General features: G+C 44.0%; 41 protein-coding genes, 1 tRNA gene and 1 pseudogene (1 of these 43 running past the window's edge). 27 read left to right on the top strand and 16 right to left on the bottom strand.

Translation table 11 applies throughout. The annotated features are described in order from the left end of the window. From LLF92_11970 to LLF92_11950, 5 genes are all read right to left on the bottom strand, one after another. Positions 1-1,201: the 5' portion of a beta-ketoacyl-[acyl-carrier-protein] synthase family protein gene (locus LLF92_11970; protein ID MCE5341822.1), read on the bottom strand. The gene continues 119 nt to the left of window position 1, outside the view; the window shows 1,201 of its 1,320 coding nt (coding positions 1-1,201); the start codon lies at positions 1,199-1,201; the stop codon falls past the left edge of the window. A 36-nt stretch (positions 1,202-1,237) separates the two neighbouring features. Beyond that, positions 1,238-2,545: a beta-ketoacyl-[acyl-carrier-protein] synthase family protein gene (locus LLF92_11965; protein ID MCE5341821.1), complete on the bottom strand. Its 1,308-nt coding sequence runs from the start codon at positions 2,543-2,545 to the stop codon at positions 1,238-1,240. After that, complete coding sequence (locus LLF92_11960) at positions 2,542-3,033, bottom strand: beta-hydroxyacyl-ACP dehydratase (protein MCE5341820.1); 492 nt, start codon at positions 3,031-3,033, stop codon at positions 2,542-2,544. Before LLF92_11960 ends, LLF92_11965 begins: the two co-directional genes overlap by 4 nt. 127 nt (positions 3,034-3,160) lie before the next feature. Beyond that, positions 3,161-3,550 carry an acyl carrier protein gene (locus LLF92_11955; GenBank protein ID MCE5341819.1) on the bottom strand — a complete coding sequence of 130 codons (390 nt, stop codon included), beginning with the start codon at positions 3,548-3,550 and terminating at the stop codon, positions 3,161-3,163. A 35-nt stretch (positions 3,551-3,585) separates the two neighbouring features. Next, complete coding sequence (locus LLF92_11950) at positions 3,586-4,056, bottom strand: beta-hydroxyacyl-ACP dehydratase (protein ID MCE5341818.1); 471 nt, start codon at positions 4,054-4,056, stop codon at positions 3,586-3,588. 257 nt (positions 4,057-4,313) lie between these two features. On the opposite strand from LLF92_11950, the gene LLF92_11945 reads away from it, so the two are divergent. Next, the gene (locus LLF92_11945) at positions 4,314-6,749 is read left to right on the top strand and encodes a GEVED domain-containing protein (GenBank protein MCE5341817.1); all 2,436 of its coding nucleotides are present in this window, start codon (positions 4,314-4,316) and stop codon (positions 6,747-6,749) included. 29 nt (positions 6,750-6,778) lie between these two features. Here LLF92_11945 and LLF92_11940 read toward each other — a convergent pair whose 3' ends face one another. Next, entirely contained in the window at positions 6,779-8,077 is a 1,299-nt protein-coding gene (locus tag LLF92_11940) for a pyridoxal phosphate-dependent aminotransferase (protein MCE5341816.1), read from the bottom strand. 96 nt (positions 8,078-8,173) lie between these two features. Further along, entirely contained in the window at positions 8,174-9,013 is an 840-nt protein-coding gene (locus LLF92_11935; GenBank protein ID MCE5341815.1) for an AraC family transcriptional regulator, read from the bottom strand. Between the two features lie 115 nt (positions 9,014-9,128). On the opposite strand from LLF92_11935, the gene LLF92_11930 reads away from it, so the two are divergent. From LLF92_11930 to LLF92_11920, 3 genes are read left to right on the top strand one after another with little or no spacing between them, the layout of a single operon-like run. Then, positions 9,129-11,780 carry an FAD-dependent oxidoreductase gene (locus LLF92_11930; protein MCE5341814.1) on the top strand — a complete coding sequence of 884 codons (2,652 nt, stop codon included), beginning with the start codon at positions 9,129-9,131 and terminating at the stop codon, positions 11,778-11,780. After that, positions 11,777-12,559 carry a 3-ketoacyl-ACP reductase gene (locus tag LLF92_11925; GenBank protein ID MCE5341813.1) on the top strand — a complete coding sequence of 261 codons (783 nt, stop codon included), beginning with the start codon at positions 11,777-11,779 and terminating at the stop codon, positions 12,557-12,559. Before LLF92_11930 ends, LLF92_11925 begins: the two co-directional genes overlap by 4 nt. A gap of 1 nt (position 12,560) precedes the next feature. After that, on the top strand, positions 12,561-14,579 hold the full coding sequence (locus LLF92_11920) for an FAD-binding protein (GenBank protein MCE5341812.1): 2,019 nt from the start codon (positions 12,561-12,563) through the stop codon (positions 14,577-14,579). Between the two features lie 57 nt (positions 14,580-14,636). Here LLF92_11920 and LLF92_11915 read toward each other — a convergent pair whose 3' ends face one another. Further along, on the bottom strand, positions 14,637-15,398 hold the full coding sequence (locus tag LLF92_11915; protein ID MCE5341811.1) for a prepilin-type N-terminal cleavage/methylation domain-containing protein: 762 nt from the start codon (positions 15,396-15,398) through the stop codon (positions 14,637-14,639). A 108-nt stretch (positions 15,399-15,506) separates the two neighbouring features. After that, positions 15,507-15,578 (bottom strand) — tRNA-Gly (locus LLF92_11910). Between the two features lie 188 nt (positions 15,579-15,766). Between LLF92_11910 and LLF92_11905 the strand changes: the two genes are divergently transcribed. The 6 genes and pseudogenes from LLF92_11905 to LLF92_11880 all read left to right on the top strand — a co-directional run bounded on the left by LLF92_11905 (position 15,767) and on the right by LLF92_11880 (position 21,322). Beyond that, complete coding sequence (locus LLF92_11905; protein MCE5341810.1) at positions 15,767-16,810, top strand: PDDEXK nuclease domain-containing protein; 1,044 nt, start codon at positions 15,767-15,769, stop codon at positions 16,808-16,810. A gap of 3 nt (positions 16,811-16,813) precedes the next feature. Next, positions 16,814-17,947, top strand: a complete 1,134-nt coding sequence (locus LLF92_11900; GenBank protein MCE5341809.1) for a type III PLP-dependent enzyme — start codon at positions 16,814-16,816, stop codon at positions 17,945-17,947. Between the two features lie 40 nt (positions 17,948-17,987). Continuing rightward, the gene (locus LLF92_11895) at positions 17,988-18,830 is read left to right on the top strand and encodes an alpha/beta hydrolase (protein ID MCE5341808.1); all 843 of its coding nucleotides are present in this window, start codon (positions 17,988-17,990) and stop codon (positions 18,828-18,830) included. A gap of 81 nt (positions 18,831-18,911) precedes the next feature. After that, positions 18,912-19,007: pseudogene (locus LLF92_11890) on the top strand (2-deoxy-D-gluconate 3-dehydrogenase). Positions 19,008-19,136: 129 nt separating this feature from the next. Continuing rightward, positions 19,137-20,246, top strand: a complete 1,110-nt coding sequence (ugpC, locus tag LLF92_11885) for a sn-glycerol-3-phosphate ABC transporter ATP-binding protein UgpC (GenBank protein MCE5341807.1) — start codon at positions 19,137-19,139, stop codon at positions 20,244-20,246. 308 nt (positions 20,247-20,554) lie between these two features. Continuing rightward, entirely contained in the window at positions 20,555-21,322 is a 768-nt protein-coding gene (locus tag LLF92_11880) for an AAC(3) family N-acetyltransferase (protein MCE5341806.1), read from the top strand. Positions 21,323-21,357: 35 nt separating this feature from the next. Here the strand turns inward: LLF92_11880 and LLF92_11875 are convergent, their stop codons facing one another. Beyond that, positions 21,358-22,416, bottom strand: coding sequence for a LacI family transcriptional regulator (locus LLF92_11875; GenBank protein ID MCE5341805.1), 1,059 nt, complete (start codon positions 22,414-22,416; stop codon positions 21,358-21,360). A 153-nt stretch (positions 22,417-22,569) separates the two neighbouring features. Between LLF92_11875 and LLF92_11870 the strand changes: the two genes are divergently transcribed. The 7 genes from LLF92_11870 to LLF92_11840 all read left to right on the top strand — a co-directional run bounded on the left by LLF92_11870 (position 22,570) and on the right by LLF92_11840 (position 30,812). Further along, positions 22,570-24,462, top strand: coding sequence for a hypothetical protein (locus LLF92_11870; GenBank protein MCE5341804.1), 1,893 nt, complete (start codon positions 22,570-22,572; stop codon positions 24,460-24,462). A 183-nt stretch (positions 24,463-24,645) separates the two neighbouring features. Then, positions 24,646-25,236 carry a hypothetical protein gene (locus LLF92_11865; GenBank protein MCE5341803.1) on the top strand — a complete coding sequence of 197 codons (591 nt, stop codon included), beginning with the start codon at positions 24,646-24,648 and terminating at the stop codon, positions 25,234-25,236. Then, positions 25,149-25,922, top strand: coding sequence for a DUF4434 domain-containing protein (locus LLF92_11860; protein MCE5341802.1), 774 nt, complete (start codon positions 25,149-25,151; stop codon positions 25,920-25,922). Before LLF92_11865 ends, LLF92_11860 begins: the two co-directional genes overlap by 88 nt. Continuing rightward, on the top strand, positions 25,919-26,881 hold the full coding sequence (locus tag LLF92_11855) for a DUF4434 domain-containing protein (protein MCE5341801.1): 963 nt from the start codon (positions 25,919-25,921) through the stop codon (positions 26,879-26,881). The genes LLF92_11860 and LLF92_11855 overlap by 4 nt, the downstream gene beginning before the upstream one ends. A 10-nt stretch (positions 26,882-26,891) precedes the next feature. Then, positions 26,892-27,806, top strand: coding sequence for a metallophosphoesterase (locus LLF92_11850; GenBank protein ID MCE5341800.1), 915 nt, complete (start codon positions 26,892-26,894; stop codon positions 27,804-27,806). A gap of 2 nt (positions 27,807-27,808) precedes the next feature. Beyond that, positions 27,809-28,984 (top strand): AGE family epimerase/isomerase, encoded by a 1,176-nt coding sequence (locus LLF92_11845; GenBank protein MCE5341799.1) that lies wholly within the window; start codon positions 27,809-27,811, stop codon positions 28,982-28,984. A gap of 16 nt (positions 28,985-29,000) precedes the next feature. Next, complete coding sequence (locus tag LLF92_11840) at positions 29,001-30,812, top strand: hypothetical protein (protein ID MCE5341798.1); 1,812 nt, start codon at positions 29,001-29,003, stop codon at positions 30,810-30,812. Between the two features lie 24 nt (positions 30,813-30,836). Here LLF92_11840 and LLF92_11835 read toward each other — a convergent pair whose 3' ends face one another. Continuing rightward, the gene (locus tag LLF92_11835; GenBank protein ID MCE5341797.1) at positions 30,837-31,388 is read right to left on the bottom strand and encodes a DUF11 domain-containing protein; all 552 of its coding nucleotides are present in this window, start codon (positions 31,386-31,388) and stop codon (positions 30,837-30,839) included. Between the two features lie 566 nt (positions 31,389-31,954). Here LLF92_11835 and LLF92_11830 point away from each other — a divergent pair. After that, positions 31,955-33,553, top strand: coding sequence for an FAD-dependent oxidoreductase (locus tag LLF92_11830; protein MCE5341796.1), 1,599 nt, complete (start codon positions 31,955-31,957; stop codon positions 33,551-33,553). Positions 33,554-33,991: 438 nt separating this feature from the next. On the opposite strand, the gene LLF92_11825 is transcribed toward LLF92_11830, so the two are convergent. Continuing rightward, a complete protein-coding gene (locus LLF92_11825) occupies positions 33,992-45,193 on the bottom strand; it encodes a S8 family serine peptidase (protein ID MCE5341795.1) in 11,202 nt (3,733 codons plus the stop codon). A gap of 510 nt (positions 45,194-45,703) precedes the next feature. On the opposite strand from LLF92_11825, the gene LLF92_11820 reads away from it, so the two are divergent. The 8 genes from LLF92_11820 to LLF92_11785 all read left to right on the top strand — a co-directional run bounded on the left by LLF92_11820 (position 45,704) and on the right by LLF92_11785 (position 52,262). Next, on the top strand, positions 45,704-46,930 hold the full coding sequence (locus LLF92_11820) for an LL-diaminopimelate aminotransferase (GenBank protein ID MCE5341794.1): 1,227 nt from the start codon (positions 45,704-45,706) through the stop codon (positions 46,928-46,930). A gap of 27 nt (positions 46,931-46,957) precedes the next feature. Next, the gene (folK, locus tag LLF92_11815; protein ID MCE5341793.1) at positions 46,958-48,070 is read left to right on the top strand and encodes a 2-amino-4-hydroxy-6-hydroxymethyldihydropteridine diphosphokinase; all 1,113 of its coding nucleotides are present in this window, start codon (positions 46,958-46,960) and stop codon (positions 48,068-48,070) included. 105 nt (positions 48,071-48,175) lie between these two features. After that, the gene (gene panC / locus LLF92_11810; protein MCE5341792.1) at positions 48,176-49,024 is read left to right on the top strand and encodes a pantoate--beta-alanine ligase; all 849 of its coding nucleotides are present in this window, start codon (positions 48,176-48,178) and stop codon (positions 49,022-49,024) included. A 44-nt stretch (positions 49,025-49,068) separates the two neighbouring features. Beyond that, the gene (locus LLF92_11805; protein MCE5341791.1) at positions 49,069-49,416 is read left to right on the top strand and encodes an aspartate 1-decarboxylase; all 348 of its coding nucleotides are present in this window, start codon (positions 49,069-49,071) and stop codon (positions 49,414-49,416) included. Positions 49,417-49,475: 59 nt separating this feature from the next. Beyond that, positions 49,476-50,456 carry a prolipoprotein diacylglyceryl transferase gene (locus tag LLF92_11800; protein ID MCE5341790.1) on the top strand — a complete coding sequence of 327 codons (981 nt, stop codon included), beginning with the start codon at positions 49,476-49,478 and terminating at the stop codon, positions 50,454-50,456. 106 nt (positions 50,457-50,562) lie between these two features. Then, complete coding sequence (locus tag LLF92_11795; GenBank protein MCE5341789.1) at positions 50,563-51,102, top strand: RNA polymerase sigma factor; 540 nt, start codon at positions 50,563-50,565, stop codon at positions 51,100-51,102. Next, positions 51,095-51,550: a hypothetical protein gene (locus LLF92_11790; GenBank protein ID MCE5341788.1), complete on the top strand. Its 456-nt coding sequence runs from the start codon at positions 51,095-51,097 to the stop codon at positions 51,548-51,550. The genes LLF92_11795 and LLF92_11790 overlap by 8 nt, the downstream gene beginning before the upstream one ends. A 4-nt stretch (positions 51,551-51,554) precedes the next feature. Next, positions 51,555-52,262 (top strand): hypothetical protein, encoded by a 708-nt coding sequence (locus LLF92_11785; GenBank protein ID MCE5341787.1) that lies wholly within the window; start codon positions 51,555-51,557, stop codon positions 52,260-52,262. Between the two features lie 92 nt (positions 52,263-52,354). Here LLF92_11785 and LLF92_11780 read toward each other — a convergent pair whose 3' ends face one another. Next, positions 52,355-53,203: a rhomboid family intramembrane serine protease gene (locus tag LLF92_11780; protein ID MCE5341786.1), complete on the bottom strand. Its 849-nt coding sequence runs from the start codon at positions 53,201-53,203 to the stop codon at positions 52,355-52,357. A 44-nt stretch (positions 53,204-53,247) separates the two neighbouring features. Between LLF92_11780 and bioF the strand changes: the two genes are divergently transcribed. Beyond that, the gene (bioF, locus tag LLF92_11775; GenBank protein MCE5341785.1) at positions 53,248-54,441 is read left to right on the top strand and encodes an 8-amino-7-oxononanoate synthase; all 1,194 of its coding nucleotides are present in this window, start codon (positions 53,248-53,250) and stop codon (positions 54,439-54,441) included. Positions 54,442-54,941: 500 nt separating this feature from the next. On the opposite strand, the gene LLF92_11770 is transcribed toward bioF, so the two are convergent. The 3 genes from LLF92_11770 to LLF92_11760 all read right to left on the bottom strand — a co-directional run bounded on the left by LLF92_11770 (position 54,942) and on the right by LLF92_11760 (position 56,938). Further along, positions 54,942-55,709 carry a restriction endonuclease gene (locus LLF92_11770; GenBank protein ID MCE5341784.1) on the bottom strand — a complete coding sequence of 256 codons (768 nt, stop codon included), beginning with the start codon at positions 55,707-55,709 and terminating at the stop codon, positions 54,942-54,944. Positions 55,710-55,712: 3 nt separating this feature from the next. Continuing rightward, entirely contained in the window at positions 55,713-56,405 is a 693-nt protein-coding gene (locus LLF92_11765; protein ID MCE5341783.1) for a hypothetical protein, read from the bottom strand. A 302-nt stretch (positions 56,406-56,707) separates the two neighbouring features. Further along, entirely contained in the window at positions 56,708-56,938 is a 231-nt protein-coding gene (locus LLF92_11760) for a hypothetical protein (GenBank protein MCE5341782.1), read from the bottom strand. Positions 56,939-57,671 lie beyond the last annotated feature (733 nt).

The following is a 57,671-nucleotide window of genomic DNA, read 5'->3' as shown; positions in this document are numbered from 1 at the left end:
GTTCCGGGTCAGGGTCGTTATAGTTAGTCGTCGGCGGCAAAACACCGTCCCGCATAGCCAAAACACAGCTAATCAGTTCCGCCGCACCGGCCGCGCCGATTAAATGCCCCATCATACTCTTGATACTGCTGACAGGCGTGTTTTTCGCCTCTTCCTTAAAGACCGTTTTCAATGCCCGCGTTTCAATGGAATCATTTTCCGATGTGCTTGTCCCGTGCGTGCTTACATAATCGATGTCTTTATTCGTCAGATTGGCGTCTTTTAGTGCCGATTCAATTGCCCCGACTGCTCCACGAGCATCTTCGTGCATATCTGTAACACGGAAAGCATCGCTGCTGCTGCCGTAGCCGATGACTTCGGCCAGAATTTCAACTCCGCGTTTTTTTGCGGATTCGAGCGTTTCGAGAATAACAATCGCAGCGCCTTCGCCGATTACAAATCCGTCTCTGCTTTCAGTGAATGGCCGGGATGCGGTTGTCGGGCTGTCATTTCTTGTCGAAAGGGCGGTCAGTCTGTTGAATCCCATAATCCCCAACGGATGAATCATGGAATGAGCGCCGCCGGCAATCATTATATCAGCGTAACCTGATTGCAAAATTCTGAACGCTTCGCCGGTAGCCTGCGTGCTTGCCGCACAAGCCGTCAGGCAGCTTCTGACCGGTCCGCGTGCGCCGGTATAAATTGAAATGTGCGCCGCCGGCATATTCGGTTCCTGTTCAAGTTCAAAACTTGGCTGCATTTTGCCGGCAGAATATTCGTGCCATTTGCTCCAATCCATCGTGTTGGTCGATTCGTTCCAGCCCTGTACGATGGAATTGAAGAATATATCTGTATCAACCGGCCCTTCTCCTGCGCCCAGATAAATGCCCATTCTCCTGCGGTCAATGCCGTCAGTCGGGCTGTCTGTTTCGATATCGATTTTCGCCTGCTTACACGCTTCGTTTACTGCACCGAGTGCGAATTTGCTGTGGCGGTTGCCTTTGCTGTGCAGTTCGGGATGTTTGGTGTATTTTGTGAAGTCGTAATTTTTTACTTCCGCGCAGAATTTTGTCGGATATGTCGATGCGTCGAAGATGGTAGTCTTATCCATTCCGCTGCGAACGTTCAGAATCCCGTCCCACATCTCGGCGACACTGTGCCCCAGCGGACATACGATTCCCATTCCAGTTATCACAACACGATTTTTTGTTTTATCATTCATTTCGCTTCACGCTTCACGAGATACGCTTCACAACGTTTAATTTTCATTTTTAAGTATCACAGCGGCCGTCTGTCCGCCATAAGTATAAGCAGTGCAAAGAACGTAATTGATTTTCTTTTTAATCTGTTCTTTGACGATATTCAGTTTACATTCTTTATTTACGGTTGTGCAGTTTTTGGCCGCCGGTATTATACCGTCGTTAATCGCACAGCACGCTACGATAAAATCGACTGCGCCTGCTCCGGAGCCGCTGTTGCTTACCATGCTTTTTGTTGGAAATACAGGAATTTTTTCGCCGACAGTTCCCAGAGCGTTGCGAATACCTGTCGCTTCTGCGATATCATCAGCGACAACACCGGTTCCGTGCGGAATAATTAAATCGATTTGTTCCGGCTTAATCTTCGCGTCGGCAAGTGCCGCTTCGATTGCGTATTGAACGCCTTTGCCGTCCGGCTCGAGTGCTTCATATTTTGTATTGATGCTACAACTTTGGCCGATGCCGGCAATTTGTGCATAAATTTTCGCGTTGTGATTTTTCGCTCTGTCCAAATCTTCCAGCACAACACAGCCCGCCGCCTCGCCGAATATGCAGCCTTTTGCGTTTTGGTCGAACGGCCGACACGCTTCTGTCGGATTGTCATTGGAATCGTCATTAGCGCGTTTGAGCAGCGATTGTCTCATGTGTACGATTGGATTTACTTTTGATTCGCCGCCGCCGGCAAGTGCCAGCTCCGCATCGCCGCGTGCGATAATTTGATACGCTTCGCCGATGGCTAAAAGTCCTGCGCTTTCCGCACAGGTTATAGTATTGCTCGGCCCCTGAAGATCGTGAATGATTCCGATATGACAGGCCAGCATATTTGGTAAGTATTTCAATAGCCAAAGGGGAGTTACTGTTTCGATGCTGTCGGTTCCCCATTTTCGTATATCGAATTTTCCGTCAACAACGCCTTTGGCGATTGACGGCGAGATTTCGAGAAGGTCGCAACTAATCGAATTTGCGCCGAGAATAATCGCACTGCGTTTCGGGTTAATTGTAATACTCTGTTCGTCGTCGAACGCTTTTGTTTTTAGTCCTGCGTCTTTGAATGCTTCGTTTGCCGCGATAATTGCGATTTCAATATCGCGAGACATTAACTTCGTTGTCTTGCGAACTGATTTTGGCACATAATCGCGAATGCTGAAATCCGGAATTTGACCGGCGATTTGGCATTTGAAGCTTGACGGGTCGAACGATGTGATTCTGCTGATACCGCTTTTGCCGCTGCAAAGGCCCGCCCACAAATCTTTATAGCTCAAGCCCAGACAAGTTGCGGCTCCGAGTCCTGTAACGCAAACCGTCATTTCGCTGCTCCCCAGGCTGGTGCATCAATCCCCGATGCCCTCAAAACAACCGCGAACAAATCCGTGAATACGAAATTTTCTTCGGGGAATTGTTTGCCTGCAAGATTCTGGTCGATATGACTGAACATCAAATCGATTTCAGCGATTAGCTCCTCGCCGCAGGTGATTTTGCCTGACGTCGATGCCGCTTCCGGTGCGATGGATTCTATTTTTGCGTGAATCTTGAGTGTGTCGCCGGGGCGAACGAAATTAAAGAATACCGCCTTACTGATTTTTGCGAGAATTACCTTTTCTTTGAAATTTCTTGCCTGTCCGACAAGAATTCCCGCCGTCTGCGCCATTGATTCAATCATCAGGCACTCCGGCATAATCGGAAATCCCGGAAAATTATCGTGCAGATGCTCCTCTGCCATAGTTACATTTTTTATGGCTACAGCATTTTGGCCGCTGTTAAACTCAATAAATTTGTCAATCCATATCCAACGCATAGTTTAGTTTAAAAATTAAAGTTTAAAAATCAAAATTAAGGAATCCCTGCGGGATAGGTTCTTATATTAAAGCCTTGGCCGCAAGGCCGAATCATTAATTTTGCATTTTAATTTTTGATTTCCTTTTTTATTTTAGTTTGCCTTCAACGAAATTAACCAATACGTCAACTGTGAACAAATCGCCGATTTTGCTTATCGATGGGTCATCGACAAAATCCGTGAAATCGGTATGCGGCATACTTTTCCTCAACTCTTCAATACCCAGATGAGTGAGTTTGCCGTTGCTGACATAATCTTTATTGGTAATAATATTTTCAGCCGGGAAAAGTTCCTCGCGCGGTATTTTTAAACTGAAGGCCTTTTCCATACGGAATACTATATCAAGAAAATCGATGCTCTCTGCGCCGAGGTCGCCCATCAGCTTTGCTTCTGGTGTAACTTCTTCTTCGTCAACTCCAAGAGCATCAACCAGCACTACTTGTATTTGCTTAAAAATTTCATCCCGTGTCATTGCCATTATTGGCCTCCGTAAAAAAATTAAATCCTAAATTACTATCTTGTTAAGAGTTTATAACGTTCTTTCAATTTTTCAATAATATGCGAATCTTCGAGAGCAAGTTTATGGTCGCGTTCTGCGAGGTTAAAATGCCGCAGACTGAATCTTGCTTCGACGATAGCCTGACCGTCATTGCAGACTCCAACTCCCAAAAACGAGCTTAGGTTTTCTTCGATGCTTTTAGCCGTTACGGTATATTGGATATTCATCCCCGGAGCGGCAAAGCTTTTGTATTTTACATTTTTTGCTTGAGTTAGCAATACCATACTATGCGCAAAGTTTTCGCTGTGCCGAACAAGCCAGCAGGCCGATTCAACCAGCCCTTGCAGCAGAAAAACGCCCGGCAGCACCGGAAAAATGGGGAAATGGTCGCTCAGGTACTCTTCCGACAGGGATACATTCTTGACCGTCTGTATCTCTTTACCGGCTTCTATTTTAACTATTTTATCAATTAGTATAAATTTCATTACAAGTTTCCATACTTTTCTGTATGCGTCATTCCCGCACGAGCGGGGAACCAGATTTAATAGAAACAGCAGATTCTACAAATATTATTCGATTTTTCCAGCTTTTTTTTACCCTCTTTTTTTTCTGGACACAAAAAAGGGCAATTTGTATAATTATAATTTAGTATTTAGGAGGTATAGGAATGAGAAGGTGTTATTTAGCGTATGTGTCATTATTGATTGTGTGCTCATGTTCATTTCTCTTTGCGCAGGAGAGTGTGAAGAATACTGAATATGTAGAAGTGCAAATTGTTCCTTCCCAAACATTTTCACTTGAAGATATTGAAGCTTTGCCGTTGGCTCCCGGCAGCGAAATTGAATATTTCGACAACGGCTCTGTACGTTTACAGATTTTAGCGGAGCTTGCGAATCAGCTTGCCGATAACGGAGCGCAGATAAGAATACTCCGCGAGTTTCTTTTGGTTGAGCCGCTCCTTGGCCTGAATTCCTCGCAGTCGGCATCCGAGATAGCTTGTGAATATGCCGATGAAGGGATGGATGTATATCTTCGCTCTACATGGAAATACAGCTATATCAATTATAATGGCTTTCCGTACCCTTATACCGTTACAAGCATTGATTTGCATTATCAGGTAGTGGTGCAGGGTAAAGTGGACATTGATTTGGAAAATGAAACTGGTTCGATAACCCATAATTTAGAGGAAAATTTATTTTCATCTGTCAATCGTACTGTTACCGGCATTTCAACTTTCAATGGTCAGCCTCTTGCGCAAGCGTGGGGACTGCGGGGGAAAGATTATTATAGCTATACAAGCTACATCGACTACTGGTGGATTAAATTGTATTATGACAGCGGCATTGATTACTGTTCCGCACTGGCTTATTTGACAGACTATGAATATATAAGCCGTGTTGTTGTCGGCTCTATTGACAACTCTACCGGTTCGACTGGCTACGCTGATTATACAAGTCTCTCAACGTCGATGAATATTGGCACAAGTTATCCGATTACAGTAACGAATGGCAAGCCTTATGAGAACGACCAGTGCGGCATTTGGATAGACTGGAATCACGACAATGATTTCGACGATATCGGCGAAACTATCACGACTGCCGGCGCTCCTGCCGGGCCATACACCGCATCGATTACGCCTCCTGCGGACGCAGTTGCCGGCGATACAACTATGAGAGTGCGCATTGTCGATACTTCGGAAGATGCCCTTGCTCCTTGTGGTTCGGTTCTGTACGGCGAAACGGAGGATTATACGATTAATGTTGTTTCTTCTGCTGTGCAAAAATACTCCGGCGGAACAGGTACTCCGGAAGACCCATATCGTATCGCAACCCCGCAGGATATGAACGCCATTGGCGCCAATTCCGAAGATTGGGCGTCATATTTCAGAATGACAGCGGATATAGATATGTCTGTCTTTGCGCCAGATAAATATAATATCATTGCACCGGATTACAGGTATCCATTTACAGGTGTTTTCGATGGCAATGGTTGCACTATATATAATTTTACTTATATTAAAGCGGCAAGCAACGTTGGGCTTTTCGGCTACATCGATGATGGCGGACTTATTATTAATGTCCACTTAATGAATGCACAAATTGATATTGGTTCAGGAAACGGCGCAGGTATTCTGGCTTGTCGTGTTGTAGATGCCAATGTTACCGGATGCAGCGTTTCCGGTTCTTCGATAAAAGGCAATCAATATATTGGTGGAGTAGTGGGTTATAATTATGGCAGGCTGTCTCTTTGTTATGCAGATAATATTGAAGTAACCGGTATTCGAAATGTCGGCGGACTTGTGGCCACAAATCAGTCGGATGGCGAAATAATTCAGTGTTTGGCTAATGTCAATGTTATTGCGGATAATTATGTTGGCGGACTTTCCGGCGACAATTATGGTCAGATTTCGGAATGTCTTTCGAAAGGCAGTGTTTTAGGCAGAGATGGCGGCTCATTTGCGAATAAAAGTGCCGGCGGTCTTGTCGGAGATAACTCAAAAAATGTTGTAAATTGTTATTCAAACGCGAACGTTACCGGCGATTCACAGGTCGGCGGTCTTTGCGGAACAAATGCATCGTCCTCTGTGGTCGCTATAATAGAAAATTGTTATTCGACTGGTGCAGTAAATGGTTCCTCAAATGTCGGCGGCCTGGTTGGCCTGGATTTTTCAGAGCCTGACGGCGAAACAATTAATTCTTTTTGGGATGTGGAAACCAGCGGCAGGCAATCGAGTTTTGGCGGCACCGGCCTTACTACGGTACAGATGAAAACTGCCTCGACATATAAAAATGTCAATTGGGATTTTGTGAATATCTGGCGGATTTGCGATAGTACAGATTATCCGAAATTCCAGTGGGAGCCGGTTTTGATTGGTGATGTTGCATGTCCTGACGGCGTAGATTTTATTGATTATTCTTACTTTGCCAAACAATGGATGCTTACAAAACTGTCTTTCGATACCGCACCGGACGGCGGCGATGGCATTGTGAACTTTCTGGATTTCGCAGATTTTGCCGAGAACTGGCAGGGCGATTACAACCAGCTTTATGAATTCGCCAATCAATGGCTGCAAAGAGGAATGTATAACGCCGATATTGCACCAATTCCGTCATCTGACGGTATTGTTGATATAAAAGATTTGGCTATATTTGCCACAAACTGGTTGGCTGAACTCTAAAGTTGCCAAAATGAATTTTGGATGTTCCATTAAGAGTTTAAATATGCCTTAATGCTTTCAGCAATTGTCTGCCACGTCCACAGCCGTTTTTCGTCGTCGCTTTCCAGCAGTGTTACGCGGAAGCCTTTAAGGTTGCAGCAGAACCCCGTCAGCGGAACTACACAAATGCCGGTTGCTCCCAGCAGATAATAAACAAACCGCTTGTCAACTTCAACGCCATGCACTTTGTCTTCGACAAATTTCTTTGCATCGGGATTCTTTATTGGCAGTGTCTGACTGCTTTTGAGCGAATTATCATCGAACAGGATTGTCATATAAAAAGCGCCCTGTGGTTTGACAACTGTAACTCCCTTAACCTTCGATAAGATATCCGCCGCTTCCTGTGCTCGCCTGCCGTACATAAGGCTTCTCTGCTTCACATGATCCTCGTATCGGCTGTCTCCCATAACAAGCGGGATAGAAAACTGCGGCAGACTCGTCGAGCAAACCTCAAGCATCTTGGCGTTGATAATACTCTTGATATATCGGCGGAACATCGGAAATTTATCCTGATTGAAAATCTCAATCCAGCCGCAGCGAGCGCCCGGCCATGGATATTCTTTTGATATGCCACGCAGTGCGATACCCGGCACATTGTCGATTACCTGGCTAAGGTGCAAAGTCTGGCTGCCATTATATACAAGACTGATATAAATCTCGTCACAGACGATAAACAATTTATAACGGTGTGCGATGTCCACCATTTTCTTGAGTACATCAGGCGGATAAACCGCGCCTGTCGGGTTGTCGGGATTGATTAACAGTATTCCCGCGATGGAATCGTTGTATTTAACTTTATTTTCCAAATCATGTAAATCCGGCATCCATTTATTGTGCGGGTCAAGCGAATAAGTCAGATGTTCATAACCTGAATGAGCCGCTTCAGCCGATGAGTGCGTCGAATACGCCGGCGACGGGCCGATTACGCGAGCTTCGCGTTTAAGGAATCCGAAAATTTTTGCGACAGCATCGCCGAGTCCGTTGAATAAAACGATATCGTTGCTGGTGATTTGGCATCCGCCTCGCTGGTTGACCTGATTGGCCAGAAACTCTCTGGTCGCCAATACGCCCGCAGTTTCAACATAGCCGTAGGTTCGGTCTTCGCTGACGAGTTTGGTAACGATTTCTTTTATCCACGCCGGCAGTTTTTCGCCTTTCTGGATAGGGTCGCCAATATTTTCCCAGGTGATATTTACGCCGAGTTTGGCAAGTTGCTGCGCAACGGCCACGATTTCGCGTATTTCGTAGGTTAGCTGCTCTGCGCCTTCATGAACTATAATTCTTCGCAATGTAATAATCCTTAAATATTATGCTTACCTTGTAAATCGGTATTCAATTCCAAATATAATAACAAAATTGAAAAAAAATACAAAAAATTTAGCATTTTAATGTTCAGTTGCCTTGTTTTTCAACGACAAAGGCGTTGCCTTGTAAATGCTTTTAAATGCCCGATAAAATGTCGATAAATCCTCATAACCTGCTTCAAAAGCGATTGACGCGATAGATGCATCCGTACCGATTATTAGTTTTCTTGCTTTTTCGCATCTTTTCTGGTTGAGAAATTTGACAAAACTTTTGCCGGCCTGGATTCTGCATAGTTTTGTAAATTGCCTATGGGAAACGCCGGCCATTTTTGCGGCATCATTCAGTGAAAACTGTTCGTGTGAATTGGCTGCGATATACTCAAGGGCGGCCTGAACTCTGGCGTTGTTGTTGTTTGTGTGTAAATCGGTATTTTGCGAAAAAACAAGTTTCGCTCGGTATATATTCAGCAGGGTGATGTTAAAAATATGATTTATACCGAGTTTGTAGCCGGGCGGTTTTTTCAGTTGTTCATAGAGCATCTGCCTTAAATTTTTCCTCGTCTGCTCGGCGTAATAAAAAGGCAGCACAAACGGCTCGTTCGAACTAAAGAGATAATCGACGATATATTTGTTAGCGCCGGTTTGAGCGACATCGAAATAAATCGAGAACACGGTCATTTGCTTTTTTGGTTTGTCTGAAAATTTATGTAAAAGTCCCGCATTGAGCGCAACGATTGTGTCAGGCTTCAGGTCGTAGTTTTTGTCCGCCAGTTGTAGAATGCCATGTCCCGATACGACAAAAAGTATGCTTAAATAGTTATGGCTGTGGAAGTTATGTCCGCTGTCAGGCCGGTTAATTCTGCTCTGAACGATTATGCCGTTGTCTGGAAGTGTAATTTTATTGATATTTTCACTTTTCATAATATGTTATTATATCAATGGTTATAGTAAAAATCAAGAAAAATGCCTAAAACGCAAATCCAAATTTACCGTTTACGCAAAGACATAATCGCTTCCTGTGTTTAGACTTAAACGTATGAATGACTGGAAATTTAAACTTACAGACGTTAATGGTTTCAAATCTTTATGCGGCCAAATCGGCTGTAATATTGATGCGACAGAAGATGTTTCAATTTTGGCAGAACCTGTCAAGGCGGGCGGTTTATTGATTCCCAATTCGCTGGCCGTTCACCCGATGGAAGGCGCGGACGGCGATTCGCTTGGCCGACCGTCTGAACTTACGATGCGACGATACAAAAGATTTGCTGCCGGCGGCGCAGGCCTGTTGTGGGCAGAAGCGATAGCGGTTGTCCCCGAAGGCAGAGCGAACCCCAGACAGCTTTGGCTCAACGAACAAAGCAAAGACGATTTCGTGCAGATGGTCAAAATGATGCGCGATTCCGCAAAGCAAAGTATGGGGCAAAACCATAATCCTGTAATCGTCGCGCAGTTGACCCATTCAGGCAGATACAGCAAACCGACGGGCACCGCAAATCCGCTGATTCTACAAAGAGACCCGTATCGTGATGCGCTTGTTCCGGAACCAAAACCTAATACGAACAAACAGAGCAAGGTTACAGATGATAATATCGTAACTGATGAATACCTTGATAATCTTCAGCTTGCTTATGTCAAAGCCGCCCGACTTGCCTATGAAGCGGGTTTTGACGCGGTTGATATTAAATCCTGCCACGGTTATTTAATTAATGAGATTTTGGCAAGCAGAAACAGAGCCGGCAAATACGGCTGGTCTTTTGAAAACAGAACAAGATTTCTGCTTGAGGTTGTTGACAAGATAAAGGCTGAACTCGGTGGCAAAATAGAAATTTGTTTGCGTCTTGGTTTTTACGATGCGATTCCATTCCCGTACGGCTGGGGCGTTGACGAGAATGATTATACAAAGCCGGATTTGACAGAGCCGAAGAAATTAGTGAAGCTGTTAATGGACAGGGGAGTAAGGCTGATTAATTTTACGATAGCCAATCCTTATTATAATCCGCACGTCGGCAGGCCATTCAATCTGCCGATTAAAGGCGCGTATGAAGAACCGCATCATCCATTGCAGGGGGTCGAGCGGTTGATAAATCTTGCCGGCGAAATTCAAAAAGAATTTCCCGATATCGCGATTGTCGGCACAGGTTATAGTTGGCTGCGTGAGCTTATGGGCAACATCGCCGCCGCAAGCAAACAAACCGGCAAATCGAAAATCATCGGCGCAGGCCGAATGGCGTTCGCGTATCCCGATTTCGCAAAGGACATTCTCACAAAAGGCAAACTCGACAAAAACAAAGTCTGCGTCGGATGCAGCGCGTGCACACAATTGATGCGTGACGGCCAAACCGCAGGCTGCGTTGTCCGCGACAATAAAATTTACGGCCCGATTTTCAAACACGGCAGAATGAGCGATAAAGTGAACCTGCAAAGGCTTTCGCAGAATTGTTTGCAATGTCAGGAGCCGACATGTCAGCTTGGCTGCCCGGCGGGAATAGATATTCCCTTGTTCATAAAGCAGTTTCTTGCCGGCGATGAGGAAGCCGCATACGAGACAATCCGCAGTGCGAATATTTTGCCGGAGGTTTGCGCATGGCTGTGTCCGGTTGAGCAGCAGTGTCAGGGAAATTGTCTGCAAAAATTCATAGGCGATGCCGCGCTGCCGATTGCGGACATTCAAAAATATTTAGCCGAGCAGGCAAACAAAAACGGTTGGTCGAAAATCAATGTACCAGAAAAATGCACCGGCAAAAACATCGCAATCGTCGGCGCAGGCCCCGCCGGACTTTCCGCCGCTGCGACGCTTCTTGAAGCCGGCCACAAAATCACAATTTTCGATAAAGCAAAAGATTTGGGCGGAATGATAGAATCCGTCATACCTGCCGAAAGGCAAAATATTGCGTTGAAACGGGAAATCCAGGCTATTTTCAAAGATGTCCCCGATTCAAGAATGACTTTACGATTGAACACGGCAATAAATGAGAAATTTAATCTCGATGATATTATGAAAGAAAATTTCGACGCCGCGTTTGTCGGTCTTGGTTTGCCGAAAGGCGCAAATTCAAGTTCTGAAAAGCTCGATGGCTTGTACGATGCTCTGGAGTTTTTAAATTTTGCAAAGCAGCCGACAGCCCCGAACCTTGCAGGCAAAAGAGTTGCCGTAATTGGCGGCGGGAATACCGCGATGGATGCCGCGACAACCGCCAAACGTCTCGGCGCAGAGGATGTTTATGTAATTTACCGCAGGTCGTTTGAACAGATGCCCGCCTGGTCTGCCGAGCGCGACAGGGCGATGGAGCAGGGCGTGCATTTTATCGTGCTTACTCATCAGTTGGGTTATGAATCGCAAAACGGCAAATTGACAGCGGTCAAAGTTTGTCCGACAAAATTATCTTCGCCGGACAAATCTGGAAGACGCAAACCTCTCGCAGATGAAAAAAATGCTTATAAATTGCCGATGGATATTGTTATAGAAGCGATTGGCCAGACTTCGGACGAGTTAATTGAAAAAATACTGCCGGGCGTTGAAATTGAAAACGGACTGATAAAAACGTGTAAAAACAGTTTCGCGACTACCCGCAAAAATGTTTTCGCCGGCGGTGATTTGGTCAGGGGTGCATCGACCGTTGTCGCCGCGGTTGCTGACGGAATGAAGGCGGCAAAAGAAATTGACGAATTTTTGAAAGGTGTAAAATGAAAGATAAACCTGTTGCAATAGTAACCGGCGCAAGCAGGGGCATAGGCAAAGCCGTTGCTAAAGAACTTGCTGAATTAGGCTATAACATTGTTATAAACTATTTTGACTTCAAAGACGGCCAGCCGGACGATTTCGCAGCCGAGCAAACGCAAACAGAAATTAAAGGCTGCAAAATTATTCGCGGCGATGTCAGCAAGGCCGAGGACAGAAAACAGCTTGTAGAATTTGTGAAGAAAAATTTCGGACGCTGCGATATGCTTGTCAATAATGCAGGTGTCGCGCCGGCAAAGAGAGTCGATATTCTCGAAGCGACAGAGGATAGCTTTGACCGTGTAATGAATATCAATCTCAAAGGCCCGTATTTCCTCACGCAGCTCGTGGCCAACTGGATGATTGAACAGAAAAAACAAAATCCCGAACGAAATTTCCGCATTGTCAATACTGCGTCAATGTCATCTTATACCAGCAGTCCCGCAAGAGGCGAATACTGCTTGAGCAAGGCGGGCGTCAGTATGATGACGATGCTATACGCCGACAGACTCGCGGAATTCAACATCGGCGTTTTTGAAATTCGTCCCGGCATAATAATGACGGATATGACAAGTGTCGTGAAAGAAAAATATGATAAACTTATCGCCGAAGGTCTTTTGCCGACGAAACGCTGGGGTTTGCCGGAGGATATCGCAAAGGCGGTTGGTGCGGTAGCTGAAGGGCGATTGGATTATTCAACAGGTCAGGTAATAAACGTTGACGGCGGATTTCATTTCAGAAGGCTTTAAAATGCAAACAATAAAAGTAGCGAACCAAACGGTTAAAATTCACAGATTTAACACTGTAATTGTCGGCGCAGGTGCGGCCGGTATGAACTGCGCAAAAAAACTTTACGAATATTTCAGCGCAAAAGCAGTTGAAAATTCCGCATCACGAATCGCTGTTGTAACCGCAGGCCTGCCACTTGGCGCATCGAGAATGAGTGGCTCGGACAAGCAGACGTATTATAAAATGGGCACAAGCCCCGAAGTCGCCGACAGCGCTGAAAGTTTTGCAAAATCGCTTACTGCCGCCGGCTGCTGCCATAATGATTTGGCCACGGCCGAGGCAATCGGCTCACTTCGCGGCTTTTACAATCTCGTCGAAGCGGGCGTCCCGTTCCCGAATAACGCGATGGGTACTTATGTCGGCTATAAAACCGATCACGACCCCTATGAACGCGCGACATCCGCAGGGCCTAAAACCAGCAAATTTATGAGTCAGTGCCTTGAAAAAATCGTCCGCAGATATGGCATAGAAATTTTCGACAGATACGAGGCCGTGGAATTTTTGAAATCAGGCGAGCGAATTGTCGGATTGGTTACTTTATATAAGAAAGAACTGTCGAGCGATAATCTGGCGGTAAATGTTTTTCTTGCTGAAAATTTTGTCCTCGCAGCAGGCGGCCCCGGTACGCTTTACAAGACAAGCGTTTATCCACTCGGCCAAACAGGCATCCACGGCGTAGCGTTCAAGGCTGGATTAGCTGCCGAAAATCTGACAGAATCGCAATTTGGATTGGCGAGTACAAAATTTAGATGGAACGTTTCCGGCACATATATGCAGGTTATACCGCGAATCTTCAGCACCGACGCGAATGGAAATGATGAGTGTGAATTCCTTACGGATTTTTTTCCGACGATGAGCAAAATGGCTACTGATATATTTCTCAAAGGTTATCAATGGCCGTTCGACCCGCAGCGAATTGAAAATCTTCAATCGTCGCTGATAGATGTGCTGGTCTTCAATGAAAACCAAAAGGGCAGACGTGTCTTTATGGATTTTATGCACAATCCGATAGGTTCGAGTAGTATGTCCGAATTTAAAATCGAAGAACTTGAACCGGAGGCTTTGGATTATTTAAAAGCTACCGGCGCGATGCAGAAGTTGCCGATTGAGCGTCTGGAATATATGAACAGACCCGCGATAGACATTTACAAAGAGCACGACATAGATTTATACACCGAGCCATTGGAAATTTCCGTCTGTGCCCAGCACAATAACGGCGGCTTTGCCGTGAACAAATGGTGGGAGTCGAACATTAAGCATACTTTCGTGATTGGCGAAATGGCGGGTACGCATGGAGTTAAACGTCCTGGCGGCTCGGCACTGAACGCAGGTCAGGTCGGCGCCCAGCGAGCCGCTGAATTTATCGCAGGTGCGTACGATGCGGAAGTTTTTGCTGCGAATATTGATTTGCTCGCTTTGGAAAAATGTATCGCATCCGTAAAATCTCTGATAACCGGCTCGTTCAATTTGACCGCCGACGATGTGATTACCCAGTTGCAGGAAAGAATGACAAATTATGGTGGCCATATACGCAGATTGGAAGATGTCAAAGAGGCTCTTGCCGCTGCGGTTAAAATTTATCAGGATATAAAAAGGAAAGGCATCGTGGCAAAAAACGCTGACGAGATTATCTCTGCTGTCCAGGCTGAACAATTATCGCTTGCGAGTATTGCGTATTTGAAGGCTGCTGCGGCATTGCTGGAAGCCGGCAGTGGTTCACGAGGTTCGCATTTGGTGTTGAGCGATGATGGCGTAATGATTCACAAAGACGTTCTTGACTCGCAGACGAAAAAGCCGTTGAAATTTAAACCTGAAAATCAGGCGTTGAGAAATTCGATAATCAGAATTGTTATGGATGCTGATTCAAAAGATATGTTCTGCTGCGATACTATTGCTGTGAGAAAATATGAAAAAACATTACAGGCGTTCGAACCTGCATGGACAGATTACCGCACCGGCAAAATATATGATGGTCAGTAATTATTAGCCCAGCCATCATTTCAATCCCACTTGCTGGGACTATGGCTGGGTTTGTTTTTAATCTGCTTTGCGTGTCATTTCAGTTTGATTCCACGTTTTAAACCATTTGACGTGCATATCTGCAAACAGGATATTAAAGCCTTTGGAATGCGGCCCTTCTGCTGGTTCGTCATTATAGTTCCACAGATAACCGTTGGAGTCCGCGACATCGTCATTGAAACTGTTTGCATCGTCAGGGTCGATATTTTGATAAAGGCCTGCTGCATTAGACACTGGGCTGTCAACGAGCGGCAGGTCGTAGAGGATGACAAAAGCCTTAGGTGATTTAACTCTGTCTGGCGTAAGCAGGTAATAATCTTTTTTGTCGGTGGTTGTGGTTTCGCCCGGCGGATTAAACAGTGGTTTAAGTGCGGCATAAGCTGTTTGACCGGCCGGTATTTCGCGTCCTGCCCGGCTGTCATAGCAGTAACTTACTTGCGCTGCTTTCCGCAGAAGCATAGGACATTCATACAGTTTTTTTTCTTTGTGATATGGCCAAAGTCCTGCCGGCACGCCGAGCATCTTTTTATTGCCGATTTCCGGATTGGCGACAAATTGTTCCCATGTTACATTTACATCGTTTACGCAGACCGGATAAACTTTGTATTGCTGGGTGTATAAATTTACAGCGATGCCGAGTTGTTTGAGGTTATTGAGGCAGTAGATTTTGTAGGCGATTTGCCTTGCTTTGCCCAACGAAGGAACGAGTATTGCGACAAGTGCGACAATCACAGCAAGCACAACAAGCAGTTCAATAAGTGTAAATCCGTTTTTCTTCATAGTTTTGGAGATTATAACAAGAAATAGTTACCGTGTAAATCAGTGTTAATCCGTGTCTTAAGTTCAGTGTTCCGCCGCTGCGGAATCCGTGTCTTTCTTATAATTAAAAGCGGGCGAAGAGATTCGAACTCTCGACTTTCAGCTTGGGAAGCTGACGCTCTACCACTGAGTTACACCCGCAAATTTTTAACTTACAGATGAATATACTACCAAATCGTACGACAAATTGCCAGAAATTTTCCAAAAGACAATTATATTTGTCGGGATATGTTAATCGACGGCAAACAACCTAAATAAAACCTTGATTATGAGGGGGTTAGAGTGTATCTTTAAACGACGTTTTTTTATAAAGGATCGCAGGAAAAGATATGAAAAATGCCATGTCCCGGTCGGCAGAGGTTAAAATAGCAGGGAAGGGGTATTCTTCTCTTTTAAAGGATGTTAAAGAGCGTATCCGTTCTGCACAATATCAGGCACTTAAAGCTGTCAACAAAGAGCTGATTCAGCTTTACTGGGATATCGGCAAAATGATTGTCGAAAGGCAAAAAGGGGACAAATGGGGCAAATCGATAGTGGAAATGCTCGCAAAAGATTTGCAGGCGGAGTTCTCAGGTATTCAGGGGTTTTCGCCGGCCGGTTTATGGAGAATGCGTAATTTTTACATTGCTTATAATAAAAAAGAAAAACTCGCACCATTGGTGCGAGAAATTGGCTGGTCTCACAATTTAATAATATTTGAGAAGTGTAAAGATGATTTGGAACGCGAATTTTATATTCGTATGACGCGGCGAATGGGATGGAGTAAGAATGTTTTAATTCATCAAATCGAAAACGAAAGTTATGAAAAAACACTGTCAAGTCAAACCAACTTTGATAATGTCTTGCCTGTGCCGATTCGTAATCAGGCCAAACTTGCTGTGAAAGATGAATATATATTTGATTTTCTGGAACTCGGGGAGGAGCATTGCGAAGCAGAGTTAGAGCGGGCAATTATTTCCAGAACGAACCGCTTTCTTGTCGAAATGGGTGGGACATTTGCGTTTATGGGAAATCAGTATAGGCTGGAAATAGAAAATCAGGAATACTTTATTGATATTTTGCTTTATCACCGGTATCTTAAATGCCTTGTAGCGATTGAACTGAAAGTTGGTGAATTTAAGCCGGAATATGTCGGGAAAATGCAATTTTATTTGGCTGCCCTTGACGATACCGTAAAATTAAAAGGCGAAAATCCGGCAATCGGGATTATTTTGTGCAAAGAAAAGAAACGGACAATAGTCGAATATGCGTTGAAAGAAACTAAAAAGCCGATTGGGGTGGCGCAATATAAAATTACTTCCAAATTGCCTAAAGAACTCAAAAAACAACTTCCAACGCAAAAGCAAATTGAAAAACTTTTGGAGAATGTATAAATAATGAAAAATGATTTAGTAAAACTGGCCAAAAAGCACGGAACGCCGTTATTTATCCTCGACCACGACAAGATTCGTGAAAATTTTCGTACTTTCAAGAAGAATCTGCCGACAGTTCAGGCCTATTATGCGGTAAAAGCCAACTCCAATCAGGAAATCATTAAAACGCTTTTCAACGAAGGCGCGAGTTTCGATGTTGCTTCCTATAACGAGTTCATTCAGGTTTACGACCAGATTCAGAACTACCGCAAAAAAGACAAGGAGTTCTTTATCTGGGACAAAATCATCTTTTCAAATACCATCAAAGACAAAGACACTCTCCGCAAAATCAAAAAGTACAAACCGTTGATGACTTACGACAACGCGGACGAGGTTCAGAAAATTAAAAAATATTGTCCGACAGCAGGCCTTGTTCTTCGGCTGAAAGTGCCGGATACCGGTTCGCAGGTCGAGATGAGTTCAAAATTCGGAGCCGAGCCGGGCGATGCGATGGAGTTGATTAATTCTGCATTCGATTGCGGCCTGACGGTTGAGGGTTTGAGTTTTCACGTCGGCAGCCAGTGCACAAATTTCGACAACTACACAAACGCGTTGCAGATTACTTCGCAGATTTTCAACGAGTGCCGCAAGAAAGGCTACGCAACGAAAATCGTCGATATGGGCGGCGGGTTCCCTGTGCCTTACGATTCTTATTCGCCGAAATTTGAGCAGCTTGCACAGGTAATAAATTCTGAAATGAAAAGACTGTTTCCCGCTGACGCGGAATTTATAGCCGAGCCGGGACGGTTTATGGTCGCTACGACTGCGACGCTTGTTTCTGAAATTATCGGCAGGGCTCGTCGCGACGGAAAATTGTTCTATCATATTAACGATGGCGTTTATCATACGTTTTCAGGAATTGTTTACGACCACTGGATGCCGAATTTCACCGCGTTTAAACGCGGCAAAACAGAAGTTTGCGCGGTTGTAGGGCCGACCTGCGACAGTTTCGACAAAATTTCCGTTTCGGAACAACTGCCGGGCAATCTTGAAATCGGCGATTTGCTCGTAACCGAAAATATCGGGGCATATAGTGTTGCTTCATCGACGAAGTTCAACGGTTTTGATGGGGCGAAGATTCTGCACATAAATAAGTAGTCATTAATCAATAGTCATTAGCCGGTAGTAAAGGATGATAATGAAAAATGTAGTTTTTGGTTTTGTTTTAATGCTCTTGATTTGCACCTTTGCGAATGCTATGCAGGTTCAGACGGATATTGAGTATGGAAACGCAGGCGGGGAAAAGTTGCTTCTTGATGTTTATGAGCCGAATGGCAGCGGTGTTTTTCCGGCAGTTATCGTCGTTCACGGCGGAGCGTGGATTGGTGGGGACAAGCAGGGCGATGAGAAAATTTTCGCAAAGCCACTGACCGACGCCGACTTTGTTTGTGTGTCGATAAATTACAGACTTGCGCCGAAGCATAAATGGCCTGCCTGTTACGAAGATGTTCAAACAGCTATTAAATGGGTCAAAGCGAACGGTTCGCAATATAAAATCAACCCGAACTGCATCGCGGTGATGGGCTATTCGGCAGGTGGGCAGATTGCGGCTTTGGCTGCGATGACATCCGACAACGATAAGGAAGTGCAGGCAATCGTACTTGTCGCCTCTCCGACTGATTTGGTATATGATGGAATGCGGCGAGGCGATATATCCATATATCTGAATACTGTGCTGGGCTTTAAGAAGCTTGATGCGCAATCGCTGCAATTGCTTTGGGATATATCACCCATCAATTACGTCAGGCCGGGACTGCCGCCGTTTCTTTTGATGCATGGGACGGCTGACACTACAGTGCCGTATCAGCTTTCAATAAATTTCAAAACCAGACTTGACGTGACAAATGTGCCTTATGATATAATATCGATTGAGGGTGGAACGCATAATATTAAAGGCTGGGGTGCCTGTGATAAAGAATATGTGAATAAAACAGTCGAATGGCTCAAAAATAATTTGAAGCATAATTTAAATAGTAAATAGCTGATAGTATTAGGAAAGCAATGAGAGCGGTAATTTTTGCATTTGTTTTGGTTTGTTAACTTACGTAACCGTAAATGCGATGATTTAAAAGGTGCTGTCGTTTTCCTCGCTTCCCAGGCCGCTTCGTACCTGTACGGCTCGATAGTTCCGGTTGACGGAGGCTGGCTGACAAGATAACTGAACCAGGCATAGAGATCGCCGTTTGCCTGTGTTGTTAAAATTAATTAGAAACCGGTTGTTTACAAGTTATTTTGTGTTTGGTATAATTCCTCTTTTACTGTAAAATATATCAGAAGGTGCTGAATTATGGCCAGAGTCTTTCTTAAAGACGTCAAAAAAATATATGACAATGGTTTCGAGGCGGTCAAAGGTGCCAATCTTAATATCGCCGACAAGGAATTTATGGTTATAGTCGGGCCTTCCGGCTGCGGCAAGACCACAACGCTGCGAATGATAGCGGGACTGGAAGATATTTCCGATGGAACAATAACCATTGGCGATAAAGTCGTTAATGATGTTCCGCCCAAAGACCGCGATATCGCGATGGTTTTTCAGAATTACGCGCTTTATCCTCACATGACAGTTTTTCAAAATCTTGCGTTCAGTCTGAAGCTTCGCAAATATCCCAAAGATGAAATAAAAAAACGTGTTACCGAAGTTGCTGAAATGCTCGACATCAGCAGTCAGCTCGACAAAAAACCAAAAGCGCTCTCTGGTGGTCAGCGTCAGCGAGTTGCGCTGGGGCGTGCGATAGTTCGCAACCCGGCGGCGTTTTTGTTCGATGAGCCGTTGAGTAATCTCGACGCCAAACTTCGCGTAACGACACGAGCGGAATTAAAAGCACTTCACAGGAGACTTAATACGACATCGATTTATGTAACGCACGACCAGGCCGAAGCTATGACGCTCGGCGACAGGATATGCGTTATGTACAACGGCGAAATTCAGCAGGTTGCGCCGCCGATGGAAGTTTATGACAAGCCTGTGAATCGTTTTGTCGCGGGCTTTCTCGGCACTCCGCCGATGAATTTTCTTAAAGGTAAAATATCTTCCCAAAACGGCAAAATTGTTTTTATTCTTAACGACGGTGATGTTGTTGAGATAAAAAGTACCGGTAGCCGGTTTAAAAATTATATCGATAAGGAAATGGTTCTCGGCGTAAGGCCGGAGCATTTGACGGTTGAGCCATTGGCCGGCCAGATGAACAACGGCATTAAATCAAAAGTTAATGTGGTCGAACCACTCGGCGACAGAAAAGATATTTATCTGACGAGCACGTCAGGACAGAAATTTATTGCCAATCTTGACCCGCACACATCGCTGGATGTTGATCATCTGGTAACGATGTATATTGATGTGAATAAACTGCATATATTTGAGCTTGGCGAAACCGGGGAAAATATAAGCATTAGCTAATATTTCAGGCAACCTCTGTTATGAGGCCACTGTTCAAGAGTACGGTAGTTGTCTGCGTTCAATTCCAATATCACGATGTGATGAGCCAGCATGTCATCTTGCGAATATCACAAGAAAAATATTGACCATCGGCTGCATAGATGGTAGAGTGTGGGTAACGTTGGCCATGTTTTCTTTTTTGGAGAAAAAATGTTAAACAGTTGCTCAAGATAGCGTTGGCGGCTGTTTCTGGTGGAATTTAGTTAGAGAATTTAAGAGCGAACCGCGTTTACAGAGTGTCGTTGCGGACTTAAGGGATGCAATTCAAAATGGAAAATAAAATCGTTGTTACAAAGCAGCAAATTGTTACAGGCTTAAAAATGCTCGGCCTCAAAGCCGGCGATACCGCATTAGTTCATAGTTCGTTATCGCGTTTCGGAATTGTTACCGGCGGCGTGGATACTGTTATAGATGCTCTTTTGGAAGCGGTCGCTCGTGATGGCACAATTATTGTTCCAACTCTGACAGGCTCCGAAAAATTATGCCCCGCCAATCCGCCGGTTTTCGATGTAATTAATTCTCCCTGCTGGACTGGCAAAATTCCTGAAACATTCAGAAAGAGAAGCACTGCGGCTCGTAGTCTTCATCCAACACATTCTGTTTCCGCTATCGGCGCAAAAGCAAAATATTTTACCGAAGGCCATGAAAATTGTGTAACTCCCTGCGGTTTGAATTCGCCATATCATAAACTTGCTCTATCGGATGGATATGTCCTTATGTTGGGCGTTGACCTTGAATGCTGCACGTTATTCCACACGGCCGAAGAGTTGGCAGACGTCGATTATGTCAACCAGAAGGATTTCGTGACTGCTACGGTGAAGGATTATCAAGGCAGAGAGACGAAGTTGAAGTTGAAAATCCATAAATATGGTGACGAGCGGAATTTCCAGAAGATGGAAATTATTTTGATGGAAAAATGTATTTTGAAAAAGGGGAAAATCGGAAACGCTGAAATTCGTTTGATAAAAGCCGGCCCGTTTTTGGATTTGACAATACAGATATTAAAGCAGGACTCCAAATTTCTTTTGTTGCACTGACTGTTGTTGTATTGCCATTTTTGCACAATATTCTGCTATTTTAAAGAAATGTCTTTTACAGATTCACGGCTTACAAGTTTGGGTTTGACGATGTAAATATTATCGCCGTTGTTATTTGCCATGCTGTCTTCATTTTTGCCGAGTATTAAATTGGTCGCCTCGAAACCGAGTGCTCCATCCGGCTGTTTTATAACTGTAATTGGCGGATTGCTCCAGTGGCTTACCAGGGGCGAATCATCGAATCCGATTATGGAACATTCGTTAGGTACTTTGATTCCGTGCTGTTGTAAAAGGTTTAAAACGCCTGCCGCAATGTAATCGTCATAAGTGAACACTGCCGAATAATTTTTAATATGGTCGAGTAGAACCTCGAACGGTTTAATAGAGAATGGCGCATCCGGCTGCGTATCGATGTATAACGTGATGTTATCATTTAGTGGAATATTATTTTTTTCATATTCGCGTTTGAAGCCGGACAATCTTTCATTTGAAAAGTGTGTAACGCTGTATGAAAGGCTTTTAGCCAGTTTATATGTAATATAACATACTTTCTTATGTCCGTTCTTTATGAGGTGTTTTGCTGCCAGTGACCCGCCGTAGGCATTATCGACCAGTACTGAACAGGCGTCACATTCATATTTATCCAAGAGGCAGACGACTTTGATTCCGCTCTTAATTAGCTGTTTAATTTTTTCGACGACCTGTTGTTGGCCGCGTGATTTTATAATAATGCCGTCAACTTTTTTGTTGGCCATAAATTCGAGCTGCTTGAGTTCTGTTTTCGTGTCCCATTGGGTTAGGCCGAATATTAAGCCGTGGTCGTATTCCTGTGCGTGATGTTGAATATTTGTTACGAGTTCATCTATTTGGTGGGAGAAGAAGCTTGGCACAATCAGGCCGATAAGAAAACTTGAATTGCTTCGCAGGGCTCGTGCCGCCGTGTTGGGTTGATAGCCGATGCGTTTTGCTTCCTGCAAAATTTTTTCGCGCAGTGCTTTACTTACGTGTCCTGCGTTTCGCAATGCACGCGATACTGATATGGGAGATATTCCCATTTTTCTCGCTATGTCAACTATCGTTGGTGCTTTGTTCATAACCATCCTATTGGCAGAGATTTAAATATAAACTTTTTCTAAAAAAATGACAGCATAATTCACAAAATTTTAATCAGAGATTGACAGTGCTGTTTTAAATATGTAAGATAACCTTGGACAACGTTGTCCAAGGTTGGCATAGAAAGCAGGGCTATGTGGTCGAAACACATTATTGATGCAGTAGTTGTAGCAGTGTACCTGATACTTTCGTTTGTGTTTGGAATTTTTGCGACGAAAATTTTGAAGACGGGCGATGTTAAAGGGGACGAGCATGATGAGGAGAATTATTTTCTTGCCGGCCGAAAAATGTCCGGCTGGATTAATGGTATTTCAAACGCAGTAACAGCGATGAATGCTGATATGGCACCGGCCTATTATGGCGTAGCGGTTGTGATGGGACTTTCGATGTGCTGGTTTTATATGTCGAATTATGCCTTGTGTATGCTGGTGCTTGGCCTTTTATTTGGTGCCAAGTGGCGGCAACTGCGTGTTTTTACAGGGCCGGAATTTTTTACTTTGCGTTTTGGCGGTTCAGGCGGGCGGTTTGTACGAGTATGGTCTTCGCTGACGGCGGTTTTCATTGGCATGGTTCCGTGGATTGGTGCCGGTATGCTTGGTGTGCACGTAATATTAGGCCCGATATTTGGAATTGACAGCAAGACAGTTACATTGCTGATTGTGTTGCCGGTGATAGTTATCTATGTGTGGGTGAATGGATTTGTCGGTGTGATTGTTACTGATGCGATGCAGACGGTAGTGATTATTCTGGCGCATGCGATTCTTACTGTAATTGTATTAATAAAATTCGGCGGTCCATCCGGTATTGTCGCGGCGATACAGCATGCACATTCGAGCTATATTTCACATGAAATATTATCAATAATGCCCAAACCCGGCCATAGAGTTTTTGGCCCCATGATGGTGCTTATATGGGGAATTATCTTTACGGTCGGTTCGGGTGGAAATGTAGGCTCCGAAGGTCAGCGAATGATATCGTGCAGGGATTCGAAGGAGGCCGCGAAAGTGGGTGTTTGGTCAAATATAGCGTATTTTGTGATGTTGATGCTTATGACGCTTCCGGCGATGGGAACGCTGGCAGACCATCCGGAATTTTACGCTGCCGACCCTGCCGGAAGGGAGGCTGCTTACGCGGCGGCTCTTAATGATTATCTTCCGGTTGGATTCCTGGGGCTTGCTCTTGCTGCGCTTCTTGCGGCCGTGATGAGTACGATTAGTACGCATATGAATTATGGCGCACAAACATTATTGAATGATGTATATCGACCGTTTTTTAATAAAGAGCTTTCAGGCAGCGCAGCCGTTTGGGTGGGGAGGCTGCTGATGCTTGTTGTGCTTGGTTCATCTATTGTGGTTGTATATTTCGCAAAAAGTCTTCTCGGTATCGCTGTTGTTATGGGCGGATTGTTTGGTTCTACCGCTGTGATGAGCTGGGGGCAATGGTGGTGGTGGCGGGTGAATTTCTGGTCGTGGGTTGCGGCGAATGTTGGCGGGCCGATTGTTTATTTGCTGCTTGGCTGGATATTAAAATATGTGCCGTGGTGGGCGGAGCATTTACAAATGAGTGAATCGATGGCTCAACAGTTGGGAATGTGGCAGGCAATGGGTGGAATGGTTCTTACAACCGTTGTATGGGTTGTAGTTGCGATTTTTACCAAGCCGGCTGATATTGAAGTTTTGAAGGAATTTTATCGAAGAGCCAGACCTATGGGGGCGTGGGGGCCGATACATGATGCGGTGAAAGCTGAAGATGGAGCAAATGCACTGCCGTCAGAGCCGAGGCATTTAATTGCGTCAGGTTTTGCGGTGAGTTTTGTCGGACTTGTCTGGACGTGGTTTGCGGTTCTTGCGTGTTCTGAATTATTCGTTGGAAGATATTTTCAGGCGGCGTGGAAGGCACTTGTCGCATTGCTCTTTGGCTGGTGGTTCAAACGTCTGTTCAACTGGTATGTGGAAAGATTGACCAGAAACGATGAACTGCATAAAAAATTAATGGAAAAAAGATTAAAGATAAATCAAGTGTACTAATTTAAAATGATGTTTTAAGTTAGAAAAAACGGCAAATTTAAGTAAACGCAGTAAATTTACAAAAGAAAAAAAATTGACTTTGCAATTTAAAACAGATAATATTAACCTAAGGACAACGTTAGCCCTTGTAAGTAAATTGTCTTTCGCAAGCTCCAAATTTGGAGTGAAAAAGATTGGTGGCAAATGAAGTTGACCCGGCAAAAATGCACATGGTCGCAATTAATATTTTTGGTTTTACTGATATTTATTAGTTCCACTTCTTTTGCGCAGCTTACGCCGCGGGCTAAAAAACTTCTTCACGCAAAAACTGTACAAATAGACCTGGGGTTTGATATATACAAAGACCGCAGCGCAAGAAGCATCGCCGAGGAAATAATAGCAAACGGTTATGAAGGGGTTTTTTATTTCGTAACATCCGACAAGGGCATAAGAAAAGATGTTATTGAGGAACTCCAGAAAAGAGACATTCCCGTAGCGGCGCTTTTATGTGCATCTGGCACATATATGCCGGAGGATGAACGGATTAAAGACTGGGAAAAATACCGCATGGAATTCACAAACAATTCCATGGATCAATATAAATTAATGACGTTTATAGATAAGGATTACCTGGCATGGATGAAAAACCGTGTTGTAGCTATTCTTAGTAAAAATGGTTTTGACGGTTTCACTTTCGCCGAAGTAATATCGAAAAAGAAGGATATAAAGGCAAAGCATATTATAATTCGAAATTATATCCCGCGAAGGTGCCGATGGCCGCGGATGACCCGATAGAAGCGATTCTCGATGAGGCTGATAAGACTGGCTCAAGTGTCTTTCTCGGCGTCGGGTTGTATGCCTGGTTCGATTTTACAAAAGGTTCTCTTGAATGGCATAAGAAAGTCGCTAAGGAATTATGGGATTTATACGGCAAACATAAATCTTTTTACGGCTGGTACGTATCGGAAGAAATTTTCGGTAGTCTTGGTGATGATGAAAATCGCAGGCAGGAAGTCGTCGCGTTTTTTAAGGAATTTAAGGAATATACAAAGTCTCTATGTCCAGACAAGCCGGTAATGCTTGCGCCGAACTGTTATTTTTTGATATTTGGAATGGGATATTGGCCGGAGCTTCTTAAAAATCTCGATATTGTTTGCCCGTTCGGATTTCACCGGATGCCGCTCGGTGATACTACAGGTCAACAGGCGGTAGAGACGTTAAGAAAACTTTGCGACCGGGCAAATACGCAGTTATGGCTGGATATGGAAGTTTTTCTTTTTGCCGAAGATGAGGCGTTGTATCCTCGGCCGATTGATGAAATAGTCAGCGATTTTGAAAAATTCAATAAATTTGAAAAAATATTATGTTATCAGTTTCCCGGCCTGATGAATCCTCCGTGGACTAAATTCAAACTTGGCGGACAGCGGGCAGTAAGTCTTTTTAACGATTATAAAAAGTATTTTGAAGGCATTATGAAATGAAGATTACAGGAACTTTCCTTGATGAAATAACGGTTGATATTCCTTCCAACAACTGGGGGCGAGAAGAATGGGCAAAAGATTTTGCAGCGATGAAAAAAATAGGAATAGATACTGTTATCATAATTCGTTGCGGATGGGGCAATCAGGCGATTTTCGATTCGCGTGTTTTGAAAAAGAAAATACAATTATTGCCTGTATATTATGACCTTGCGGAAATGTTTCTCGAACTCGCCGAGAAAAATAATATGTCGCTTTATTTCGGCACTTATGATTCGAATGTATTCTGGCGGGAAGGTAAATTTGATGATGAGCTGGGAATAAATATTGAGCTTATGTATGAGGTTTGGAAGAAATATGGTAAATACAAAGCATTTGCCGGCTGGTATTTGACGCACGAATTTGGCAGAAGATATTATACCGTGGCCGAAGATGAGAAAAACCGCAGTGGAAATGGTAATACACGGTGCGTTGATTTACCTGTTTACCAGAAGAAACTGGCGGATGTGTGCAAGCAAATCAGCGGCAATTTGCCTGTTATAATGTCGCCTTATATGTGGGGCAAAAAAATTGTCGGCCAGAGCGCTATCAGTATTGAACAGCATCGAAAAGAATGGGATGAAATTCTCTCGATTCTTCATAAGAGTGTTGATATAGTTGCTTTTCAGGACGGCCATGTTGATTATGATGTATTGAAAGATTATATTGCAGTCAATAATGAATTAATAAAAAAATACGAAATGAAGGCGTGGTCTAACGTTGAAAGTTTTGACAGAGACATACCTTTTAATTTTCCGCCGATTGACTGGCGAAAGATGCAGTGGAAACTGGATTTTGCTCAAAGTGCAGGCGTTGAGAAATGTATCACATTTGAATTCTCGCATTTTATGAGTCCATATTCAACATGGCCTGCTGCAGGAAATATTTATAAAAGATATTGCGAGCATTTTAAAATAAAATAAGGAAGTAAAATTGAAAACGAGGTTTTGTACTTTATTCGTTGGCATCATTCTATCATTAACAATTGTCGTTAATGGTGCGCAATCAAATCGTGTGATTCGTTTTGCTCATTTTACGGACATACATATGACGCCGGACAATAATGCGCCGCAGCGGTTCACAAAAGCATTGGAATATATGCAGTCTTTGCCGGACAAGCCGGAACTTTTGATTACGGGCGGCGACAATGTAATGGATTCATTTGCCGCGACTGACAACGATGCGATGGTGTTGTTTAATCTTGTTAAAAAGCTTATGAAGGATAATTGCCATATCCCTGTTAAATACTGCATTGGCAATCACGATTTGTGGGGCTGGGACAAAAAATCCAGCCAGACAACCGGCAATGAAGAATTTTGGGGCGTAAAACGACCGATTCACGAATTTAATATGCCGGGACGGTATTACAGCTTCGATGTTAAAAACTGGCACTTTATAATCCTTGAAAATATTATGTCGGATGGCAAAGACAGCTACCTTGTGAAGCTCGATGATGAACAGTTTAACTGGCTTTCAGGTGAACTTGAGAAAAATAAAGATAAATATGTTGTGATTGTTTCGCACGCTCCGATTCTTTCTGCGGCGGCCTTTTTTGACGATAAGGAAAGTGAAAAATCCGGCGATTGGTCTATTTACCGCGGCTATATGGATATCGATGCCCGCAAACTCAAAGACCTTTTCTATAAATACCCCGGCGTGAAACTTTGTATCAGCGGCCATCTGCATTTACTTGATACTGTTGTATATAATGGTATAATGTATATCTGTGATGGTTCCGTATGCGGAAGCTGGTGGGGCGGGAAGTATCAGGAAACGAAAGAAGGTTTCGGCGTGTTCGACCTTTACAGCGACGGAACTTTTAAACATCAATATATTAATTGGGAGTAAAAATGGTAAAAAAGGATTTTGTTAAGTATGGTGCTTTTTATGAAAAAGCATTGTCGGATGTGATTAATTTCTGGTCAAAAAATTCCCTCGATAAAAAATACGGCGGATATTTTACCTGTCTTGACACAAAAGGCGAAGTTTACGATACAGATAAATTCGTCTGGCTTCAGTGCAGAGAAGTCTGGATGTTTTCCGCTCTTTACAACAGATTTGAAAAAAGAAAGCAATGGCTCGATAATGCCAAACTCGGCGTTGATTTCCTTGCCAAAAAGGGAATGGACAAAAACGGCGATTGGTATTTTTCGCTTGATAGAAAAGGCACGCCTCTCATCGCTCCATATAATATTTTCAGCGATTGTTTTGCCGCAATGGCGTTCAGTCAGTATGCTCTGGCAAGCGGCAGTAAAAAAGCTCAAACAATAGCTTATGATACATATCAAAATATTCTGAAACGCAAATCGAATCCGAAAGGCAAATATACAAAAGCTGTTCCCGGCTCAAGGCCAATGATGTCGCTGGCTGTTCCTATGATTTTGGCGAACCTTTCGCTTGAGCTGGAATGGATGTTGCCGAAAAAACAGCTTGAATCAGCTCTTGATATGTGTGTCAGGGAAGTGATGGGTGTATTCTATGATAAGAAGACAGGACTGCTGATAGAAAATGTCGGACCAAAAGGCGAAAAGCTGGATTGTTTCGAGGGAAGATTAGTCAACCCCGGCCATACGATTGAAGCGATGTGGTTTATGATGGATATTGCCTGCCGACGAAATGATGAAGTTCTATTAAATAAATGCTGCGAGATAATGCTGCACACTCTTAAATACGGCTGGGACAAAAAATATGGCGGCATCTTTTATTTTATGGATATCGAGGGAAATCCCACGCAGCAGCTTGAATGGGACCAGAAGCTCTGGTGGGTGCATTTAGAAACGCTTGTTGCGCTGGTCAAAGCTTATTCAAACACAGGTAAAAAAGAATATTGGAATTGGTTTGAAAAGATTCATGATTATTCATGGAGCCATTTCAACGATAAGAAATATGGCGAGTGGTTTGGCTATTTAAACAGACGCGGCGAAGTTCTATTTCAATCCAAAGGCGGAAAATGGAAGGGCTTTTTCCATCTCCCGCGAGCGTTGCTGCTTTGTACGAAAGAGTTTGAAAAATTAGCAAAAATGTAACAGAAAGTAGTATTTTATGAATCGAGTTTTGGATTTATCCGTTATTATTGCGTACCTTGCGTGTACTTTTATTATTGGTATCTTCGCAAGCAAAATTCTTCATCGCAGCCGCAAAACAACGGATGATTTCTTCCTTGCAGGCCGGGATATGAAAGGCTGGGTAACCGGCATTTCCTTTTCGCTTGTCGCAATCAATGCCGATGTCGCGCCGCTCTATGTCGGAATGAGTGCCGCATTGGGACTTTCTGTTTGCTGGTTTTTCCTCTCACGTTTTGCTTTGGGCTGGCTGATTTTGGCAACGCTTTTTGCGGTGAAGTGGCGTCAGCTTGGAATCGCGACCGGGCCGGAATTTTTTTCGTTGAGATTCAAAGGTAATGAAGGAAAATTTGTTCGCGTCTATTCCTGCTTTTACGGCGTTATAGTCGGTATGATTCCGTGGATTGGCGCAGGGCTGCTCGGACTGCATATGATTGCAGGCCCAATTTTTCACATCGAAAATAAAATGATTACTATAGCAATAGTAACGCCTATTATGCTTGGTTATATATGGGTGTCGGGTTTGGCCGGCGTTCTTATTGTCGATGTTTTTCAGGGCATAATAATATTTTTAGCCAATATGGCGTTGTTGTTAATTGTTTTATTTCACTTTGGCGGCCCATCGGGTCTTGCGGATTCAATTACAAAAATACACGGAACTTTTGCGCCGGATATAATGAATCCATTACCACAGGCCGGCAATGCGATTTTGACTCCGTTGGTGATTGTCGCATGGCTTATCCTTTCGAACGTCGGCCTGGGCGGAACTGTCGGCATAGAAGGCCAGCGGGTGATTTCCTGTCGTAATAACAGAGAGGCCGCTAAAATGGGCGTATGGGCGGAAATCGCGCTTTTCGTTCTTTTGTTGACTCTAACGCTGCCGGCTCTTGGCGCGATAGTTAATCATCCGGAATTATACCGTGCTATTCCCGCAGAACGAGAAAAAGCGTATGGCCTTTTGCTTGCGGATTTTATGCCTCCGGGAGTATTGGGGCTGGCTCTTGCGGCCATCATTGCTTCTGTTATGTCCACAGTTGCGGGATTTTTGAGTTATGGTTCGCAGACTCTCGTCAACGATGCGTATGGCCCTCTGGTTGGCAAACCTTCCGATAAAAAAGCGCTTTGGCTTGGAAGATTTTTTATGATATTAATTATGGCGGCATCTTTGCTTGTTGTTTTCAATTCAAACAGCCTTATGGGAATCGCGGTAATGTTGACGGGCATTTTTGGCTCGACAGCGTTAATCGGCTGGGCACAATGGTGGTGGTGGCGAATTAATTTCAAATCATGGGTAACCGCTAATATTGCCGGGCCGGTAGTTTATTTTGCAATTCAGTTTATTTGCAGCAGAATTGACTGGTGGCAGCAGCAATCGATGAAAGCAGAATCCATCGAGCAGCAGATGCAAATGTATCAGGCTATTATTGCGATGGTAATCACAACCGTTTTGTGGATGCTTGTTGCGATTTTCACAAAGCCGGAGGATATGTGGCTTTTGAAAAAGTTCTATCGTAAGGCCAATCCGCAGGGTTTTTGGAAACCTGTGCGACTGGCGATTGAAGCCGAAGACGGCATAAAAATACAAAATCCGCGTTTTTTAATTTCTGCCGGCTTCCTCATTGCAACAATCGGTGCTGCCTGGCTGATACTTTCAATTCTATGTCTTTCAGTGCTTTTTGTAGGCAAGTGGGGGCAGGCGGCCGCTTATGGTATTCCTGCTATTGTATTAGGTATTGTTTTTAAATATACTTTTGTATGGCATATCGACAGAATGTCGCGAGCCAATATATAAGGCTTTGCACGGATACCATCTTTCTTAATCGCAGCGGCTTATAGTTTCGCTGATTGGCGGCCTGTAAGTAAGCATTCCACAGATGCTGACGCATTCGGTTGTCGGCGATACGCCTGTAACTAACAATGTCTTGACTTCGCCGGGTGCGATTGAGTCGATTGTCCACCGCAGGCTGCCTGCTTGGACTTCAGCGGCAGGCGCGGAGTTTACATATTTGAAATTGTTGGGCAGATTTTCTGTTACGACTACATCCCTGACGGTTACTTTGGTAAGGTTCGATACTTTGACGATGTAGTTGAATTCCGAGTTGACGGTTACATTTGGCGGAAGGGTTTCATCGAGTTGGATTATGCCGAGCTTGCCGTAGGGGAATTTTGTTATTGTTTGATTGTCTCCGCAGGCCGATTTGCATATTTTTTTGCAGTCTTTATCCCAGAAGAATTTATTTTCCGGGAAACTGCTGCGCTCACCTTTGCCCCACAGATGGTTGCACGTCTGGCAACTGTAGCAGCCGGTTAAAATGATTGTCGACGCTGTTAAGACCGTGAGCATTAAAATTAATTGTAGTTTTTTCATCTTCGCACCTTCCTTTAGATAATTGGTATTAAATTGAATCTAAATATGCTTATAACTGTAATATACTGTCTTTAAAATGCAACATTTTTTTTAAATGATTTAATAACTCCGGTTTTAACCTTTTACAGCGCCGAGTGTTAGGACGCTGATGATTTTACGCTCGAAAATAAGCACCAGCAGTATCATCGGCAAAACTGAAATCATCGCTGCGGCCATAAATATTGTTTTTTCAAAAATAAATACCTGTTTTGTTTATTACTGAATGGATTTATAAGAAATCAGGGTTGCGATAATTTTGTGATGAAATTGGAAAAGAGATGGAGTATAATACTAAAGGGCTCTCTGAAAATTCGAAGAATTGAGATAGCTTCCTCCACCTGCGCGGGGGTAAACTTTCTCGCAATGACATCTCCGTTTTCGCGAGGACAAGCTTTTAGAGATAGCTTAAATCCTAAAAAGGCGTGAATGTTCCCAAATGGCATTATTAAGATGTTCCCATATTGACGCAGGTTTGACATAAAAGCTGTTATTGGTAATGAAAATTTTTCGATATAAGGATTTTGCAAATGAATTTCAGAAAAATTTTATGCTTTATATTGCTTTACTTCAGCACCTTTGGTTTTGGGCAGGAAAAAACTGTGTTCGGAGAAACATACGATTTGGCAATTTATGGCGGTACCAGTTCAGGAGTTGTCGCAGCAGTTAAAGGAGCACGACTTGGGATGTCTGTTGTTCTGATAGAACCTTCAAAACATTTGGGCGGGCTCACGTCTTCAGGTCTTGGCTTTACGGATGCCGGCAAAACCGACTCAATAGGGGGACTTGCGAGGGAGTTTTATAAAAGAACTTATGGCTTTTATAACGGCGGTGATTCCAATCAATGTCAGTGGTATTTTGAACCGCACGTTGCGGAAGCTGTTTTTAACAAAATGCTTACCGAGACAAATGTAAAAATACTTTTGGGTGAAAGACTGGATTTGCAAAACGGAGTCAGTAAGGACAACAATCGAATAACATCAATCAAAATGGAATCTGGGCGGATAATATCTGCCAGAATTTACATTGACGCCTCTTATGAAGGCGATTTGATGGCCAAAGCGGGAGTGTCATATACGACAGGGAGGGAACCCAATTCAAAATATAATGAAACTCTTAATGGTATTCAGATAAAAAATGCTAAATATCATCAGTTCACATCCTGCATTGCTTTGTCGCAAAGTCAGAAAGATAATTTGGGTTTGGAAACGAGTCCAAATCAGATTGGCCATGATGGTGAAGGTGATAAGCGTATTCAGTCTTATTGTTACAGACTTTGCCTGACAGATAATCCGTCCAATATGGTTCCGTTTCAGGCTCCGCCAAATTATAATCGTTCAAAATATGAATTGCTGTTAAAATACCTGCAATCATTGGAAACGTATGAATCGGTTTTTACAACTGACAGAATGCCAAATTTAAAAACAGATTCGAATAATAAAGGGCCTTTCTCCTTTGATTATATAGGAATGAGTTACGATTATCCTGAAGGAGATTATAAAACACGTGCCGGCATTGAAGCCGAGCATGAAAATTATCAAAGAGGATTTTTGTATTTTCTGGCAAACGATGCTTGTGTTCCTGTAGTATATAGAAATGCCGTTTCGAAATGGGGATTGGCAAAAGATGAGTTTACGGATAATAATAACTGGCCTTACAAAATCTATGTTCGTGAAGCAAGGCGTATGGTCAGCGATTTCATAATAACAGAACATCATTGTATGGGCAGACAAATTACTGCAGACTCAATTGGTTTGGCTTCTTATCCAATGGATTCTCACAATGTACGAAGGTACATAAATGCGAGCGGGTGTGTAAAGAATGAAGGAGATGTGCAGGTAAAAGGGTTTGAGCCTTATCCGATTTCATACAGGGCAATAATTCCTCCAAAAAATGAATGTACAAATCTTTTGGTTCCTGTTTGTGTTTCGGCTTCGCACATTGCTTATGGTTCTGTTCGTATGGAGCCGGTTTTTATGATTTTAGGTGAATCCGCAACAACAGCAGCATATCAGGCCGTTAAGGAAGGTGTATCCGTGCAGGATGTAAATTATAGTGAACTTCGCAGACATCTGTTAAAAGACGGTCAAATACTTGAATGGAATAAAAATAATACTAAAAGCCTCTAACAAAATGAAAAAAACATAAATTGTGAAGCATATCTTATGAAGTGTATTTTGTTATTTTTCGCTTCACGCTTCATACACATTCAAATGCCTCATGGCGTGTACGCCGGTATCTTGGTTTTGAAGTTTTCTTGCGATGAGTTGGTCTGACTTCTCCATCTTGCCATAATCCTTGACACTCCCGTTCTGAATGATTCTGTCCTTTCAATAGTTTTATGGTTTTTTGATTGTTCAATTACCATCGAACATTGAAAGGACTTCTTTTATCAACTTTTCAAAGTGCGAAACTTATTATACGTTTCCTTCGCGGCTTAGCGAAGCCGACGTAATGACTTGCCAATCGTTCGACACGCAATAAAAAAATACCTGTGGTATTATCTGGTTATAAAAAAAGCCCCTGTTTTTTAGGCAGAGGCTTTTGAAATCAATGTGTTGCAACGCTTACCATCCACTAAACGTGCTTACAATCGGCGACCATCCGCTTTCTTTGCCAGCGGCGTTTTTATACTTGTACCTGTACGAGGAATTTGTAACGCTGCCGAATGGGCCGGCTTCGTAATGTGTGGATGTAATCCATCCGCTGTCTGTTCCGCCGCCTTCGCAGCAATCAAAGTAATATGCAACCGCGTCGGTGGCGGCTGTGGCGTCCATTATGTGATAATACCACGGATTTCCGCTGGTAGCATAAGGTTCAGTTGTCCATAGCGGAATGATGTTGCTAATATCATTTGTATCATTAACATCATTAACATCGCCGCCTGATGCAGGAGTTTTTATTGAACGCTCTGCTGAAAAACCAGTTTCATTGTAGTTGTCTGATTTATCACGTGCCTGAACTTTATAGGTATATACCGTATTGGGTTCAAGGCCATAGTCTATGTAAGTGTTGACTGAAATCCAGCCGCTGTTGGTACCGCCGTTATGACCGGTTGTTTCTTCAAAGGAGTACTCAACGCCGGAAATATCGGTCGCTATCGTGGCAGACATTCCGACAGAATTTGAATCTATCAGTGTCGGCACAATCAGCCATGTCATTGGGTCTGGCGTCGGCGCAGTCGAATCCGAGCCGGCCCTTGTATAGTGTGGTAAGCTCCAGCCTGTTTCGTTGCCTCGGCCATCTCTTGCTTTGACCTGATATCCATAAGTGTCGCCCGTGGTTAAGCCAGTATCTGTATATGTGCTGCTGGTGATCCAACCACTGTTGTGATCTTTAACGGATAAGCACTCGAAGTAATATTCAATAACCTTACTTGAATTATCTGTCGCGGTTGTAGCCGTCATTGTAATCGAGGTTAGACCAGCAGACTTCGGTAATATTGCCCAAGTCATTGAATTAGGCTGCGGCGGAATTTTCTCGGTTTCCTGATAGTAGTCCGCGAATATGGCGTAATCCTCGAAATCGACTTCGCCGTCTTCGGTGAAATCGCGTCCGTTGCAGTAATACGGGAACGTGCAATCTTCGTACATCCAGTATTGCATAAACCCATTACAATCAACTATGTCCACATCGCCATCGAAATCAAAGTCGCCTGTTATAGTGGCGGGTATGATATAGTGATAGCCCATATCGATATTGGAATCCGGAACATCGATCTTGCGGTCGGTTCTGGTTGTGTGTTTGTACATATTCCAGCTTATTGCAGTGCCAGAACCTGAATCGATACACATATTGTCAGTAGTCTGCATTGTTGCAGAGCCTTCATTTATATCCGGTGCTGCAAGGAAGTAGTCGTTCCATGGTGTTGTTACCCATAGCGATGAAATGAACTGCGGACTTGACAGGCTTGTGCCGTACAGGTTTGTGCTTGGTTCAGTGAAGCCGTAGAGCAGACAGCCGTTTGTCTGGTCGCAGAATATTCCTGCGCCGCCGCTTTGTATGTCGCTGTATGTTACAGTTACTTCAGCCGGCTGTTTGTCAGCAGCGGAGTAACTATTACCAATAGCTATCTGGCGACCTGTATTAGCTTCATTTTCCCAGAATATACTGTTGATGACAGTGGTATTCGCATTGTAAGCACAGTTCAAACCGCCGCCGAAACTTGTACTGCCTGTTGCCTGATTGTGTGCAACCGTACAGCTCGACATGTGTAATTGAACGTCGAAGTTCGCGGATAAACCGCCGCCGTAAGTGGCAGCTGTGTTATGTGTGATTAAGCAGTTGTGCATAATCGGTTCGAGTTCGCCAGAGAAGTAACCGGCGCCGCCTGATGAGCTTGCGCTGTTATACAACATTCTGCAATCATAGAACTTCGGAGCGCCTGCTGCACTGTAAACAACGCCGCCCTGACCTGCCGGTGCTACCGCGGTGTTGCCGTAGAAATCGCATGAGGACAGAATTGTATCACTGCCGATGAACAGCATTGAACCGCCGAGCATTGCAGTGTTGCCAAAGAAGTTTGAGTTGCTGATATGGAAGATTGAATCTTCTACATTCAAAGCGCCGCCAGCACATGCTATATTGCTGTTGAATGTGCAATCTTTAACTGTTGGAATCGAATCTGTCGATTCGGCGTAGATTGCGCCGCCGTAACTTACGACGTTATCAGACAATGCCCAATTTGCTTCTTTATATAACCATGCAACATTATTTACATCGCCAATCTGATTTCTTGTATCGCCGAGATTGTTGACAAAGTTGCAATCTGTAAAGTCAGCCTGACTTCCGGTTGCCATATAAACAGCGCCGCCGAATGAGTCAATAATATAATGATGGTTTGGCCATGCTTCTACATCCGGACAGCTAATACCACAGGTTCCGCCTACAACGAAGTTGTTGCTGAAGACGCAGTCTTTGAATACCGGATGAGTATCGGCTGAACAATAAATTGCGCCACCCTGACCAGTGTAGTACCAGTAAGGAGCGTAACTGCCTGGGCCGCCCATATCGTCGGCATAGTCCCATGTTTGATATCTACTGCCGTTGGGGTCGCCCCAGTTGCCGCCGTGGCCCGGTGTGTCGTTTGATGTGTCGCCGTCGCCGCCGTCACCGCCATAAGCGTAACATCCGGTGAAACTGCAATTCTTGAATACTGGTGAACTGCCTGAATCTATGCCAACAGCACCGCCGTAGCCATAGCCTGCCCATCCGCCGTCGCCGCCAGTGCTGCAATTGTTAGTGCCGTCTCCGCCGCCTGCCGAACAGTCAACGAATCTGACGTTGCGTATCGTCGGAGAAGCATTATTTATTTCCATCGCACCGCCAAGCAAAGAGCCGCCGTTTATTCCGTCAGGACTTATTGGTGTTGTCGGACATAGTGCATCGCCGCCATACCAGTGAGAACCCTGAATAGTAATGCCATCGAGAATCATCGAAGAATCAACATTTGAAATAACAAATCTGTTGCCCTTAAAGATTGTCGCAGCCACAACACACGGGTCATCCGGGTTGGAACCGGTAATTGTTATACTTTTACCGTTTATCGCTACGCCAAACAAATTATCGTAGTTGATGTCGAAATATTGATACGTTCCCGGAGATATAATAATCTTATCTCCATCTCTTGAGTCATTGATTGCTTCCTGTAATGTCGCATAGCCGGCCGGTAAATACAGGTTTCTCGGTTGTTCAAATGCTACAGAAACAGTTCTGTCTGACATCATCACAACGTAATTTGTTGTGTTTGTTGTGCTGTCGTCGTCTGTTCCCAACCATTGTTTTACACGCCAGCCTGTTGTCGGCGCGGCTGTAAGCTGAACTGTTGTGCCTCTGTATACATAACCGGATGCTGGTGAAATAGTACCTTTTCCGCCTGCGACTTCCGTAGTCAGGTAAAGCTGGGCAGCTTCATTTGCGTCCTTATAGTGGAAGCCTAAATCAAGTTTGCCGATGTCATATGTGTCTGAAGTTGCGTCCGGCAAATAGCTGTCGGTTCTTGTTGTATAGTCAGCCATTGTTTTGCCGTCAAATACTGTAACTGCCATTGCGTCAACATCGCCTGCGTTAATAGCCAGACAGGCAGTATCATTGTAATCCGCAGTTTTCTGTCGCAGATAATAATCGCCCAGACTGCCTGCTCTGAATATCTCAATTTCATTGGAGTTAACCGACAAATCTGCGATGTTATTGCCTGCCGTATGGGCATTTAATTCCGAAAGTTCTGTGCTTCTGTCAATTGCAGGCTGTATGATACTGAACAGCCTGTCAATGGTATAGTTATAGTAGTCTCCATGGTAATTGTTATTAAATAAGTTGTAAGAAATTACTGGTTTACAATCTGTACTGTTTTCATAGATTGCGATTCGTTTGTTCTTGTCGAAAATACAGTATTTAATTTTCGGTGAGCTTCTGAACGTGCAGAATATACCGCCGCCTTTACCGCCGACATCAGTTTCGTTTTCACTGAATGTACAACTTTTGATTGTCGGACTTGAATCCAGCGATGTAACAATCGCACCGCCCCTTACGGCAGCCCTGTTTTTGGCAAACAGACAGTTGATTATCTGGGAGATTGCCGTTTCAGGTCCGTTAAGCATAATACCGCCGCCGGCATAGTTTGAAGAGTTGCCGGTTATCTGACAATTTATAAATTCCGCCGGTAAATGCATTATCATAGCACCGCCGCCCTGGGCATCGCTGCCGACAGCGTTGTTGTCGTTTATCGTTCCGCCGATGAATCTAAGCGATGACTCTGATACAATGTAGAGACCGCCGCCGGAATGTGCTGTGTTTCTATTGACAAAGCATTCGACAAAGTTTGCGTCAGAGTTCTTTGCGTAGATACTGCCGCCCAGTGCCGATGCCGTGTTGCTCGTAAAGACGCAGTCGCTGAAAACGAGTTCGCATAAGTTTGCATCATTCTTTGAACCGACCGCGATAGCGCCGCCGTCAGTGTTGGCGCTGTTGCCGCCGATATAACAGTTGTTAAGAACGAGCTTATTGTTTGCGTTTAATATAATAGCGCCGCCCAAACCCGCAGAAGCCTTATTGCCGGCAAGAGTCGAGTTTAGGATTACGCTGTTAGCGCAGGCCGGTTCGAAGTAAATCGCGCCGCCGCCGCTTCCAAGAGTATCGCCTGTTGTTGCGACTGTATCACCGTTAAGAATCTGACAGTCGTTGATGTCGGCATTGGAACCTTTTTCATAATAGATAGCGCCGCCGTAGCCTGTTCCGCTGGATGAGCCGGCGTAACCGTCATACGGATAGGGCGGGTCTGTTGGTGTTGGGCCCCAGCCTTGTAAGCCGTATGTTCCGCCGACGCCCATACCGCCGAGGTTTTCGCCAAAGCTGCAGCCGAGGATTTTAGGTGATGATTTGGCCGAGCAGTAAATCACGCCGCCGAAGCCGTTGCCATAGCCGTCGCCGCCGTCTCCGCCGTTGCCTGCGGTTTTACCGCTGGCGCCGTTACCACCGTCGCCGCCATCGCCGCCGATACCACCGTGTGCGGCATTGTCGTTGAATTTGCAGTCGAGTACAGCCGGAGCGCTTTTTGCGGCACAGAAGATAACGCCGCCATAACCGTTTCCGCTTCCGTTACCGCCGTCGCCGCCGAATCCGCCGCGTTCGAGAGTGCTGTCAGACGGCAGGTCATAGCCTCTGCCGCCGTCGCTGCCCTGACCGCCGGTTACCTGACAGTTTGTGAATACGCATTTGCGAATTGTCGGACTTGCACCTACTCCAACATAAATCGCACCGCCGTAACCGTTACCGTTGCCGTCATTGCCGTCCAACTGATATATATTGGCATCTTCCGGGTCTAATACTATTCTTGTTCCGGTAGCTATTGTGCCGGATGCCAGGCCATTGGTTATTGTCAAACCTTCTATAACGCTGCATGCGTCTTCATTATTTCTGAAGATGAAAGCACGGCCTCTGTTGTTGCAATCGATAATAGTCTCGGCAACAATATTCTTGTCGTCCGGATAACGTGAGCGGATAGTCAGTGCTTTGCCGCCGAAGTCCAGACCGCAGGGGTCTTCGATATAGTGCGGTGTGCCGTCTGATTTCGGATAAATATAAATTATATCGCCGCTTTCAGCCACGTCGAGAGCTTCCTGAATAGTCTTATACTGGTCAGGAACAACTATGCTTCTTGTAACATATTCTTCGAACACAACCGTAACCGTGTGCGATTTATCCATTGTTATAGTATATTTCTTGACATTCGAAGGTATTGATGTGCCGTCAATAATCCATGCTGCTACGCGTGAATTTACATCAGGAACAGCCGTGATAGTTACAACTTCGCCGGAATATTTTTTGTATAGGCCGGGCAGCGGGTCTGTAGTTCCGTCGGCGGCAGAGGTGTTTACGTCTATAACTAAATTATAAACGGACAGACCTTCTCCATAGTGATAACCCATATCGACATAACCCATATCTTTTACACCGTCTGTTCTTGTCGTATATGTGTCAAGGTTAAGAACTGTTGCGTAAGTACTGCCTGCATTGACGCACACGCTTGTAATATCCTGTCCTGCATCTATACTGCTCAAATAGAAACCAAGAACAAAATTCGGGTCAGCGGAAATGTTCGTACTGCCCTGAACCGTCCAGTTGTTGCTGGCGTCTTTTGCGATACCGACGAGAGTATTGCCTGCGTCATCTGTATAAATCGGAGACGATGAACTTAAAAGTGTTATCGCTGATAACAGATTTACCATCGGTTTTGTTACAGCCACTTTCGTATCTGTTACAGAAGTGCCCGTAGCTTTCAAAATGGTTTCAATCTGTGCAGGCGTAAGCGGGGCGCCTAAGTAATCTAATGCTGCGCTTTGCAGAGCCGCTACGCATCCTGCAATGAACGGACAAGCTGAACTTGTGCCGTTAAAGTAAGGATAATAATCGCCGTCATAACCTGCCGAGCCTACAAGGTCGGTTGTATAAACAGGGTCAGCGGGGGCGAATATATCGAGGTTGTCAGCCGAATTTGAATAATCCGTTACCTGACCGGTTGTGTCATATAGAGCGCCTACGCTGATTACATTCGACATTGCTGAAGGCCATGCGATACTGTCGGTACGACCCTCGTTGCCGGATGCGGCAAGAATTGTAATGCCTGCGTCGACTATGTTTTTCGCCAGTGTTGCAAACGAAGGTGAATAATTGTCTGCGTCTTCTTCATTGTCAAACGCAGCTACACGGCTTCCCCAACTGTTGCTTATTACTCTGATAGGATAAGACGAATTATCGTCCTTATGCGTTAAGCACCAGTCCCACGCAGCGTAAGTCGCGGTGTTCGGGAAACCCTGATACAGGTCTGTATTGAGTGTAACTTTAAGTGCGTACAATTTTGCGCCGTAAGCAACGCCGCCGATATAATCGCCGACGGTTCCAAGATTTCCTGCCGCAATACCTGCGCAATTTGTACCGTGTGCTCCTATGCCGTATCCGTCAGTATATGTATAACCTTCAACCGGCATCGGGTCGGCATCGTTATCGCCGAAATCGAATCCGCCGATAGTTTTTGCGTTCGGGAAGCTGCCGCCGCCAAGTCTGGAATGCGTATAGTCAATGCCTGTATCGACAATAGCTATAGCGCAGTTCTGGCCGTTATACTGCGAACGTGTGGCAAGTGCGTTGCCCATCGGAATAGCCTGTGCAAGTGCCGGATAACATATTCTGACCGGCTCAATATGTGCGACAAGCGAATTGTTCAACAATGAGGTCAAACCTGACGCTGTTACTTTTCCGCCTAATGCCGCTACGTTGACATATTGGTTGGTAAGAGTAAATTCACCGGCTTCCATTGAAGAGAGCACTTTAGTCTGACGATACGCTATCGCGTTTTGTGTCATACTTATAGATGCCGACGAAGACCAGTCGGTATCGAAATCCACATCAGCCAGTGTGATGATAACCTTTGCTGTTCCTGATGTATTGATTTCATTATAAATTGTTTCAGCATCTATCAGTTTGCTGATTGTTATAGACGGGCTGGAACTTGTGCTGTTGGCAAAGTCGAGAGCTGCATTGGCTCGTAAATCTATATCGTTGTACAGAGCTTTCATATAGGCGTAGAAGTATGTACTGCTTCCGCCTTTGCTTAATCCGATTTGCGAACCTGCGATACCTTTGTTGTTCCAGATGATATTGTTTTTTACAATGACTTTGGCAGCATACGATGCAAAAATACCGCCGCCGCTGCCTTCCGCGCCGGTTACAGCGTTATTGTATATAGTACAGTTTTGAATTGTCAGGTCGGCATATTCTATTGCTGCTATACCGCCGCCCGATACGCCTGCCCTGTTATTCTTAATCAGACAGTTCATAATTGTTGGCGTCACTGCGTAATCGCCCGCGAAGCAAATGCCGCCGCCGGTCGAGTTGGCTGCGTTATCGGTTATTATGCTGTCGTTGATATCAAGGCAGCTCGAAAATGCGTAAACGCCGCCGCCGGAACCGAATAACGCGTAGTCGGTCAGGTTCGGTTCAAGCTGTGTTCCTGCGGTGTTGTTGCGTATGATGGAGTTGTGTATATGACCGTAACAATCAATGGTCATAACGCCGCCGCCGGAATATGAATTGTTCGAATATATATTGCAATCGTTGATGTGTGTATCGTTGCTGTTTACATCGTATATACCGGCGCCATACGGTGCGAAGTTTGTGTAAATATTGCAGTCATTGACATCTTTCCACAGAGTGTTTCGAGAACCTAAACTTCCGCCGCCGCAGTCATCGTTTTCGGAGACTATATCTTCGCCGTCGTTTGTAACTACGATTTCATCATTATATACTTCGCAGCGTGTAAACTTAGTAATGGAGTTGGCATCACAAAATACGGCGCTGCCGTAACTTGGCATGTGGTAATTTTTCCTTGGCTGGATTTGTGCACCAGTGACGTTATAAAGGCCGCCTAATCCGCTGATACATCCCTCGGCCGTATTGTCGTTCAATGTGCAGCCGATAAATTTTACATTACAGTCGCGTCCTACATAAATACCGCCGCCTTGTGTGCTGTAATCGGATATATCTATTGAGTTGGCGTCCGTTGCAAATGTAACAGGGTCAAATGTCGCAAAGATGTTATTGGGCCAATTTATACCGATACGCGAGCCACCCCAACCATTGGGATCTATCTTGTTATTTTTATGCCATGCGCCGGCATCTTTCGCCAGACCGCCGTAACCGCCCATCATTGTTCTTCCGCCATTACCGCCGTTACCGCCGTGTCCGCCGATTGCCTGGCATCTGCGAATAATGCAATCTTCAAATATCGGACTCGAGTTTTTCCAGCAAGCAATACCGCCGCCATAAGCTGCGCCTGGTAAACCACCATAACCACCTTCGCCGAGATTTGAATCTGGAGCTTCGGCAGTACGTCCATTTCCGCCGTTACCACCGTTTCCGCCTATTACGGTACAGTCCTCAATGATGGTACCCTTAATTAAAGGTGAAGAGTCCCATATGACTATACCTCCGCCCATTGCCCATCCGCCATCGCCGCCATAAGAGCCATCCCAGACGGCTGTATTTCCGTCGGCACCTGCACCGCCGTCTCCGGCAGAGAGTGTTACATTGCTTATACGGCAGTTAAGAACCTGATGATTTGCGTTTACCAACGATATTGCACCGTAGAAATGATCAAAACCATTAACGCCGGCTTGATCTGGGCCTCTTGCATTTGTACCATCTCCGGTGAAAGTATCTATATTCTTTATCGTTATGCCGTTTATTGTACACGGCGACATGCTTGAGACATAGATGCCGATAGATCCCTCGCCAGAACAGTCGATTACATAATTTTCCGGGTTTTCAGGGTCGCCCAGAATTGTAATTGCCTTATTTCCACTTACCATTAAACCTGTACCGACATAAGTACCAGGAGATAGTTTTACGGTATCGCCATTATTTGCATCGTCGATTGCGCCCTGAATATCTCCGCCGGCGCCGACAAAGATTACTTTGCTTGTGTCAAGCTCGAACGTTACATTGACATCTTTAATCGCGTTCATCAATACGGTGTTGGTGCGGGCATTCCAGTTTGGCTTTATTATTGCATCGCCGCCCCAGGCATGTACTCTGTAACCGGTGTATGGTGTTGCCGACAGATTAACGGTTGTTCCAGCCGGATATTTTGTGCGTTTCGGCAAGATAGTTCCATTGCCGCCGTCAACGCGGGTTCTAAGTTCGTATTCCTGATATTGTAACTGTGCCTCAACTGTTATGTTGTCATTCATATCTATGACACAGGTGTTGCTTGTCGCGGCTTTAATTACAGAATGGTTGGGGTCGTTAGTCTTATATATATACCAGTTCTTTACTATGTAACCGGTTTGTGTAGCCACGGTAATTGTAGCAGTTGTGCCTTGTTGTATATAATAGCTGTCCGGGTCGTATTCATCCGGATAGTTATTTGGAGAAACGCTGACAGTGCCATTGCCGTCAACTACGTAAGCTGTCAATTTGTACATCGGCACTGTGTTGAATACCGGGACAACTGTTTTGTCGGCATCAAGCGTTATGGTAAATTCCGATAATCCTGAAAAGACATTGTATGTACCGGGGAAGCCTGCTGTATCGCCGTAATGCCATTCCGTGAGTTGGTAGGTACCGGCCGGATACGCAGATATTGATTTTTCGCTGTATTTTGGAAAAGTTTGTCCTGTCGGATAACAAGGATCAACACTGCCATAAACTGCTGACGGTTCCGGATATGTTGTCAGTGTGCAGGTTTCCTGCAGGTTGGGATTGTAATAATGATAGCCAATATCGACCTTAGTAGTGTCGTCGATGTCATAAGTGTTTGTTGTATATGCGCCAGTGCCGAAAATATTGACAGCGTTACTGTCGCCTGCATTGACGCAACTGCTTGTATAATACTGTCCTGCCGATACCTGGCTCAAATAATAATCGCCGTAACGACCGGTTTTGAATATTGGATTGCTGCTTATGTTGCCTGTTCCGCTGTGTCCGTTTTCGATACAGCAGTAGGTTGCAGTAATTATGCCGCTGGTACTGATGCCGTTGTTCCAGAGAATTGAATTGCGGATTGTTACATCCGAGTCCGTAGAATATACACCGCCGAAAGAGTCTATTCCTGTGTTATTTACTATTGTACAGTTGGTTATTTCCGCGGAGCAATTGTCATAAAAATCTAAAGCTGCATATCTGTTCGTTGCGGTGTTGCCATAGAAAAGACAGTTCTGGATTACGGGCATTGACTCTCCGCCGCTGCATTCAATTGCCGAGCCGTCAGAATCAGCGGTGTTATTTCTGATAACGCAATCCTGAATTACAGGCGAGCCGAAGAATATATCGATAGCACCGCCATAGTATGCCTGACCGCCTTCAATGACGCAATTTTTGATTGTTGGAGATGAGCCGTAACATTCGATTGCGGCACCGTAATCTGCGCTGCCATCCTTAATCGTAAAGCCGTCAATAACGGTTGTTACATCTTCAAAGTTTTCGCAGAGGAACGCGCGCGTAACACCATGACAGTCAATTGTACAGTTTGAAGGCCCGTTTGCGCTTTTGACTGTTATGGCTTTGCCGTTGGTGTTGAATTGCTGCTGATGGTTATAAACATCAATGGTGAGCGTAATGGTACCATCAGCCACAATGATTTCGTCGCCGTCGATTGCATTCTCGATAGCCGAGTTCACATCAGCAAAATTTGCGGCTACGTTGTATGAAGCTGCGCTGCCGATTGTGGTTAATAGTAGGGTTAATACTAGAGCGAGAATAATTTTGTTACTCATAATTTTGTTCCATCCTGACAAATTTACGAAATTTTTATATGTTTTCATTTTCCGTTATCTCTATAAAATAATAAAATTTAAGCGCAGTTTCTTTCTGTAATCAGGCTTATAGTCGCGTGGTACAATCCGTTGTAAGTACTCCGTAGCCGCACACATCCGGCAAGTCCTTTACCGGAAATCGGCAGGGGGTGTTCCTCCACCTTTACCCCAAATGAGCAAAGGAATTTTATCAGAGTTACCACACCATTACAAGATAAATCTTTCATAGCAAGCCTTTTTGGCATCATAACTTCCGTTATTTGTTGACAGTTCATAATTCTCAATGTAATTTAAGCCTACACAATAATTCGAGTAATATATCGGCTTGTTTTTGCCTTGATATAACTTATTAAAGTATGTGCGAGATTGAATGTTTCCGCCAATCCGCGGGTAAGTGCTTTGAAAATAAAAACTTACTCTTTAAATCGCGGGAGCTTACTACCCTGAAGGGTAGAATTTATCGGAGTACAAATGATTAGAGTTAATGAAAATTTTCTTAAATTACAATCTGGATACTTATTCCCTGAAATAGGAAGAAGAGTTAAACTTTTCGCACAAAATAATCCAAACGCCTGTATTATCAGACTTGGAATTGGAGACGTAACGGAGCCTTTACCGTCGGCAATTATTGAGGCAATGCACAAAGCCGTTGACCAGATGGCCAGCAGAAAAGAGTTCAAAGGTTATGGTCCGGAACAGGGTTATGACTTCCTAATCGAGGCGATTATTGCTAACGATTATAAAAGCAGAGGCGTAAGTATTGAAAACGGCGAGGTTTTCGTCAGCGATGGCGCTAAATGCGATACCGGCAATATTCAGGAAATCTTCGGTCTTGATAACGTAATTGGCGTAACAGACCCCGTCTATCCTGTTTATGTTGACACAAATGTGATGGCCGGCAGAACAGGAAATCCAGACAAAACAGGGCGGTATGAAAACATTGTGTATATGCCATGTACGCCCGATAACAATTTTGTCCCACAGATTCCAAATGACAAATTGGACATAATTTACCTTTGCTACCCCAATAACCCGACAGGTGCGGTCGCCAAAAAAGAGCAGTTGAAGGTTTGGGTCGATTATGCCAGAAAAAATAAATCAATAATTTTGTTCGATGCCGCTTACGAGGCGTTTATATCCGATAACTCTATCCCACATTCTATTTACGAGATAGAAGGTGCCAAAGAAGTTGCGATAGAATTCCGTTCGTTCAGCAAAACTGCGGGCTTCACCGGCCTTCGCTGCGCGTTTACCGTTGTGCCGAAAGCCTTGAAAGCATACACAAAAGACGGCAAAGCGGTTGACCTGAACCAGATTTGGAACAGACGCCATTGTACGAAATTCAACGGCGCAAGCTATATTTCGCAGGCTGCCGCCGCGGCGATTTATACCGAGCAGGGCCAAAAACAGGTCCGCGATATTATCAAAATTTATATGTCGAACGCTTCACTGATTAGAAGCACACTCGAAAAAATCGGCTATGAAGTTTACGGCGGCGTTAACGCTCCGTATGTCTGGCTGAAAACGAAAAATAATATGACCTCATGGGAATTTTTCGATTTCCTGTTGAGCAAGGCAAATGTTGTCTGCACGCCGGGCAGCGGGTTCGGTTCGGCAGGCGAAGGTTTTGTACGATTGAGCGCATTCGGCGCACCTGACAATGTAGCGCAGGCGATGGAACGCATTAAGAAACTATAAAATATCTCTGTGGTCTCTGTGAACTCTGTGGCTAAAAAAATTGTAATGATAAATAATGGTGTAACGGCTTATATCGGATTGGGAAGCAATCTCGGCAGCAGGCAGAAGAATTTGAAAAAAGCTCTCGATGCCGTTGCGTCCGCCAAAGGTATAAATCTGCTTCGTGTCAGCAGCGTAATGGAAACAAAACCGCTTGCCGACAAAAAGCAAAATGACTATCTCAACTGCGTTGCGCAGATTCAGACAAAACTGCCGCCGGATAAACTGCTGAAGGTTCTGAAGAAAATCGAAAGCACGCTCGGCAGAAAAAAAACTCCAGAAAAATGGTCGAGTAGAGCAATCGACCTTGATATTCTGTTGTATGGCAAAAAAATAGTAAAAAGTAAAGACCTTGTTATACCGCATCCGCAGATGCATTTGCGGTCATTCGTGTTAAACGGGCTTTGTGAAATAGATTCGCAGGTTGTTCATCCGCGTTTAAATGAAACAGCGGACGTGCTTCGCAAAAGACTTTCAGGCGGCGATTTTCATATTGATGAGAATGCTCCGCGATTGATTTGTATTTCAGGCGTAATCGGCGCTGGCAAAACAACTCTTGCCGATGGCCTGAAAAATGTTTACGACTTTAACCTGATAAAAGAAGCGTATGATACGAATCCGTTTTTGGCGAAGGTTTACGCGGGACAAAAATCATTTGCGCTCGATAGCCAGTTGTACTTTTTATTGAGTCGATGTGAACAGTTGAGTCCGGAAGTTCTGCGGAATAAAATTTCCGTAAGTGATTATATAATGCAGCAGGAAATGATATACGCGAGAGTCTGGCTCGATGCGGTGCAGTTTAATTTATATAGAAAAGTAAATGCTGTGATGACGAAAACTGTTGCGCCGCCGTCGCTTGTGGTATATTTGAAATCCACGCCGGCAGGGTGTTTGAAGCGTATAAAAGAGCGCAGCAGGGTGTATGAGCGTGATATTGATTTGAGTTTTCTTGAAAATCTTCACAGCAGTTATCAAAGATTTTTCGAGACGTTTAATCAATGCCCTGTGATAACGGTCGATGCCGAAGCGGTTGACTTCAGGCAAAAAGAACAGGTCGAATCGCTCGGCAAAAAAATAAATTATTATATAAAGAAAAATTAATTTCTCTGTGTTCTCTGCTGAAGCGAAGCGGAAGTCCTTGAGTCTTTGGGATTTTTGCTCCTCGAAGCAAAAATCAGAGAGGATGTTCTCTGTGGCTAAAAAATCATGAAAATTGCAAAAACAATAGATGAAATAAGAATGATTGTTGCTGACGCCGGAACGGCCGACCAGAAAGTTGGATTTGTGCCGACGATGGGCGCGCTTCACGCAGGGCACGTTTCGCTGGTAAAAAAAGCCAAACAGCAGTGCGAATTCGTGGTCGTCAGTATTTTTGTCAATCCCACGCAGTTCGGCCCCAATGAGGATTTAAATAAATATCCCAAGCCTTTTGATGCTGATATCGCAATGTGCAAAAAGAACGGCGTTGACGCGGTTTTCGCGCCTGCCCCTTCTGAAATGTACCAGGAGCAAAATATCACGTGGGTTAGCGTTGACAAATTGAGTGAGTTGTTATGCGGCAAATCCCGCCCGACACATTTCAGAGGCGTCGCGACGGTCTGCACAAAGTTGTTTAATATTATTCAGCCTGATGTTGCGTATTTCGGTCAGAAAGACGCGCAGCAGGTGATTATAATCCAGCGGATGATTGCCGATTTGAATATGCCGATGCGAATCGTTGTTTGTCCGATAGTCCGTGAAGAAGACGGCCTGGCGATGAGCAGCAGAAACAAATATCTGGACGCCAAACAGAGAAAAGAGGCTCTGCTGCTCTATGCTTCATTGCAGGAAGCACAGCTTTTAATTGATGGCGGCCGGCGTGAAAGTGCGTTTATAAAAGAGCAAATGCAAAAAATTCTGAACATAGGCAAGCAGATTGAAATAGACTATATAAGCATTGTAAATGCCGATACGCTCGAAGAAATTGAAGAAATTAAGGGTAAGGTTTTGATTGCTTTGGCGGTAAAAATGCCATCGGCACGGTTAATTGATAATATTCTGCTTGATGTTGAGTAAGCAATCATTAAAATACTCTGTTTTCATTAATTTATGGTATTGAAATGTTGTTAAAACTTTTAAAAAGTAAAATACATCGTGCAACGGTAACGGATTCTTTGGCGGATTATCCCGGCAGTATCGGCATAGATTCCAAACTGATGGAAGCTGTCGGCATAATGCCTTATGAGACGGTTCTCGTTGCGGATGTTACGAACGGCAATCGACTTGAAACGTATGTTGTGCCCGAAGAAGCAGGCTCCGGAAAAATTTCTATTCTCGGCGCCGCTGCCAGACTGATGCAAAAAGGTGACATTGTGATTATTATGGGTTTTGCGTGGATGACGCCCGAAGAAGCGAAAGGTTTTAAACCGAAAGTGGTTGTCGCCGACGCGAAAAACGGAATTAAGTAGAAAATTTAAAATTTGTCCGCCGTAGGCGGGTTCATCAATTTTGATATTTAATTTTATTAATGCATCCTGAACTCTTTAGAATTCCGTTCACAGACCTGACCGTCAAGAGTTACGGCTTTTTGATGGTGTGCGGATTCATTGCAGCGATATTTCTTATCCGCAGACTCTCACGCGATCTGGGCGACCATTCGGAACACATTACAACGGCCGCTCTCTATTCGCTTATCGCCGGTGTTGTAGGCGCAAGAATTTTTTATGTGATACATTATTGGTATCAGTTCAGCGGCAGAATATTGGATATTTTCGCAGTCTGGAAGGGCGGCCTCGAACTTCTCGGCGGTGTACTGCTGGCGGTGTTTACGATTGTGATGTATCTGTGGGTGCAAAAACTGCCCGTTCGCAGGTATCTCGACATTCTCGGTATTGGCTTATTGCTGGCGCTTGGATTTGGCAGAATCGGTTGTTTGATGAATGGCTGTTGTTTTGGAAGGCCGACAAGTTGTCCGGTTGCGATTCATTTTCCTTATGGTTCGCTTCCGTATGAAAGTCAGATTAGACCAGACTTGGCCCGTCATCGTGATAGGCCGTACATTCAACTGCCGGCTGATTTTTTCGACGTTATGGACGGCAATTATTATCTCAAGCCGTATAATTCTTTGGATGCGCAACAGAAATTCGAAGTTGCCCACGACGGCCCATATCATTGTTTGCCGGTTATACCAACGCAGATTTTAGAATCCCTGCTGGCGTTTGTCGGCTGTATTGGGCTTTATTTTCACCGCCAATGGGGAATCAAACTGCAAACGCAGGGGCGCAAACTTCCGTTTATCTTCAAACCGGGCACTACATTTGCGCTGATGTTCATATATTATGGTACGATGCGGTTTTTTATCGAATATTTAAGGGATGACAATCCAATCCAGGCCGATGGCTTCACTATTTCACAGAATTTGAGCATTGCTCTTATAATAATTAATATAGCTCTTATTTTACTCTTTTCCAAAATGAATACCGACAACATTACTTTTGACAAAAAGTAAGGCTTTTAGTGTCATTCCCGCGAAAGCGGGAATCTACGCGTTCATTTTTCTTCAATTTTGCAATAATTATTCACCATCAACCGTCTATATATACGAATATTCAATAATGGCGCCATCAGAACAGACAATTAAATTGGTATCGTTGGCCCGAAAGGGCGACAAAACGGCAGTTTCCGAACTGGTTGATTTGTATTCCAGGCGTATGTACGGTTACTTTTACCGGCTGTCGTCGAATGCTGACGATTCCAATGAGTTGTTGAGTGAGCTTTTTTTAAAAATGTATGAGAAAATCGGCACCTGTTGCCCCGAAACTTTTGAGGCCTGGCTTTTCCGTATTGCATCCAATTTGTTTATGGATTTTTTGCGGACAAAAAAGCGGCACGAAAAGATGATGGGTTCTTTTCAGCAGGATTATAAGGAAGAGACGGCAGAGCCTAAAACCGGCGGTTATTTGACCGACAGATTGACAGCTGCCCTGGAGACGCTCGAGCCGGATGTTGCCGAGATTATTGTGATGCGTTACTACTCGCAGTTGAGTTTTCAGCAGTTAGCTGAATTAAGAAATGAACCGGTTAATACGGTATTGTCGAAAGTGCATCGCGGTTTGAAGAAATTAAAAGAATTAATGGACAAGTCTAATGACTGAACAGAACGAAAAATTTGATTTGACCGAACTGAAGAAAGATTCGCAGGAAATCGACGAATTGTTCGAAAGATTCCCGGCTCCAGAGCCTTCGCCTGCATTGGTTGATGATATTAAACGCAGGATTTACAGCAAAAAGCAGCGAATCGGTATTCCGGCATTAATTCTTAAAACAGCTTCCGTCGCGGCTGTACTACTATTTGCGTGGTTTTTTGTGTTTGACGATACGAACACGAAAAAACCTGTTGCGAGCATCAGCGAAAGTTCGAACAGTGTTTTTGCGCAAGCTGATGAGAGTATTAGCGAATTTGAAAAAGATATTGAACTGCTCCGAAGCGAGTTTTTATCTGTCTGCCTCAATGAGGACAGTTCAGGCAGCCTTATGAGCGACAGCGTTACGACTTTGGAAAGTGAAATAATTGAAACCGATTATAGTTTTTGGAAAGGTTAGTAAAATGAAATCCTTAATAAGATTGATATTACCGCTGGTTTTCTTGATGGCTGTTTTAGCGATTGCCGAAGAAAATCCTCCGATGCCTCCGGCACAGGAGATGGGCGAACTGCAACTGCCTCCGATGCCGCCGATGGGTGAGCCGAATGATATGCAGGGGACTCCGGGCGGTGAACATCGTGAACGCATGGGAATGATGGGGCAGAGAATCCGTCATAATGTTCAGGAAAGAGAAACAGAACTGATGACCTGGCTTGAACAAAATGACCCGAACAAAGCGAAAGAGCTTAAGGCTTTGAAAGAAAAAGACGCCAAGGCTTATGCAAGAAGAATGATGTTTGAGATGAGAAATTATTGGGGCATAATTGACGCACAGAAGACCAATCCCGCACTCGCCGAGGTACTCAAAAAGGATATGGTTCTCAAACAGCAGCGAAGCGAACTGCTCGAAAAGTATAAAGCAGCCACAGATGAAACCGTAAAAGCCGAACTGAAAGAGCAGTTAAAGGATGTACTTGATCAAAGGTTTGACCTGATTGTCCAGAAAAAACAGTTAAGGTATGAAGACCTCAAAAAACGGCTCGAACAGCTTCAGGATGATTTGAAAAAGAGTCAGGCCGAACTTGATACTATCAAGGATAAAAAGGAACAGCAGGTTCAAAAACATCTCGATGAACTGCTGAATCGTCCTGAAGAAATTGATTGGAATTAGTTATGCGAAATCGTTAAACAAAAAAGCCTCTTCATTTGAAGAGGCTTTTTTTATAGATAAATCTCTGTGTTCTCTGTGAGCTCTGTGGCTAACTATAATTTATTTTTCATTTGTTCTAATCTTGTTGCTTCGGCAAGGATCTGTTTTTCTTTTTTAGTCAGGCTGTTAATTCCCTGCTGATTTACCTTTTCGAGTATTCGGTCAACTTCTTTTTGCAATTCGCTGTAAGCCCTGAATTTTTTCTCCCAGTTGTCCTGAAGCGAAGCTTTATATCTATTTTTTAGTTTCGGTCCGAAGTACACATACGCCGCACCGGTTGCCATACCAGCCAGATGTGCCGCGTCGCCGCCTGCGTTTTGCCCGACTATGAAGATATTTATTACATAATAGCATATCAAAAGTACAGACGCTACTCGGATTGGAACAGGAAAAACTAACAGAATCACAACGAAATGCGGGAAAAGAATCGCACAAGCCGCCAGCATACCCAATATCGCGCCGGATGCTCCGATTAATTCGCCTTTCGGAATGGCTCCGAGATTCGACAGCAGAATATAATACAATCCGCCCGCTGCGCCGCAGGCCAGATAGAAGATGAGAAATTTTTTGCTGTGCCAGAATCTTTCAAGCGTCGGCCCGAGGAAATAAAGGCCGATCATATTCATAAATATATGACCTACGCTGCGCGGGTCGTGCAGAAACTGATAGCCGATGACTCGCCAAAGTTGCAGCGAACTTGCGGTCGTGCTGGAGTCTATCTCAAGCCAGCCGTAGAGAAAATTCCCAATCGGCTTTACGATAATGCTCAAAAGATATATACCGACGTTTATTATCAGCAGATACTTTACCACCGGCGTCAACGGCGGAAACCGAAATTGCATCCGCGGCATTGAGCTGCCTTCATAGTCCGGCTGATGATAATCCCTATCATGAATTCCCATAGTTAATCCAAAAACAATTGTTTTACAATTATATATGCTATAATATGGTAAAAACAGTTGTTTTTTCAATTAAAATTCAAATGAAATTCGATTTTTTACAAAATGAGCTTAATAACATTGAGCAAAAGGACTTGCTTCGCGGCCTTATAGAGATAGATTCTGCCGCCGGAACGTCGATTCGCGTCGGCAACGCCGAGAAAATCCTGTTTTGCAGCAATAATTACCTGAATTTGGCAGGGGATGCTCGACTTGTCGCCGCGGCCAAAGAAGCGATGGATAAATATGGCTTCGGCTCTGCCGCGTCTCGTCTGATTAGCGGAACTATCAAACCGCACGTAGAGCTTGAAAAGAAATTAGCGGATTTATTTGAAAAGCAGGCCGCGTTGGTTTTCCCCGCAGGCTATATGGCCAATCTCGCCATTTTGCAGACGATTCCGCAGAAGGGCGATTTGATTTTACTCGATAAACTCGACCACGCCTCGATTATCGATGCCGCCAAGGGCAGCGATGCCGATTTTAGAACTTATCATCGGACGCAGTTTGAAAAAATCGAGAATCTTCTTGCGTCAAAAGATTACAACCGGAAATTCATCGTTACTGAATCGGTTTTTTCAATGGACGGCGATTTTGCCGATTTGAAAAAACTCGTCGAACTCAAGAAAAAATATAACGCGTATTTAATTGTCGATGAAGCTCACGCCTTCGGCTGTTTTGGCGATACAGGCGCAGGCCTTGCGCAGGAACTTGGCATTTTGAACGATGTTGACATTATTGTTGCGACTTTGAGCAAATCAGCAGGATGCACCGGCGGTTTTGTCGTTTCGGATAAATGCGTTATTGATTTTCTGGTTAATAAAGCCAGACCGTTTATTTATACAACCGCGCCGATTCCCGCAAATTCTGCCGCGGCTGTTTGTGCGATAGATATAATTAAAAACGCGCACGACCAAAGAAAAAGCCTGAAAGAGAACAGCGATTATCTGCGCTCGCAGCTCAAAAAACTCGGGCTTAATACCGCAGCGAGCCAAAGTCAAATTGTGCCCGTAATCATCGGCGATAATAAAAAAACGCTGGAGATTTCCAAAAAACTTTTTGAAAAAGGTTTTTATGTTGTCGCGATTCGTCCGCCGACAGTTGCCCCAGGCACATCTCGTCTGCGAATTTCTTTGCAGTCCGACCATACAAAACAGCAAGTTGATGCCCTCTGCGATGCGATTGTATCAGAGCCGCGACAGTAATGGAGCGGTCATCTTTTGTTTAGCCCCCAGTTTTGCTGGGGGTCTAATGTCATTGCGAGGAGTCCCGCTTCGGGACGACGTGGCAATCTCATCTGCACCTATCCCGCACCAACCTGCCCCGCAAGCCGTTGCGGCGGGGTTTTCATTCACGTTTTTCTCTGGTGCGGGGTCATTCCTGCGTTATTAAAATAGGTAAACGTCCCTAATGGCGTTTCCTTAAGGATATTAACAAAAAAAGTCCCACTTGACGATAAAAATATTGTCCACAAAAATTATCGTTAAGGAGACCGAAATATGTACGTAAAAGATATCGACTCTACTTCAAAAAACCATGAAAATATTTATGAAAAAATTGAATCCATCTCTTTCAACTCAATTTTCCGGGGACACCTTACTAATGGCGTTTCCTTAAGGCGGTTGATACCGTATTATTGGCATCCCAACGTAGCTTTTTGCTGTTAAGGAACTGCCATTAGGTAAACGTCCCCTATTTATTTATTCTATTTAAGAGTCATATTTTGCATCTTAATTATGCTGTTTACATCAAACATAGAAATATTCTTACCTTTTATGAAATCTCGCACCCCCTGCGTAAAACCAGTCAGGTTAATTATGATTCCGTCGTTTACCCCAGCCGATTGCATTGCACCATACAAATCTCTCGCAACGTGTGGTCCAACTGGGGTCTTATGTGCTTTGCATTGTACAAAAATTTTTGTTCCATCAGAAACAGTAAGTATGATATCAATTCCACCATCTCCACTACCCTTAGTTTTTTCAACTGAAGAAAAGTGACCTGACCTCCGAAACAATTTTGAAACCTCTTCTTCAAATTCATGTCCTCCCAAAGAAAACCAGTAATTAGCTTCCTTCCTTCTGAGTTCCTCGATTTTTTCTTTTTCTTTATCTTCCAAGACTTCCTTATACGCTTTTTCGGCTTCTAAATACTTTGCATAATTTATTCCAAGGATGCTTAATTTCTTTACTCGGGGAAAAAATAAATATGCAATTAGAAGCCCAATTATATGCCCATATTTCAAAAAAATTGATTGTCGTTCATATTCTAAAATCTTTTTATTTTCAATTTCAATCTTCTGATTTTCAATATAGTCTGACTGAGCGATAGATAGTTGGTTGCTGTCCAATTCAAAATCTTCAGGTATGGGCTTCTTTAAATTTGGACCCAGTATTTCTATATGACGAGATTTTCTAAGTTCTTGTAGATATTTTTTAAAAGAGGCCCATTTATCAACTTGAAGTTTTTCCATCGGTTATGCCAACAGATTTTTGTAGTTCTGCTTTACAAATTCTAGGAATATTCGGTTATGCTCTGCGAGATTATTGTTGATGAAATCCGATTTTACAGTAATAACCTTATCAAGCGTCCGCTGCACTGTTTCATTGGCCCAATTGAGGTGTTCATTTCCAATTATCATAGCAACCGCCTCGATTTGTCTATAAGACCAAGCCAACATTTCGCATGCATCATAGCATTGCCCGTAATTCTCAAAACCCATTACCTGCCCTTTGGCTGCTAATGACGCCATCCTACTTATTATTGGCCGAACCTTATCTAAATATCCAATCAATCGAGTCTGGTCATCCTTGCCACGATTTTCAATGTATGAAATAACCCCGGCATTCTTAGCATTCTCATTTTTCAAAGATGCAGTTTCTATATAAGCTTCAATAGATATTTCTATGTATTTAAGCATCTCAATGGGCGCACTCATGGCTTGGATATATTCATGTACTGTATCAGTTAATTCATCCATGAATTGAATGTGCTTTTCGGCCCGCGTCTGGTATCTCCATGTACGTAAAGCACAAGTAGCAATTATAGCAACCCAGAGACCAGCTATAGCGGTCAGTATCGAAGACAAATTATTTATTAAAGTTTTAATAATTTCTATAGCGATAGCGAATATCCGTGTCAATTCGAGTCCACTAAGGTCAATCCACATGTAATAAAATCCTATAATCCTATTTTAAGAAGTTTCAACGATGTTTCCTCAACAATAATAGGGGACGTTTACCTATATTTGTTTTTCTTCTGTCTCCTGTGTTCTTAGTTCTATATTCTTTTTTCGCTGATAACCGATAACTGCTCCCTGATAACTATTTATCAATTATACCCCGCTTTCAATTGGCTTCAATAACAAAAAAACTCGCAGGTTAAGTTCTTAACGAATAAAATCCATCGGCTACGCCGATTCCACATTCTGTCTTCTGTCTACTGAATTCTATATTCTTTTTTCATTTTTCACTATTCATTTTCCGGCTCAACTACTCGGCAGACATCTGTTTGGCAATTTTGGCATTTTCCTCGTAAGAGGAGGTCTTTGTCTTTCATTTTGGCTGATTCAAGAACGATTGTTACGGAATCAAGGCATTTACCACAGAAAACGTTATCGAGAATCTTTTCCTGTGCCCATTTAGGAATTTTGTGCCATCGCAATAATGCCTCTGGCGTAAAGACATTTATTGAACGTATCATTATTTCTTTTCCTAATCAAAAACAGGTAATTGATAATATGCTACCTAAATGCTGATTCTTTATCAAAACAAAATCTTCGTGCCTATAAATAAATCTCATCGGCGTTAGCCGGTTCCTTCTACCGACTACTGGCTATTTTTTATGTCTCCGTGTCCTCTGTAAACTCCGTGACTATAAATTTTTTCGCGGAACCTTCTTGACAAACAAGATGTTTTATGGTCGGAGCGAAGCGCAGACCCCCGAGCTTTTTGGTTTTTTTCTTCCTCGAAGAGAAAAAAACAGAGGGGGTATAATACCTACATGAAATTAAGAAAAAAATCTGCGGTTCAAAAAAACGCACGTTTTTTGAACACCGATTTTCAATTTTTATGATTTCTTACGATTTCACTGCGATTTAGTATCGTTCCAGTGTATTTCAGTTCATTTTACTGTGATTTAGTGATTTTTTGTGTTGCCGAAACTTGCGCCTTGCGCGATTTTGCGATAAGAACTCGCAATTTCTATTTGCTATTGGCTACTGACTACTACTAATAGTATGTTTAAAAAATTGCGCACGCGAATACCTGCGCCGATTTTACGAATTTTCGAAATATGGTTCATCCGGTTAATGAGTAGTTGGAACGGTGCAGGTGAAAGATTCGTAATTTAAGATATTCATCGTCCCGATAACCGCAGGCGTTACGTTGCAGCAGGCCGATTTTGCGGTTCACAACCTCCAATTTGCTGGTACTGA

It is taken from the genome of Planctomycetaceae bacterium, assembly GCA_021371795.1.
GTDB lineage: Bacteria > Planctomycetota > Phycisphaerae > Sedimentisphaerales > UBA12454 > UBA12454.
The sequence above is the reverse complement of the archived record's forward strand: the minus strand, read 5'-3'. Positions and strand labels throughout refer to the sequence as shown.

What these genes read in the sequence shown, in the direction of transcription:
- LLF92_11960 (MCE5341820.1), bottom strand. Translation starts at nt 3,033, where the DNA reads ATGCGTTGGATATGGATTGACAAATTTATTGAGTTTAACAGCGGCCAA.
- LLF92_11935 (MCE5341815.1), bottom strand. Translation starts at nt 9,013, where the DNA reads ATGAAAAGTGAAAATATCAATAAAATTACACTTCCAGACAACGGCATA.
- LLF92_11875 (MCE5341805.1), bottom strand. Translation starts at nt 22,416, where the DNA reads ATGAACAAAGCACCAACGATAGTTGACATAGCGAGAAAAATGGGAATA.
- LLF92_11855 (MCE5341801.1), top strand. Translation starts at nt 25,919, where the DNA reads ATGAAGATTACAGGAACTTTCCTTGATGAAATAACGGTTGATATTCCT.
- LLF92_11865 (MCE5341803.1), top strand. Translation starts at nt 24,646, where the DNA reads ATGAAGTTGACCCGGCAAAAATGCACATGGTCGCAATTAATATTTTTG.
- bioF (MCE5341785.1), top strand. Translation starts at nt 53,248, where the DNA reads ATGGTAAAAACAGTTGTTTTTTCAATTAAAATTCAAATGAAATTCGAT.
- LLF92_11835 (MCE5341797.1), bottom strand. Translation starts at nt 31,388, where the DNA reads ATGAAAAAACTACAATTAATTTTAATGCTCACGGTCTTAACAGCGTCG.
- LLF92_11905 (MCE5341810.1), top strand. Translation starts at nt 15,767, where the DNA reads ATGAAAAATGCCATGTCCCGGTCGGCAGAGGTTAAAATAGCAGGGAAG.
- LLF92_11930 (MCE5341814.1), top strand. Translation starts at nt 9,129, where the DNA reads ATGAATGACTGGAAATTTAAACTTACAGACGTTAATGGTTTCAAATCT.
- LLF92_11805 (MCE5341791.1), top strand. Translation starts at nt 49,069, where the DNA reads ATGTTGTTAAAACTTTTAAAAAGTAAAATACATCGTGCAACGGTAACG.
- LLF92_11795 (MCE5341789.1), top strand. Translation starts at nt 50,563, where the DNA reads ATGGCGCCATCAGAACAGACAATTAAATTGGTATCGTTGGCCCGAAAG.
- LLF92_11845 (MCE5341799.1), top strand. Translation starts at nt 27,809, where the DNA reads ATGGTAAAAAAGGATTTTGTTAAGTATGGTGCTTTTTATGAAAAAGCA.
- LLF92_11820 (MCE5341794.1), top strand. Translation starts at nt 45,704, where the DNA reads ATGATTAGAGTTAATGAAAATTTTCTTAAATTACAATCTGGATACTTA.
- LLF92_11790 (MCE5341788.1), top strand. Translation starts at nt 51,095, where the DNA reads ATGACTGAACAGAACGAAAAATTTGATTTGACCGAACTGAAGAAAGAT.
- LLF92_11920 (MCE5341812.1), top strand. Translation starts at nt 12,561, where the DNA reads ATGCAAACAATAAAAGTAGCGAACCAAACGGTTAAAATTCACAGATTT.
- panC (MCE5341792.1), top strand. Translation starts at nt 48,176, where the DNA reads ATGAAAATTGCAAAAACAATAGATGAAATAAGAATGATTGTTGCTGAC.
- LLF92_11765 (MCE5341783.1), bottom strand. Translation starts at nt 56,405, where the DNA reads ATGTGGATTGACCTTAGTGGACTCGAATTGACACGGATATTCGCTATC.
- LLF92_11950 (MCE5341818.1), bottom strand. Translation starts at nt 4,056, where the DNA reads ATGAAATTTATACTAATTGATAAAATAGTTAAAATAGAAGCCGGTAAA.
- LLF92_11955 (MCE5341819.1), bottom strand. Translation starts at nt 3,550, where the DNA reads ATGGCAATGACACGGGATGAAATTTTTAAGCAAATACAAGTAGTGCTG.
- LLF92_11825 (MCE5341795.1), bottom strand. Translation starts at nt 45,193, where the DNA reads ATGAGTAACAAAATTATTCTCGCTCTAGTATTAACCCTACTATTAACC.
- LLF92_11840 (MCE5341798.1), top strand. Translation starts at nt 29,001, where the DNA reads ATGAATCGAGTTTTGGATTTATCCGTTATTATTGCGTACCTTGCGTGT.
- LLF92_11925 (MCE5341813.1), top strand. Translation starts at nt 11,777, where the DNA reads ATGAAAGATAAACCTGTTGCAATAGTAACCGGCGCAAGCAGGGGCATA.
- LLF92_11800 (MCE5341790.1), top strand. Translation starts at nt 49,476, where the DNA reads ATGCATCCTGAACTCTTTAGAATTCCGTTCACAGACCTGACCGTCAAG.
- LLF92_11895 (MCE5341808.1), top strand. Translation starts at nt 17,988, where the DNA reads ATGAAAAATGTAGTTTTTGGTTTTGTTTTAATGCTCTTGATTTGCACC.
- LLF92_11830 (MCE5341796.1), top strand. Translation starts at nt 31,955, where the DNA reads ATGAATTTCAGAAAAATTTTATGCTTTATATTGCTTTACTTCAGCACC.
- LLF92_11785 (MCE5341787.1), top strand. Translation starts at nt 51,555, where the DNA reads ATGAAATCCTTAATAAGATTGATATTACCGCTGGTTTTCTTGATGGCT.
- LLF92_11915 (MCE5341811.1), bottom strand. Translation starts at nt 15,398, where the DNA reads ATGAAGAAAAACGGATTTACACTTATTGAACTGCTTGTTGTGCTTGCT.
- LLF92_11965 (MCE5341821.1), bottom strand. Translation starts at nt 2,545, where the DNA reads ATGACGGTTTGCGTTACAGGACTCGGAGCCGCAACTTGTCTGGGCTTG.
- LLF92_11760 (MCE5341782.1), bottom strand. Translation starts at nt 56,938, where the DNA reads ATGATACGTTCAATAAATGTCTTTACGCCAGAGGCATTATTGCGATGG.
- LLF92_11780 (MCE5341786.1), bottom strand. Translation starts at nt 53,203, where the DNA reads ATGGGAATTCATGATAGGGATTATCATCAGCCGGACTATGAAGGCAGC.
- ugpC (MCE5341807.1), top strand. Translation starts at nt 19,137, where the DNA reads ATGGCCAGAGTCTTTCTTAAAGACGTCAAAAAAATATATGACAATGGT.
- LLF92_11880 (MCE5341806.1), top strand. Translation starts at nt 20,555, where the DNA reads ATGGAAAATAAAATCGTTGTTACAAAGCAGCAAATTGTTACAGGCTTA.
- LLF92_11900 (MCE5341809.1), top strand. Translation starts at nt 16,814, where the DNA reads ATGAAAAATGATTTAGTAAAACTGGCCAAAAAGCACGGAACGCCGTTA.
- LLF92_11870 (MCE5341804.1), top strand. Translation starts at nt 22,570, where the DNA reads ATGTGGTCGAAACACATTATTGATGCAGTAGTTGTAGCAGTGTACCTG.
- LLF92_11770 (MCE5341784.1), bottom strand. Translation starts at nt 55,709, where the DNA reads ATGGAAAAACTTCAAGTTGATAAATGGGCCTCTTTTAAAAAATATCTA.